This is a genomic window from Dyella sp. 2YAF14 (assembly GCF_052114725.1).
In the GTDB taxonomy this organism is placed as follows: domain Bacteria; phylum Pseudomonadota; class Gammaproteobacteria; order Xanthomonadales; family Rhodanobacteraceae; genus Dyella.
The window spans coordinates 1-47,229 of the sequence record NZ_JBFRFH010000022.1; the positions used below are offsets into that span (position 1 = coordinate 1).

Below are 47,229 nucleotides of genomic sequence, written 5' to 3' on the forward strand. Positions count from 1 at the left end.
TCGCGTGGCTCTTGATGCGGCTCTTGATCTCGGGGTCCCCGTATGACGCGGCGGGCGGGTGGAGGAAAGCCCGAAGGGTGGCCGCATGGATGCGGCCAGTTTTTCGACAGGACAGGGATGTCCTGTCGAAAAACCCCGGAGCCCGCCCGCGCACCTGGAGGGCCGAAGGCCCGGAAGGCGCGTCATCCGGGGGCCCTTTCTTTTGGTTACTTTTCTTTACTCCGGGCATCCTGCCCTCCGCCCTGCGGGCCGGCTTCGCCGTTCGCACGCGCTCCTGCGCGTGCGTGGGCAAGCAAAGAAAAGTAACCCGGGCCGCGGCAGCGGCACGGAAGCCCGCGGCAGGCGAGCCAGGTCGCCGTATCGTTAGAACCAAAGACCGAGGTTCTGGATGACCAGCCTTCAGCTGTTGAAGAGCGCTTCCGGCCTGCGCCGGGATGACGAATAGAAAGGTTCCCGCGAGCACCCGCCCCTCACCCCAGCCCTCTCCCCGCAGGGGAGAGGGAGCAAAGCGGCGCGCCTTTGAAAGGCCACGCAAAACAAAACGCCCGCCCTGTTTGCACAGGACGGGCGCCACAACCATCAACATCCAAACCGCGCGTTACTGCGTGTGGAACACCAAATGCCCCTGCTCCGCCTCCACCACGATGGTGGCGCCAGCGGCAAACTTCCCTTCCAGAATCTGCCGCGCCAATGGATTCTCCAACTGCTGCTGGATCGCCCGCTTCAGCGGCCGCGCGCCATACACCGGATCGAAGCCCACGTTGCCCAGCAGATCCAGCGCCTTGTCACTGATCTCCATGCGCAGCTGACGCTCGGCCAGACGCTTCTCCAGATAAGTCAGCTGGATCAGCGCGATCTTGCGGATCTGCTTCTTCTCCAGCGGACGGAACACCACCAGCTCATCGAGTCGGTTGATGAATTCCGGACGGAAGTGCGCCTGCACCACGCCCAGCACTGCAGCCTTCATCTGCAGATAGTCCGCTTCGCTGTCGCCCGCCTGCTCCTGGATCATCTGCGAGCCGAGGTTGGAGGTCATCACGATGACGGTATTGCGGAAATCCACCGTGCGACCCTGGCCATCGGTGAGGCGACCATCGTCCAGCACCTGCAGCAGGATGTTGAACACATCCGGATGCGCCTTCTCCACCTCGTCCAGCAGGATCACGCTGTACGGACGGCGACGCACTGCCTCGGTGAGATAGCCGCCTTCTTCGTAGCCCACATAGCCCGGAGGCGCGCCGATCAGGCGGCTCACGGAGTGCTTCTCCATGAACTCGCTCATGTCGATGCGCACCATCGCATCCTGCGTGTCGAACATGAACTCGGCCAGCGCCTTGCACAGCTCGGTCTTGCCCACGCCGGTGGGACCGAGGAACAGGAACGAGCCATTGGGGCGATTGGGATCGGAAAGGCCAGCACGGGAACGGCGAATCGCATCGGACACCGCACGCACGGCTTCATCCTGGCCGACCACGCGCTTGTGCAGCGCGTCTTCCATATGCAGCAGCTTGTCGCGCTCGCCTTCGAGCATCTTGTTGACGGGGATACCCGTCCAGCGCGAGACCACTTCAGCGATTTCTTCTTCGGTGACGCGATCCTGCACGAGCTTGAAGTCCTGCTTTTCGGCGGCTTGCGCGGCGGCGAGCTGCTTCTCCAATTCCGGCAGCTTGCCGTACTGGATCTCGCTCATCTTGGCGTAGTCCTGCTGACGCTGGGCGGCGTCCAGTTCCACGCGCGCGGCTTCGATCTGTTCCTTCACCTTGGTCGCGCCCTGCAGCGCGGCCTTTTCGGACTTCCAGATCTCGTTGAGATCGGAGAACTCGCGCTCGAGCTTTTCGATGTCGCTTTCCAGATCGGCGAGGCGCTTCCTGGACGCGTCGTCGGTTTCCTTCTTGAGCATCTCGCGCTGGATCTTCAACTGGATCAGGCGACGCTCCAGGCGATCGAGCTCTTCGGGCTTGGAATCGATTTCCATGCGGATGCGCGAGGCCGCCTCGTCCATCAGGTCGATGGCCTTGTCCGGCAGCTGGCGATCGGGGATATAGCGGTTGGACAGCGTGGCCGCCGCGACGATGGCCGGGTCGGTGATCTCCACGCCGTGATGCACCGCGTAGCGCTCTTTCAGGCCGCGCAGGATGGCGATGGTGTCTTCCACGCTGGGCTCGCCCACGTAGACCTTCTGGAAACGGCGCTCCAGCGCGGCGTCTTTCTCGATGTACTTGCGGTATTCGTCCAGCGTGGTGGCGCCGATGCAATGCAGCTCGCCGCGCGCCAGCGCGGGCTTGAGCATATTGCCGGCGTCCATGGCGCCATCGGCCTTGCCGGCGCCAACCATGGTGTGCAGCTCGTCGATGAACAGAATGACGCGGCCTTCCTGCTTGGACAGATCATTGAGCACCGCCTTGAGGCGCTCCTCGAATTCGCCGCGAAATTTTGCGCCGGCGATCAGCGCGCCCATGTCCAGCGCGAGCACGCGGCGATCACGCAGGCCTTCGGGCACTTCGCCCTTGACGATGCGCTGGGCCAGGCCTTCGACGATGGCGGTCTTGCCCACGCCGGGCTCACCGATCAGTACCGGATTGTTCTTGGTGCGACGCTGCAGCACCTGGATGGTGCGGCGGATTTCCTCGTCGCGACCGATCACCGGATCGAGCTTGCCCGACTCGGCGCGCGACGTAAGATCGATGCAATATTTCTCCAGCGCCTGGCGCTGGTCTTCAGCGTTCTCGCTCTGCACCTTTTCGCCGCCGCGCAGCTTCTCGATGGCAGCCTCGACGTTCGCCTTGGTAGCGCCGGCGGCCTTTAGCGCGGCGCCCAGTTCGCCCTTGTCCTCCAACGCCGCAAGCACGAACAATTCGCTGGCGATGAACTGATCGCCACGCTGCTGCGCCAGCTTGTCGGTGAGGTTGAGCAGGCGCGTCAGCTCGTTGCCGACATGGATATTGCCCTCCTGCCCTGTGACGCGCGGCAGGCGGTCGACCATCTCGTTGATGCGCTGGCGCAGCGTAGGCACGTTGACCTGCGCCTGGGTCAGCAACGGCCCGGTGGAACCGCCCTGCTGGTCCAGCAGCGCGGCCATCACGTGGACCGGTTCAAGCATGTTGTTGTCGCGTCCGACGGCAAGCGACTGGGCGTCTGCCAAGGCCTGCTGAAAACGCGAGGTGAGTTTGTCCATCCGCATGGGTTGTCCCCTCGATCAATAGGATTTGGCAGATCAGGGCATCCCTGACTGCCACTGCCAAAACAGATGCGGATCACCCGCGCGTGATTCAAGCCACGTCAACGTCAGGTGTACGACTTTTCTTCAGCCAACGCACGCCGCACCCAGAGCTTGCCTTCACATTTGCCTTGATAGTCTGCGCTCGTGCTATCCCCCGTGCCCCACTCCGCCATGTCCGCCCAGACGCCTCTTCCGGCTCCGCCTATGCCTGGCGTGGATGACCGCTGGGCGTTGTTTCTTGACGTGGACGGCACGCTGCTGGATTTTGCCGATCATCCCGATCAGGTCTGCGTGGACTCGCGCCTGCGCGAATTGGTCGAAGATCTCTACGGCGCGCTCGATGGCGCGCTCGCCCTGGTAAGCGGTCGCGGGCTCGACGACCTCGACGACTTGTTTGGCCATCCGCCGTGGGCGATGGCGGGTTTGCATGGCCTGGAGTTGCGCGGCGCCGACGGTCGCTATCGTGGTGTGCATATCGGTGCCACCCGCCGCTCGCTGGTTCGCGATATCGCCGGCACCATCGTTGCGGAATTGCCCGGCGTCATGCTGGAAGACAAGGGCATGGCGGTGGCCCTGCATTGCCGCACCGCGCCGCAGATGTTCGAACGTTTGCGCGAGCGCGTGCAGAAAGTGCTGCCGTCGCTGGCCGGCTACGAGATGCAGCCGGGCAACCTGGTCATCGAACTGAAGCCCGAAGGCATGGACAAGGGTTCGGCCGTGGCCACGCTGATGTCGGCCTGGCCGTTCCGCGATCGCCTGCCGGTCTACGTGGGCGACGATCTCACCGACGAACATGGCTTCGCCACGGCCAATCTCCAGAACGGGTTGAGCGTACGCGTGGGTTCGCGTGAACCGAGCGTGGCCCGCTATTCGCTGCCGGAGCCTGCCGCCGCGCGGGCCTGGCTGTTCCGCGTGCTGCACGCACTCAAGCATGGAGCCCTCGCGCATGCCCATTCCTCAGGAGGAAACGCCTGACACCCAGCCTGATCCGGGAGCGAAATCGACCCTGGAGCTGGGTGTCATCGGCAACGGCAGCGTCGCCGCACTGATCGACGGGCGTGGCCGCATCGTCTGGTGCTGTCTGCCGCGCTTCGATGGCGACGCCAGTTTTTGCGCACTGTTGTCGCCTAAACGCGACGGTGGCGACTGGTCGATCGAGCTGGAAGACATCGACCGCGCCGAACAGCACTACATGCCCAATACCGCCGTACTGGTGACCCGCCTTTACGACCATCATGGTTCGGGCGTGGAGATCGTCGACTATATGCCGCGCTTTCGTGCGCGCGGCCGTTTCTATCATCCCGTGCTGATCGCGCGGCGCGTGCGGCCCATCGGCGGCTCGCCGCGGATTCGCGTGCGGCTGCGCCCGCTCTGCGGGTACGGCAGCGACGTGCCGCAGACGACCTCCGGCAGCAACCATATCCGCTTCATGCTCGATGGCGTGGTGCAGCGACTGACCAGCGATGTGTCGTCCACCATGATTGAACGCAGCCTGCCGTTCTTCCTGGAAAAGCCCGCGCATTTTGTGTTCGGACCGGACGAAACGCTGACGGAAAGTCCGGCGGACTTCATCCATCACACGCTGGAAAACACGCTTACCTATTGGCGCGAATGGGTGCGCAATCTGTCGGTGCCCTACGAATGGCAGGAGCCGATCATCCGCTCCGCCATCACCTTGAAGTTGTGCCAGTACGAAGCGACCGGCGCGATTGTCGCCGCGCTCACCACCTCCATCCCCGAGTCCGCCAATTCCGGCCGCAACTGGGACTACCGCTACTGCTGGCTCCGCGACGCAGCCTTCACCGTGCGCGCACTCAATCGTCTCGGCGCCACCCGCAGCATGGAGGAGTACATCCGCTACGTCTTCAACCTGGTCGCCGATGGCGACGGCGAGATCGGACCCGTGTTTGGCATCACCTTCGAACATGACCTGATGGAAACGCAGGTGGAAAGCCTGGCCGGCTATCGCGGCATGGGTCCGGTGCGCGTGGGCAACGACGCGTGGCGGCAGCGGCAGAACGATGTCTACGGTTCGGTGGTGCTTGCCTCGGCGCAGATCTTTTTCGATCGCCGCCTCGAACATCCCGGCGACGAACTCACCTTCCGCCGGCTCGAACGCATGGGCGAACTGGCCCTGCGCGTGGCTGAAACACCGGATGCCGGGCTATGGGAATATCGTGGCCGCGCCGCCGTGCATACCTATTCCGCCGCCATGTGCTGGGCCGCCTGCGATCGCCTGGCGCATATCGCCACCGAGCTTGGCCTCGATGACCGTGCGCGCTACTGGCATGACGAGGCAGTCGCCTTGCATGAACGCATCGAAGCGCATGCCTGGAACGAAAAGCTCGGCACCTTTGTCGATGCTTACGACGGCGAACACCTGGACGCCAGCCTGCTGTTGCTGGCCGATATCGGTTTCGTCAATGCGATGGACCCGCGCTTCATCGCCACCGTGGATGCCATCGGCCACGCGCTGGGACGCGGCGACTATCTGTTCCGCTACATCGCCCCGGACGATTTCGGCGCACCGGAAACCAGCTTCAACATCTGCACGTTCTGGTACATCGAAGCACTGGCCGCCACCGGGCGCCGGGAGCGTGCGCGCGAGATGTTCGAGCACATGCTGGCGCAGCGAAATCCCCTGGGCCTGTTGTCCGAAGACATCGCACCGGCGAACGGTGAGCACTGGGGCAATTTTCCGCAGACTTATTCGATGGTGGGCCTGATCCAGGCCGCAATGCGCCTGTCCAGGCGCTGGGAGGATGCATTGTGACGATGGCTGGAAGAAACAGCGGTCAGGGACGACTGATCGTGGTTTCAAACCGAGTGGCACTACCCGACCAGACCGCAACCGGCGGTTTGGCTTCAGCCATGCGGGCCGCGCTGCAGGAGCGCGGAGGCGTGTGGTTTGGCTGGAGCGGCAAGATCGCTCGTCAAACCGCCAGTGAGGTGCACAAGCAATCCGATGGTCCGGTGGAATACGCCACCATCGATCTGTCCCGCACCGATCACGACGATTTCTACGACGGCTTCGCCAACCGCACGCTATGGCCGCTGCTGCATTACCGACCCGACCTGGTCGACTACGACCGCAAGCACCTGGCCGGCTATCTGCGCGTCAACAACCTTTTCGCCGAGAAGCTGATCTCGCTGATCGGGCCCAACGACCTGGTCTGGATCAACGACTACCACCTGATTCCATTGGCCGCCATGCTGCGCGAACGCGGCGTGCACAATCGCATCGGTTTCTTCCTGCATACGCCGCTGCCGGCCGCCAGCCTGCTGATCGCGCTGCCGCGCCATCTGGAATTGCTTGAGACCCTGGCCTGCTATGACCTGGTCGGCCTGCATACAGCACGCGACCAGCGAGCCCTGCAGGAGTACTTCCTGTTCGAGGTGGGCGCGAGCATGCGCCGGGACGGGCGCATCCGAACCCCGGCAGGACACACCTTCCGCGCTGAAGTGTTTCCCATCGGCATCGACACCGCGCAGGTCGCCGAGTCGGCCAGCCATGCGGACGAGCATGAGGAAATCCACGATCTGAAACAGAGCCTGGAAGGGCGTGCGCTGATCATTGGCGTCGACCGCCTGGATTACTCCAAGGGCCTGCCCGAGCGCTTCCATGCCTATGCGCGCCTGCTGGAGCGCTCCCCGCAATTGCATCGCAAGGTGACCTTCCTGCAGATCGCCCCGCCCTCGCGCGGCGGCGTGCTGGAATACCGCCAGATCCGCCGCGAGCTCGAACGCATGGCCGGCCATATCAACGGCATGTATGCGGCGCCGGACTGGGTGCCGATCCGCTACGTCAACAACTCGTTTCCGCACAGCCTGCTCAGCGGCTACTACCGCACCGCGCGCGTGGGCCTGGTGACGCCGCTGCGCGATGGCATGAATCTGGTGGCCAAGGAATACGTGGCGAGCCAGGATCCGGAAGACCCCGGCGTGCTCGTGCTGTCGCGCTTTGCGGGCGCTGCGCAGGAGTTGCGTGATGCGCTGCTGGTCAATCCGGCCGATACCGAGGAACTGGCCGAAGCGCTGGGCATTGCGCTGGAGATGCCCCTGCATGAGCGGCGGGTTCGCTGGCGTCGGATGATGGATGTGCTGGAGAAGCAGGATGTGACGGCGTGGCGGAATGCGTTTTTGCGGCGGTTGGCGGATTGACGTGATCTCTCCCTTGTAGGAGCGCACTTGTGCGCGACCGCCACGCGGATGGGCTCGATAACATCAGCCCAGGCGACAACAGGGGCTTCATAATGATGCCCAGAGGTGCACTGCCATTCCGCGGTCGCGCACAAGTGCGCTCCTACAAGGGGACCGTCGCGTCCAAGGGGATCGATAGGTTCCTTCAGCCTTCGAGCCAGATCAAGCTGGCGAAGCGCCCGCTCTGCGCGCCATCGCGGCGGTACGAATAGAAACGATCGTCGGTACGGGTATCAAAGCCACCGCCGTAGACCCGATCGACGCCCGCCGCCTGCAAACGGCGACGCGCCAGCCAAGCCAGATCGCACAACCAGTGCCCAGGACGCGTCGGCTCGAAACCCTCAGCCGCACCGCCATCGAGCGCCACGAAGGCATCGCGCACTTCCACGCCCACTTCATAGCTGGCCTTGCCAATGCACGGCCCCAACCAGGCCATCACCTGGGCGGGCGGCGCCTGCAGGGAATTCAATGCAGCTTCCAGCACGCCGGCCTGCAAACCGCGCCAGCCCGCGTGGGCAGCGGCCACGGCGCGGCCGTCGGCGGTGCAGAACAGCACCGGCAGGCAGTCGGCAGTGAGGATGACCAGCGGCTCGCCCGCACGCTGGGTGACGGAGGCGTCAGCGCGCGGCTCCTGCCCATCGTCTGAGCGGTCGACATCGGCGACATCCACGCCATGCACTTGCTGCAACCAATGCGGATCGCGCTCAAGACTCAGGGCGGTACCCACGGCGGCTCGATTGGCCGCCACCGCCTCGGGCGTATCGCCGCAACGGGCGCCCAGGTTGAAGCGCCCCCAGGCGCCCTGCGAGACGCCCGGCCCCTGCCGTGTGCTGACCGCCGCCCGCACACGGGCGGGCGCCGGCCAGTCCGGCACGAGCCAGGCGCTATCCAGGGTCACCGCCAGTCGCTCGGATCGGCCTGGGCCGTATCGGCGCGCAAGGCGTCGATCAGCGCCTGCTGGTCGGCCGGGCGATCGGCGCTGAACGACATCGGTTCATGCGTCACCGGGTGCTCGAAGGCCAGCCGCTCGGCGTGCAGCGCCTGCCGGCGGAAGCCGCGCAGTGCCGCCACCAGCTCGGGCGTGGCGCCCTTGGGCAGGCGCAGGCCACCGCCGTACAGCGGGTCGCCGACCAGGGGGTGGTTGATATGCGCTAGGTGCACGCGAATCTGATGGGTGCGGCCGGTTTCCAGGCTGCACTGGATCAGGCTGTGCCCGCGGAAGCGCTCGCGCAGGCGGTAATGGGTGACGGCGTGCTTGCCGTCCTCCTCGTCACGCACGGCCTGGCGCAGGCGGTCGCCCATGTGGCGGCCAATCGGCGCGTCCACCGTGCCGCCGGCCACCAGGGTGCCCAGCACCACGGCTTCGTACTGCCGTTCCACGTCGTGGCGCGACAGCATGTCCACCAGCCCCGTATGGGCCGCCAGGGTCTTGGCGACCACCATCAGGCCCGAGGTGTCCTTGTCCAGGCGGTGGACGATGCCCCCGCGGGGCAGCTCGGCCAGCTTCGGATCGTGGTGCAGCAAGGCGTTCAGCACCGTGCCGGCACTATTTCCTGCGCCCGGATGCACCACCAGGCCAGCCGGTTTGTTCAGCACCAGCAGGTAGTCGTCCTCGTGGACGATGTCCAGGGCGATGGCCTCCGGCTCGAGCTCCACTTCGGTCTCAAGTTCCGCTTCTACCTGGACTTTTTCCCCGCCACGCAGCAATTGGCGAGGCGGCGCGACGGCGCCGTCCAGGGTCACGGCACCGGCCTTGATCCACGCCGTGAGACGCGACCGCGAGTAGTCCGGGAACATCTCGGCCACCGTCTGGTCGAACCTCCGACCCGCGGCCGACAGGGGTACCGTGGCGTCATGACGAATCATCGTCATGGTCGGCCGCCCGGCCGCCCGGCCGTTTCGGCTATCATCCCTTTTCGCTCAAACATCTGAACCCTTCTCATGCGCGTAACCAAGCTGCCGGCTTTCAAAATTTTTGTCGTGCTCGCCATCGTTTTGTCGATGAGCGCATGCTCGATGTTCCATCACAAGAGGGACACCAACGATACGCTGCCGGTAGACAAGCTTTACGACAAAGCTCACGACTCGCTGGAACACGCCGATTATTCGGCCGCCAGCAAAGCCTACCAGCGCCTGATTGCGCGCTTCCCGTCCGGTAATTACAACGAGCAGGCTCAGCTCGACCTGGCCTATGCGCAGTACAAAGACAACCAGCCGGACGACGCCTACTCCACGATCAACCGCTTCATCAAGACGTATCCGACCCACAAGCACGTAGATTATGCCTATTACTTGCGCGGTCTGATCAATTTCGATCGCACCGGCGGCGCCATGGAGCGCCTGCTGCAGAAGAACGAGGCGCAGACGCGTCGCGACCAGGGCTTCAACCTGAAGTCGTTCGACGACTTCTCGGAGCTCTCGCGCCGCTTCCCGGACAGCGCCTACACCGCCGATGCGCGCCAGCGCATGATCTACCTGCGCGACGTGCTGGCGCAGTTCGAGATCAACGTGGCCGAGTACTACCTGCGCAACAAGGCCTACGTGGCCTCCGCCGACCGCGCCCAGTATGTGATCGAGCATTACCAGCAGGCCCCGCAGACAGGCGATGCGCTGGCCATCCTCACCCGCAGCTACCTGGGCATGGAACAGAAAAACCTGGCCGACCAGACCCGCCAGGTGCTGGCCCTGAACTACCCGGATCACCCGTACCTGAAGGATCCGAAGTGGCCGCACTCGCCGTCGCTGCTGCGCAAGGCGGTGCCGTTCTCGGGGCATCATTGATTCGAGAGCGGGATTGCCGGTCGCTTTGCGACCTGTGAAGAGTTAAGCCGGTCGCTTTGCGACCTGGGAATGGAAAAAGCCGGTGGCCATGGCCGCCGGCTTTTTTTGTGTCTTACGTCGGGTAGCGCCCCACCCACTGTGGGAGCGCACCCTGTGCGCGACCGCGGCGCTGAATCCCGCCGCGGTTTCTGGTTGTCGCGACGCCATCCGGCGACACCGAGGTACATCTCATCTCCGCGGTCGCGCACAGGGTGCGCTCCCACAGAGGACGTACACGCTCTCGCTATTTCCAGCCCGACGTAATCGGATACCGCCGCTCGCGCCCAAACGCACGCGTCGTCACGCGCGGCCCCGGCGCCGACTGCCGCCGCTTGAACTCATTGAGCAACACCAGCCGCACCACACGCCGCACGGTATCGGCATGGAAGCCCTGCGAGGCGATTTCCGCCTGCGACTGCTCCGCTTCGATGAAGCGCGCAAGAATCGCGTCGAGTTCGTCGTACGGGGGCAGCGAATCCTGGTCGGTCTGGTTGTCGCGCAGTTCGGCCGAGGGCGGGCGATCGATTACCGCCGAGGGAATCGCTTCGGGCTCGCCCATGCGCGCTGCATGCTCATTGCGCCAGCGCGAGAGGCGGTAGACGACGGTCTTGTAGACGTCCTTCAGCGGCGCATAAGCACCGCACATATCGCCGTACAGCGTGGCGTAGCCCACCGCCATCTCGCTCTTGTTGCCGGTCGCCAGCAAGAGGCGGCCGTGCTTGTTGGAGAGCGCCATGAGGGTGACGCCGCGCGTGCGCGACTGCAGGTTTTCCTCGGTGGTATCCGCGGCCTTGCCCGCGAATGCCGGCGTGAGCGCCCCCAGAAACGCATCGACCATCGGCTCGATATTGATGATGTGGTAATCGACGCCCGCCTGCACGGCCTGCGCCCGTGCACCATCGAGCGACAGCTGCGAGGTGTAGCGCGTGGGCATCATCACCGCGGTGACGCGGTTGGCGCCAAGCGCATCGACGGCCAACGCCAAAGTCAGGGCGGAATCGATGCCGCCGGAAAGGCCTAGCAGCACGCCCGGAAAACCATTCTTCTCGATGTAGTCGCGAATGCCGCGCACCAGTGCCGCGTAGAGCGTGGCTTCGATCGACGCATCGGCCGCGGTGGGCCAGTTCTCAGCGCGCAGGGTGCGCGTTTCGCCGTCGAATTCGGCCCATAGCATCACGTCCACGAAATTCGGGGCGCGCGCGGCGATGCTGCCGTCCGCGTTCACCAGCAGGGAGCCGCCGTCGTAGACCACTTCGTCCTGGCCACCGACCAGGTTCACATAGGCGATGGCGCAGCCGGTTTCCAGCGCACGCTGGGTGAGTACGGCCTCGCGCGATGACTGCTTGGCGTCGTCCCAGGGCGAGGCATTGATCACCACGATCAGCTCGGCACCCGCCGCCGCAGCCTTGGCCGCCGGCTCGGGTTGCCAGATGTCTTCGCAGATCAGCATGCCGACGCGCACGCCCTCGATCATCGCCACGGCGCTGTCATGGCCAGGGCGGAAATAGCGCTTGTCGTCGAACACGCCGTAGTTCGGCAAGGCCTGCTTGTGCGTGGTCAGCTCGATGCTGCCGCCGCGCAGCAGGCTGGCCGCGTTGTACACCTCGCCCTCGCTGTGCGGATGACCGACCAGCGCAGCCACGCCATTGGTGCCGCCGGCAAGCGCATTGAGCTCGCACTGGCAGGCCGCCAGAAAGCTAGGGCGCAGCAACAGGTCTTCCGGCGGATAACCGCTCAGGGTCAACTCGGGGAACGCCACCAGCGCCGCGCCGCCATCGCGCGCCTGCGCCAGCAGGTCTCCCACTTTGGCCGCATTGGCCGCAACCGCGCCTACGGGAAAATCGAACTGGGCCAGCGCGAAGCGTAAGGAGGGCATGCCGGGGAATCCATACTCTTGGGGCCTGAAATTGTACCCGAGGCCCGCCTTGACCCACCGCCGGGCGGTACCGCCTGCGAGTCAAGCCACGGGCTGTCGCAGCAGAACGACGGCCAGCGTCAGCATGAATACGGCGATCGCCACATCGAAGACGCGCCAGGCCAGCGGGCTGCGGAACACCGGCAGCAGCAGGCGCGCGCCGTAGCCCAGCGCGAGGAACCAGATCACGCTGGCCGTCGCTGCGCCGCCAGCAAAGAGCCATCGCGCGCCATCGTCGTAATGGGTGGAAAGACTGCCGAGCAGCACCACCGTATCCAGGTAGACGTGCGGATTGAGCAAGGTGAACGCCAGGCAGGCCAGCACCACGCGGCCCCGGCTCTGCGCGCCATCACCGGCTGGCTGCAGTCCGCTTTCGCCCTGCCATGCGCGCCGCAACGCCATGGCGCCATAACCCGCCAGGAACGCCGCGCCGGCAAAGCGCAGCCACTGCAACAAGCTGGGATGTTGCTGCACGATCAGGCCCATGCCCGCCACGCCCAGCAGGATCAGGCCGACGTCGGCAAGGATGCATACGCTCACCACGGCGCCCACGTAGTGCCGCTGCAGGCCTTGCCGCAGGACGAAGGCGTTTTGCGCACCAATGGCGATGATCAGCCCCGCGCCTGTGGCGAGGCCGGCCAGGTAGGCCGTGGAAATCATGGGGATACTCCGAAAAGACGGCTACTTTGGCGTAGACGTCTTGGACAGTAAAACTAAATATTCTTAACTTACTTTAATCGCCCTAATGCCACTGTGGGAGCGCGCCCTGTGCGCGACGGCCATGCCTCGAGGCTTATTGCGGGCCTGTCGCGCACAGGGTGCGCTCCCACAACAGATATCCAGCGTGGTGCCCGCATGAGCCTGCTCAATCCCCAACTCGCCGCCTTCGCCGCCGTCCTCGAAGAAGGCAGTTTCGACGGCGCCGCGCAGCGCCTGTCGCTCACGCCCTCGGCCATTTCCCAACGCATCAAGGCGCTGGAGGATCGGCTGGGCCAGGTGCTTATCCTGCGGCACACGCCCAGCGAAGCGACCGAGGCCGGCCAACGCCTGCTGCGCAGCGTGCAGCAGATGCGCATGCTGGAAGCGGAGACCTTGAACGAATTCCGGGTCGGCCCGGACAGCGCCGGCCCGACCACGGTCGCCATCGGCGTCAATGCGGACTCGCTGGCGACCTGGTTTCTCGCCGCGCTGGCGCAGCTGCACGATCGCCACCAGCTGCTGTTCGACGTGCGCGTGGAGGATCAGGACCATTCCACCAATCTGTTGCGCGACGGCTCCGTGCTGGGCGCCATCACGGCCGAGCCGCAAGCCGTGCAGGGCTGCAGCGTGAAGAAGCTCGGCGTGATGCGCTATCTGCCGGTCGCTTCGCCGGCATTCGTGAAGCGTCACTTCGCCAGCGGGGTCAACGCAGCATCTCTCGGCCATGCGCCGATGCTGGTGTTCAACCGCAAGGATGCCTTGCAGTGGCGTTATATCCACAGCGTCACCCGCGCGCGCATGGTGCCGCCGATGCATTACGTGCCCTCGTCCACAGCTTTCGTGGAAGGCGCCGAGCTGGGGCTTGGCTGGGCGATGGCGCCGGAGTCGATGCTGGCCAAGCATTTTGCGGCCGGCACGCTCAAGCCAATAGCGCCCAATCAATGGCTCGACGTACCGTTGTACTGGCAGTGCTGGTCGATTCGTTCGGCGACGCTGGCGACGGTGACGGAGGCGTTGTTGCGCGCTGCGCAAGATGGACTGCGTCAGCGGAGGTAATCCCGCGGTCCGATTTTTGTGGGAGCGCACCCTGTGCGCGACTGCGGTGCATCGCAATCAGAGCACGGCCTGCGCAGGCCGGAAGCCGCGCGATGTAGGCAGCGCTGTCGCGCACAGGGTGCGCTCCCACAGATGCGGTGTCACACGAGGTGGTGCAGGACGCTATCCAAAGAAAAAGGGCCGCATCGCTGCGGCCCTTCTTCGCTCGATCGGAAAGACTCGATTACTTCTTCATCAAACCCGCAAGGGTCTTGCCCAGATCGGCCGGCGACTTCACCGTGGTGACGCCAGCCTTCTCCAGCGCGGCGAACTTCGCCGCTGCGGTGCCCTTGCCGCCCGAGATGATGGCGCCGGCATGGCCCATGCGCTTGCCCGGAGGAGCCGAGGCGCCGGCGATGAACGAGACGACCGGCTTGGTGACGTACTCGCCGATGAATTCGGCGGCGTCTTCTTCAGCGCTGCCGCCGATTTCGCCGACCATGATGATGCCTTCGGTCTGCGGATCGTCCTGGAACAGCTTGAGGCAGTCGATGAAGCTCAGGCCGTTGATCGGGTCGCCGCCGATGCCGATCACGGTGGACTGGCCCAGGCCTTCGTTGGTGGTCTGGAACACCGATTCGTACGTCAGCGTGCCGGAGCGCGAGACGATGCCGACCTTGCCCGGCATGTGGATGTGACCCGGCATGATGCCGATCTTGCACTCGCCCGGGGTGATGATGCCGGGACAGTTCGGCCCGATCAGCACGATTTCCGGATGCTGGGCCAGCACGTTCTTCACGCGCAGCATGTCCAGCACCGGGATGCCCTCGGTGATCGCCACGATGACCTTGATGCCGGCATCGATGGCTTCGAGGATCGAGTCGGCCGCGAACGGCGGCGGCACGAAGATGACGGACGCATCGGCGCCGGTTTCATCGACCGCTTCGGAGACCGAGTTGAAGACCGGCAGGCCGATGTGCTCGCTGCCGCCCTTGCCCGGGGTCACGCCGCCGACAACCTTGGTGCCGTAGTCCAGCGCCTGCTGCGCGTGGAAGGTGCCCTGCTGGCCGGTAAAGCCCTGTACCAGGACCTTGGTGTTCTTATTGACGAGAACGCTCATGGATCTTTGCTCCTCAGGCCTTGGCCGCAGCCACGGCTTTCTGCGCCGCATCGTTGAGATCGTTGGCCGGCGTGATCGCCAGGCCGGAGTTGGCGAGCAGTTCGCGGCCCAGCTCCACGTTGGTGCCCTGCAGGCGCACCACCACGGGGATCTTCAGACCCACTTCCTTCACGGCCGCGATGATGCCTTCGGCGATCAGGTCGCAACGCACGATGCCGCCGAAGATGTTGACCAGGATGGCCTTCACCTTGTCGGAGGAAAGAATCAGCTTGAACGCCTCGGTGACGCGTTCCTTGGTGGCGCCGCCGCCGACGTCAAGGAAGTTGGCCGGCTCACCGCCTGCCAGCTGGATCACGTCCATCGTGGCCATGGCCAGACCGGCGCCGTTGACCATGCAGCCGATGGTGCCGTCCATGGTGACGTAGTTGAGGTTGTGCACGACGGCAGCAGCCTCGGCAGCGTCTTCCTGGGTCAGGTCGCGCATGGCGGCCAGGTCGGGATGACGGAACTCGGCGTTGTCGTCGGAGTTGACCTTGCCGTCGAGGGCGGCGAGGTTGCCGTCTTCGAGGATGGCGAGCGGGTTCAGCTCGACCAGGGCCAGGTCCTTCTCGTTGAACAGCTTGTACAGGCCCAGCATGATCTTGGTCAGCTGGCCGACCTGCTTCGCGTTGAGGTCCATGGCGAAGCCGAGCTGGCGGCACTGGTAGGGCTGCAGGCCTTCGACGAAGTCCACCACGATGGTGTGGATGTCTTCGGGCGTGTCCTTGGCGACCTGCTCGATGTCCACGCCACCGTGCTTGGAGGCGATGAACGAGACCGACTTGCTGTCACGGTCGGTCAGGATCGACAGGTACAGTTCCTTGGCGATGTTGGTCGCGTCGGTGACCAGCACCAGGTTCACCGGCAGCGCACGGCCGGCCGACTGGTAGGTTTCCATGTTGGTGCCCAGCATGCCCTTGGCAGCTGCGCGCACGTCGTCGAGGCTCTTGCAGAACTTGACGCCGCCGGCCTTGCCGCGGCCGCCTGCGTGGATCTGTGCCTTGACCATCCACTGCGAACCACCAAGGTGCTTGGCGGCGTCGACAGCGGCATCGGGAGAGTTGGCGACCTTGCCCGGGGGCACGGCAATGCCGTACTTCGCGAACAATTCTTTGGCCTGGTACTCGTGGAAATTCATGGATACCTCGAGAGTACGGGGAAACATGGCGGCCGGACGGACTGTGGGTGATCCGTACGGTCAGGGGAACGACGGCGGTACAAGCGCTGCCGGGATGCAGTGCGCCGCCGTCAGGCCTGTCGACATGACGAAAACCGCGCAATACGGCCCGGTATTTTCGCAGCAGCGGCCACCAATGGAAAGGGGCCGGGCGGCCCGGGGGCTATCGGACCCTGCTTGAGCGGGGCCGCCCGCAAGTCTCCAAAGCCCCGTCTATACTGGTCCGGACCGCCTTTGGGCCGACTGAGAGAGACCCGGTGTCGAGCACCATCCAGCCTGCCTACCCCGCCGCGCGCACCGCCCCCGAGGCGGCGCGCCACGAGTTGTTGTTCCTCAATTGCTTCCGCCTGGCCCAGGCCCTGGTCTACGTGGGCCTGGCCCTGAGCCCGAGCACGCTGGGCTGGCCCAAGCTGGCGGATGTCGGCCTGGCCCGCGGCGTGGCGGTGCTGTTCCTGCTGTTCGCGCTGGGCATGCTCTCGCTGACCCGCCGCTCCACGCCCTGGTTGCGCTGGACGGTGTCCGGCGCCCTGGTGGTGGACATCATCGCGGCGGTGCTGGCCATCATCACCATGCACGACGCCCGCATCGGCATCGCCATGATGCTGGCAGTAAACCTGGCCGCCGGCGCGCTGATCCTGCCATTGCGGCTTTCGTGTTTTTTTGCGGCGCTGGCCACCCTGGGCGTGATCGGCCATTCGGTGCTCGAAGCCCAGGGCCAGGGCGGCATGGACCGCGAACTGCTCGAATCGAGCCTGTTCGGCCTGGCCTACTTCGCCATCACCATGCTGTGCTACGTGCTGAGCCGGCAGATCCGCGCCAGTGAGGCACTGGCCGAACAGCGCGGCGTGGACCTGGCCAACCTGGCCCAGGTCAACGAGCTGATCATCCGTCGCATGAAGACGGGCGTGCTGCTGGTGGACGATGCCAACCGCATCCACCAGATGAACGAGTCCGCCTGGATGCTGCTGGGCAATCCCGCCGCCGACCAGCGCGACCTGGGCCGCGTGGCGCCGGAACTCTCGCGCCGCCTGTACCACTGGATGACCTCGGGCAAGCTGGACGAGTCCGCCACCCAGCTGGCCGACGGCGTGCCCGAAGTGGTGCCGCGCTTCAGCCGACTGGCGCCGAACGACGATTCGCACGTGCTGATCTTCCTGGACGACACCTCGCTGGTGTCGCGTCGCGCCGAGGAGCTCACGCTCAGTTCGCTGGGTCGGTTGTCGGCTTCGATCGCCCACGAAATCCGCAACCCGCTGGCGGCGATCCGCTATTCCGCGCAGCTGCTGGCCGAGTCCGAAGACCTGCCGCCCACCGACCAGCGCATGGTGGAGATCATCAACAACCACTGCGTGCGCCTGAACGAGATCATCGAGAACATCCTGCAGTTGTCGCGGCGCGAACGCTCACGCCCGGAAACGCTGGACCTGGGCACCTGGGCCAACCAGTTCGTGGACGAATACCGCCAGGGCAACGACCTTGGCGAGGATTCGCTGCGCGTGATCCAGGCCAGCACGCCGGTGGCGGCCGTGGCCGATCCGCAGCAGTTGCAGCAGGTGGTGTGGAATCTCGTGCAGAACGCGCTGCGTTATGGACGCATGCCAGGCGAACCGGCGCGCGTGATGGTGGTGGCACGTCATGGCGAACATGGCGTGCCGATACTCGAAGTGATCGATCGCGGTCCGGGCATTGCGCCCAAGGTCGCCGCGCAGATTTTCGAGCCGTTTTATACGACGCACGAATATGGGACTGGCCTGGGTCTTTATCTCGCGCGCCAGATGAGTGAGGCGAATCAGGCCTCGCTGGAATATGTGCGTGTGGCGGGCGGCGGTAGTTGCTTCCGGCTGGTGTTGACGCCGGCGCGTGTGGGCAAGGCGACTGGGGACACAGCAGCGGCCGGCTGAGTCTGCAACATTTGGCCGAACCTCGGCCCAGCTCTCTGTAGGAGCGCACTTGTGCGCGACCATCCCGCGATGAGGCATCGACGAAGCGCTGCGGTCGCGCACAAGTGCGCTCCTACAAAAAAAAGAGAACGGAGAACCGAGGCGTGCGATCACGTCTCGCGGACGATCAACTCCACCGGCAACGTTTCCGATTGCTCCGGCTCGTCGCCGATCAGCGCCAGCACCTTGCGCGCCAGCAGGGTGCCGCCTTCCTGCCAGTCCTGTCGCACCGAACTCAGCGGCGGCAGGAAGCTCGCGGCCAGCGGCATATCGTCGTAACCCACCACGGAAACATCGCCGGGCACGGTGCGGCCAAGCGTGTTGAGCGCGCGGATCGCACCCATGGCCAACAGGTCGCTGCAGGCAAAAACCGCATCAAAGGGCACCCCGCGATCCATCAGCGAATGCATGGCGTCGCCGCCCGAGGCCAGGGTGAATTCGTCGCGGCGTATCAGCAGCGGCTTGATGCCGTGCGCGGCCAGCGCATCCACGAAACCGTTGAGTCGCTCGAAGATCTCGGGGTGATTGGGGTTGCCCACGAACACCGGATTGCGGCGACCCAGACGAATGAAGTGTTCCGCCACCACGCGGCCGCCCTGGCGGTTGTCGCTGCCCACCACGACGTGTTCGTCGCCCGGGGCGCCCCACACCACCATCGGCAGGCCCAGCTTGTCGAAGCGGCGCACCGCGTCCTGGCGTGAGCCCTGGCCGAGCAGGATGAGGCCATCGGCCGCCTGCACCGCGGCAGCCGTCGCACCCTGGCGGGTGGTCAGCAGCACGCTGTAGCCGTGCTCGGTCAGTTCCTGGGAGATGCCGCCGAGCAGGATCAGCGGATACGGATCGAGCATGGTGCGGTCGTGGGAAGGTTTCATTTCCACGATTACCGCAACCGTATGGCTGCGGCGCAGGCGCAGGTTGCGCGCGCTCACATTGAGCTTGTAGCCGAGCTCGTGCGCGAGCGCCTGCAGGCGCTCGCGGGTCTCGCGCTGCACCAGCGGGCTGTCGCTGAGCGCCCGCGAGATGGTGATCTTGGATACCCCGGCCACCTTCGCCAGATCCGCCATGGTCAGACTGGCGGAAGGCGTGGCGCCCTGGCGATTCTTTTGCTGACGACTCAAGACCTGGCCCCAATGTCTTGTGAGCGATCGCACGGCATCCGCACGACGGCCAACCTTGGCAAACCCCGACAGTGTCGTGGTTTGCACTGCCAACGTCCAACACCGTATGGAAACATCGCTCCCCTACCTCTTGCCCAGCCGGCACGCGCTCTTTCGGTGGCGCAAGACCTTGCGCTCGCAACACACCATCCATGAGATCGATTTCAGGCGCAACGATGTTGTGCCGCAGCAAATGTTATCGATATCTTGATATCGATAACATTTGCTGCGAAGCTCCGCCCGCACACCAAAAAGCCAGGCTGGTCCACGCCTCTAGTGGTCCCGCCAAAAAGCAGAAAATAAGAGCGGAGAGAGACGTTGGATCAACCAGAAACGGCGCAGGTCTTGCCGCCCTTTGGCCGTGCTTTGCGCGACGCCTGGGTGGTCACCCGTGAGAACGCCGATCCTGCCGGTTTCGCGCAGGATGAAAGCCTGTTCGCCCTTTCCAACGGCGCCCTGGGCGTGCGCGGCGGACTGGAGGAAGGCGACAGCCCGAGTCAGGCCTGTTTCCTGGCTGGCGCCTGGGAACGCACGCCGATCGAGTATCACGAGCGTTTTCCCGGTTTCGCCGCCCATACCGACACCCGCATTCCGGTCGCCGACGGCACGCGCATCCATCTGCGCCTTGGAGACACGCCGGTACGCCTTGGCGACGGCGAGTGGCTGCACTTCGAGCGAGCCCTGGACTTGCGCAGCGGCAGTTATCGCCGGCAGTTGCGCTGGCGCTCGCCCGACGGCGCGACCTTGCTGATCGATGCCGAACGCATCGTCAGTTTCGATAGCGCCGCCCTGCTGGCGATCCGTTATCGCGTGCAGTCGATCGACTACTCCGGGCCGATCACGCTGGAGTCCTGCATCAGCACGGCACGCCACGCCACCGAGCAAGGCGACGACCCGCGCATCGGCACGCGCGTGGACGGCGGCCTGGCCAGTATCGACGCGGCAGCGGGCGACCTGCTCGCCCACGTGCTTCAGCGCACCGCCCACAGCAACATCCGCGTGGCGTGCATGCAGCAGCACGCGATCATCGATGACAGCCTGGGCTTTCGCCTCGCCAATCTCGCGCAGCATGGCGTGATGCAGGTGTTCGAAGGCGAGCTGGCGCCGGGTCAATCGGTGTCGTTCGAAAAATATGTCGCTTACGCCTGGACGCAGCCCGAGGGCGACGACACCGACGCCCAACTGCTAGCGCTCACCACCAGCGCACTCTCGCAAGCGAGCACGCAAGGTTACGACGCCCTGCTTGCGCGCCAGACCCAGGCACTCGCACAGCTGTGGCATAACGCCGATCTGGCCATCGATGGCGATCCGGCCACCGAACAGGCGCTGCGCTTCAACCTGTTCCACGTGTTCCAGTCCAGCAGTCGCGATGGCCAGGGCACCACCGCGGCCAAGGGCCTCACCGGCGAAGGCTACGAAGGCCACTACTTCTGGGATGCCGAGGCCTTCATGCTGCCGGCGATGGTCGCGCTTGCACCCGATGTGGCGCGCAGCATGCTGATGTACCGCCACGGCACGCTGGAGCGCGCCCGCGCCCATGCACGCGAACTCAACCACGCCCGCGGCGCGCTGTATGCGTGGCGCACCATCAGCGGCGACGAGTGCTCCGCGTATTTTCCCAGCGGCTCGGCGCAGTACCACATCAACGCCGCCGTGGCCTGGGCGATCCGCCACTATGTGGATGCCACCGGCGACGACGCCTTTCTGCGCGACGTTGGCGCCGAGATGCTGTTCGAAACGGCGCGCATATGGCTGGATATCGGCCACTTCAATCCGCGTCGCGGCGGGGCGTTCTGCATCCATGGCGTGACCGGTCCCGACGAATACACCGCGCTGGTCGACAACAACCATTACACCAACCGCATGGCGCAACGACATCTGCGCGACGCGGCTGCGGTGGCGCATTGGCTGGCCGGCTCGGCGCCGGATACCTACGCGGAACTGGCCCGCCGCATCGGCCTGGAATCGTTCGAGATCATGCAGTGGCAGCGTGCCGCGGAGCTGATGTATCTGGCCGAAGATGCGCAGCTCGGCATCTTTCCGCAGGACGACACCTTCCTCGACAAGCCGCGCATGCCGGCGCACGCGGACGGCGAAGGCAAGCGTCCGCTATTGCTGGAACTGCATCCGCTCACCATCTATCGCCACCAGGTCGCCAAGCAGGCCGATGCGCTGCTCGCGCTGATGCTCGCCGGCGATGAGGTCAGCCTCGCCGCCAAGCGACGCAACTTCGACTATTACGAAGGCGTCACCGTGCACGACTCGACCTTGTCCGCCTCCACCTTCGGCGTGATGGGCGCGGAAGTGGGCGAAACCGAAAAGGCCTGGCGCTACTTCCAGGACAGCTTGCGCGTGGATCTGGACGATCTGCACGGCAATGCCGCGCACGGACTGCACATGGCCGCGATGGCCGGCAGCTGGTTGTCGCTGGCCTGGGGATACGGCGGCATGCGCGTGGTGAACGGCGAACTGCGCCTGCGCCCGCAACTGCCCGACGCCTGGCACCGCTATCGCTTTGGCGTCGCCTGGCAGCAGGGTCATCTTCGCGTGGAAGTGGATCGCACCGGCGTGCGTTACACCGTCACGCGCGGCGACAGCGTGCGCTTCAGCCATGCCGGTGAGCCAGTGCGCCTGCGCCATGGCGAATCGATCTCGATGCCGCATCGCGCACTCGAGCAAGCGCCGCTGCAGGCCGTGATCTTCGACCTTGACGGCGTGATCGCCGATACCGCCGTGGTGCATCGCGCTGCATGGGAACAATTGGCGCACGACATCGGCGCGCCGTTCGACGAACACATCGCCGAACGCATGAAAGGCGTGGACCGCCGCGGTTCGCTCGAGATTTTGCTGGAGCGCGCGCCGCACGCCTATTCCGAGCGCGAGAAACGCGTACTGGAAGACCGCAAGAACGACTACTACGTCGCACAGATCGACTGCTTCGGCCCGGGACAATTGCTGAGCGGCGCACGTCATGCCGTGGAAAGCGTACGCGCGGCAGGCCTGCGCACCGCACTGGCATCGGCCAGCCGCAATGCCCCGCTGCTGCTGGAGCGGCTGGGCATCGCCGAACTGTTCGACTATGTGGTCGATGCGTCGCGCATCACGCACTCCAAGCCGCATCCGGAAATCTTTCTGACGGCGGCATCGGGTCTTGGCGTCGCAGCGCAAGCCTGCCTCGGCGTGGAGGATGCCGCTGCCGGCGTCGACAGCATCCTGGCCGCCGGCATGCGTGCCGTGGGTGTCGGCGATGCCACCGTGCTTGCGCGTGCCGAGGACATTTTGGCGGGTATCGATGCGTTCGATATCCAGCGCTATCTCAACCGACCACCGACCGTTCCGGGAACGGCGGCGGAGGCCGTGTCGAACCACTGATCAGGACCCTTCTGACAGCGTGCAGTACCACTCCTAAGAAACACTACAACTGCTTTTCTTTGATGGGGAGGAAACACCATGAACACGCAACGCATGACTCGTAGGCTGCTTGCCACCAGCATTGCTGCTTTGCTCGTCGCCAGTTCTCTGCACGCGCAGGATGCGGCACCCGCAGCGCAGGCTCCGCCGGCACAGACCCAAGGTCCATCGGCAGCGCCAGCCGCTCCGGCGGCCAACCAGAAGAACGCCACCAATCTCGACCAGGTGGTGGTCACCGGCACCGCCACGGCGGGCGGCCTGAAGAAGATCGACACCTCGTACTCGGTCACCGCTGCCACGCTCGACCAGATTCGCGAATTCAATCCCAAGAGCTCCGCTGACCTGCTGAAGATGGCGCCGGGTGTGTTTCCGGAATCCTCGGGCGGCCAGACCGGTGCGAACATCGAAGTGGCCGGCTTCCCGGGCGGTGGCGATGCCCCGTTCGTGACCTTCCAGCTCAATGGTTCGCCGCTGTATCCCATGCCGACGCTGTCGTTCATGGAAAACTCCTCGATGTTCCGTCTGGACGACACCATCGACCACGCCGAATTCGTGCTCGGCGGCCCGGCCGTGCTGTACGGCAATGGCCAGCCCGGCCTTACCGCGAACTTCATCCTGCGCGAAGGCACTGATACGCCCAGCGGCGATGTCGGCGTCACCTACGGCTCGGAAGGGCTGGTGCGCCTGGACGGCTTCTACGGCTTCAAGATCGCCGATGGCTGGTACGGCAGCGTCGGCGGTTTCTGGCGCAAGTCCGACGGCGTGCGCGATCCGCAGTTCGATGCCGACAAGGGTGGCCAGCTCACTGCCACCTTGACGCACAACTTCGGCGACAGCGGCTCGATCATGTTCTATGCGCGCGACCTGAAGGACCACAACCAGTTCGTCACCGATACGCCGATCCTCAATCCGGGCCGCGGCCAGTTTGAAAACTACCCCGGCTTCGATGCGCTCACCGGCACCTTCGGCAGCAAGGCCGATCAGTACAACTTCCTGCAGACCACGCCTTGCAACACGGCCGGCTGCCAGCCCGGCGGCCAGCACGTGAACCTGGCCGACGGCCGCGGTGCGGACATCTTCTCCGTGGGCGGCAATCTGGACCTGACCTTTGGCGACAACTGGAACGTCTCGGACAAGTTCAATTTCACCGGCGGCCAGATGAACACGACCGCCTTCTTCAGCACGGGCGCCAACCCGCAGACGCTGAGCAGCTATATCGACGACCAGATCACCGCCAACGGCCTTCCTGCCGGCACCACCGCCACCGCCGTGTACACCAACAACGGCCAGGCGGCGGACATGAACCAGAACGTGACCACGCAAGGCCTGTGGTATGTGCACAAGCGCATCCAGGGCGCCACCAACGAGTTCCACATCAGCAAGGAAATCTTCGACGGCAACACGCTGACCGTGGGCAACTACACCGCGGTCTACAACGATCACGACACCTGGTTCCTGGGCAACAACATGTTGCTGCAGGCGAAGAACAACCCCAGCCCGATCGCTGTGTCGCTGAGCAATGGCGATGTGCTGTCCAGCCCGGGTGGTTTCGTGAGCGGCCCGTCCACGGCCATTCGTGAGGCGTGGAACGGCTTCAACACCGCCTTCTTCCTCACCGACTCGTGGAAGCTCGACAAGTGGTTGTTCGACGCCGGCGTGCGCGTGGAGCGCCAGGAAGCCAATGGCCGCATCCAGAACACTGCCACGGGCGATCTGGACAACAACCCGACCACGCTCTACAACAACAACTCGCAGTACGTGGTGGGCGGCAACAACTACATCAACTACGCCAAGACCGCGCCTTCGTGGACCATCGGCGCCAACTACGAAATCCAGAGCAATATGAGCGTGTACGCCCGTATCAACGACGGCGTGCACTTCCCGGGTTTCGATGACTTGCGCGGCCTGCCCAGCCAGCCGATCAACAAGATCCACAATATGGAAGTGGGTTACAAATACCAGGCGGACTGGGTGTACCTGGATGTGAACGCGTACCGCAAGCTGTTCTACAACGTGCCCTACACGATCACCCAGGGCAATGGCCAGCAGTTCTCGTTCGACTACGGCTCGGCCACCAAGGGCATCAACTTCACCACGGTGCTCAAGCCGATCCCGAACGTTCCGGGCTTCCAGCTCGCCCTCAGCGGCGATTACATGGACGGCCACTACACCCACAGCGCCGCCTGCACGCCTTATATGACGCAGGATGGCACCGAGGCCTGCGCCAGCCTCGATGGCATGCAGCTGCAGCGCCAGCCCAAGTTCCAGGGCCGCCTGACGCCGTCGTACGACTTCCCCACCTCGTTCGGCAGCATGAAGTTCTGGATCACCTATGAGTACGTGGGCAATCGCTACGGCGACCTGATCGAACAGCAGCCGCTGGGCGATTACTACAGCTGGAGCTTCGGCGCCACGGCCAACATCGGCCAGAGCTGGCAGGTGAACCTGCAAGGCACTAACTTGACCAACGAGATCGGCGTGACGGAGGGCAACTCGCGCCTGTTCGGCTTCGCCAGCACCAACGGCGTGATTCTGGCGCGCTCGATCGAAGGTCGCGAGGTCAACCTGCAGGTCAAGTACAAGTTCTAAAGAGCACTTCCCTCGACTGTCCCGGTCCGCCACTAGTGCGGCGGACCGGGACCTTTTTAAACCTCATTACGAGGTGTGCATGAACCGGTTCCGCATGGTCGTGGCGTTGGCGACGATTTACATGGTGTTCGCGATACTGCTCAACAGTGTCGGCACGGTGATCCTGCAGTCCATCCACACCTTCGGTATCGACAAGCCGCAGGCCAGCCTGCTGGAACTGTTCAAGGACTTGCCGATCGCCCTCACCTCGTTCCTGGTGGCCTCGTTTCTGCCACGGCTGGGTTACCGCCGCGCGATGATGCTGGCGTTGGGCATCGTGGGCAGCGCCTGCGTGCTGATGCCGCTGCTGCCGAGTTTTCACACCACCGAATTATTGTTCACCTGCGTCGGCGTGTCGTTCGCGCTGGCGAAGGTGGCCGTGTATTCCTCCATCGGCCTGCTGACTGACAGCAAGGCCGAGCATGGTCGCCTCACCAATACCATCGAAGGGCTGTTCATGCTGGGCGTGTTGGCCAGCGGCTGGCTGTTCAGCGCGTTCATCGACCACGGCAACCCGGCCAACCCATCCTGGTTCAACGTGTACTGGGTGCTGGCCCTGATGTGCTTCGGCACCATTGCGCTGCTGTCGGGCGCGCAGCTGGATGAAACGGCAGCCCATGGCGGCTCGCCGCTGTCGCTGGTGCAGGCCATGCGCGACATGTATCGACTGCTGATGCGCACGCTGGTGTACGTCTTCCTGCTGTCGGCGTTTCTCTACGTGCTGATTGAACAGAGCTTCAGCACGTGGCTGCCGACATTCAACAACGAGATCCTCAAGCTGCCCAATGCGATGAGCATCCAGATGGCGAGCATCCTGGCCGGTGCGACGGCGTTGGGTCGCATTCTTGCCGGGCAGCTGCTTCGCCGGATGTCGTGGCACGTGCTGCTCAATCTGTGCGTGGTGGGCATGGGCGCGTTGATCCTGCTGGTACTTCCATTGGCGAGCCATCCCGCGACTGGCACGGAGGTGGGTTGGTTCAACGCGCCTGTCGCTGCCTACCTGATCCCGCTGATCGGTTTGCTGATGGCGCCGATCTACCCGGTCATCAATTCGGTGGCCTTGAGCTCGCTGCCCAAGCCCTCGCACGCCGCCATGACCGGCCTTATCGTGATCTTCTCCGCGCTGGGCGGCACGCTGGGTTCGCGCATCACCGCCATCGTCTTCACCAACTTCGGCGGCATCCACGCGTTCTATTTTTCGCTGGTGCCGATGACGCTGATCCTGGTGACGCTGTTCTTCTTCAAGCGCGAAACCGACCGATCGGCCCTGCCCGCCTTGCTGGCACCGGAGGGTGCGGCGTGAGTTTCACGCGCCGCCAGTTCCTGGCGTCGGGCGTGGTGGCGGCGGGAGCCGCGCTGACATCGAAGTGGACGGCAGCCGCTGGCAACCGGACGACGGGGGCACGCAACGTCCTTCTGATCGTCGCTGATGACCACGGTTACGACATGTCCGGCGTGGGGACGGCAGTACATACACCCGCACTTGATCGGCTGGCACGCGAAGGTACCTTGTTCACCGATGCCTATGCCTCGGTGTCGTCGTGCAGCTCCAGCCGCTCGACGCTGTATACGGGCCTGTACTCGCATACCAACGGCATGTACGGCCTGGCGCACGACGTACACAACTTCTCGCTGCTGGAAGACGTCAAGACGCTGCCGTGGATGCTCAAGCAGCACGGCTACGCCACTGCGCTGGTGGGCAAGCTGCATGTGAAGCCGGAGGCCGCACTTGCCTACGATGCGTGGCTATTGCCGGAGCAAGCGGGTAACCGCGACGTGGCCGCCATGGGGCATGCCGCCGGGCAGTGGATGCGCGCTCAGGGTGCGAAGCCGTTCTTTCTTACCATCGGTTACAGCGACCCGCATCGCGCCGGCGATGCCTCGCAGTTCGGCAACACGCGCGACTGGCCGGAAGTTCAGCGCATGAGCTATCGGCCGCAGGAGGTGACCATTCCCTCGCATCTGCCGGACCTGCCGGGCGTGCGCGAGGACCTCGCCCAGTACTACGAAGCGGTGAGCCGGATGGACAGCGGCGTGGACATCCTGCTGCGCGAACTGCAGGCCTCGGGGCACGCCGACGACACGCTGGTGATCTATCTGTCCGACAACGGCCGCCCGTTTCCCGGCGCCAAGGACAATCTCTACTACGAAGGCATCCATCTGCCGCTGATCGTTCGAGCGCCGAAGGCGACGCGTCGCGGCATCCGCAACAACGCGATGGTGAGCTGGATCGACATCACGCCCACCATCCTCGACTGGGCCGGCGTGTCGCCGCCGCAGGGCTATCGCTATCTGCCGCTGCCCGGCCGTTCGCTGTTGCCGATCCTGGAGCAGGCAACGCCCGGCGGCTGGGACGAGGTGTTCGCCACGCACTCGTTCCACGAGATCGATCAGTACTACCCCACCCGTTCATTGCGCACGCGGGGCTACAGCTATTTCCTGAATCTTCAGCCCAGCCTGCGCGTGCCGATTGCCAGCGACGTGGCGCTATCGCCATCGTGGAAGGCCATCACGAGCACGCCGGGCGCCCGTCTGGGCAAGCGCACGCTCGAAGCATTTGAGCATCGCCCCGACGAAGAACTCTACGATTTGCACGCCGACCCGGACGAAGTAGTGAACCTGGCCGGCGAGGCGAGCCATGCCCACGTGCTGGCCGACGTACGCACGCAGCTCGCGCGCTGGCGCACCGCCACGCACGATCCGTGGATGGCCGGCATCACCAATCCTTTTGGACCCGCCCGCTAAGCGCGCGAGTGATCACCCGATGGAACAAGGAAGACGCGCCCCATGAAGTCCCCGCTACGACAACTGCCACGCGCGGCTGCCATAGGCCTGCTGTTTGTTGCCGCCCGCGTCAGCGCGGCCACCGATCCCAGCTTTGTGCTCACCGGCACGTCGGAACAATTTGGCAGTTATTTCCCCAGTTACCTGGCCAACGGCTACTACTCCACGCTCACCTCGGTGCGTGGCACCGAACCGACCATGGGCTACATGGTCGCGACCATGGACTATGCGAAGGACGATATCGCCCGTCCCGCGGCCATGCCCGGCTGGAACGAGATCGACTACAACCCCGGTGGCGGCTGGCTCAATTCCACCCGCGTGGCGAAGGAGATCTTCACCGACTACTCGCAGACGCTGGACATGTACGGCGCCACGCTGAGCACGAAGTACCGCTTCGTCTACGCCAACAAGTCCACCGACGTGCAGGTCACCACCTTCGTCAGCCAGGACGCGGGGCATCTTGCCGCCACGCGCCTTACGCTCACGCCGCAGTTCGACGGCAGCGTGCAGCTGACCTTTCCCATTCGCCTGTGGTCGGAACACCAGCCGCGCTTCCCCATCGGCAAGATGACTGGCGACGAGATGATCGCCGCGGTGATCGCCAGCGGGCAGAACCTGGACAACAAACCCGTGCCGACGCCGGATCGCGCGGCCGTGTGGTACCCGGGCGTGGTGCGCATCCAGTCCAACGGTGGCGACACCAAGACGCTTACGCTGTGGCTGGATGGACGCGCCGAGCAAGGCGTCGCCGTGGCGCAGGCGGTGGCGGTTGAGCTGCCCAAGGGGCTGGGCGTCGAAGACGTGCAGCTCGAAAAGGGGCCGTACAAGCTCTCACTGAACCTCAAGGCCAGGCTGCACAAGGGCCAGAGTTACACCTTCACCAAATATATCGCCGCGTCGCGCGAAGGCTGGGGCGGCAATGCGCAGGCCGATCTCGCACTCGCCACGCAGGCGCGCAAGACCGGCTTCGACGCCTTGCTCGCCAAGCATCAGGCCGCGTGGCATACGCTGTGGCAGTCGGATATCCGCATTGAGGGCGATGCCAAGGTGCAGCAGGCGGTGCATTCGGATCTCTACTATCTGCTGTCCAACACCACCGTGGGCACGAGCTGGCCGATGGGCGCGTGTGCGCTCACGCCGGGCTACGCTGGCCATGCGTTCTGGGACAGCGATTCATGGGTGTTCCCCGCGCTGCTTTTGTTGCATCCGGAACGCGCCAAGCCGATCGTGATGTTCCGTCACCGCACCATCGGCCCCGCGCAGGATCGCGCCAGGCAGTACGGCGTGAAGGGCACGATGTATCCGTGGGAATCCGATCCGGAAACCGGCAAGGATTACACACCGCATTTTGCCTACGGCGTGTTCCGCGAGGTCCACGTCAATGCCGACATCGCCATCGCGCAGTGGCAGTACTACAACGCCACCGGCGACGAGGCGTGGCTGAAGCAGGTCGGCTGGCCGGTGATCGAGCAGGTGGCCACCTTCTGGGCCAGCCGCGTCAGCTATGACAAGGCCAGCGACCGCTACGAGATCCACCACGTCACCTCGCCCGACGAAGCCTACGACGACGTACCCAACGACTCGTTCACCAATGCGGTGGCGCAGAAGGCGCTGCGCATTGCGGTGAAGGCGGCGAAGAAGGTGGGCGCAAACGCCGATCCGCAGTGGAGCGTGATCGCCGACAAGATGTATGTTCCGTTCGATGAGAAGAACCAGCGCCATCTCGATTTCGATGCGTCGGTGCCGCACGACAAGATCACCTGGATGGGTTCGTCGCTGGCATGGCTGATGTATCCCAACCTCGACCTGCCGATGACGCCGCAGATTCGCCGCAACGATTTCGACTTCCAGCTGCACGAGCTGAAGGAACACGGCGACGATCCGAACGAAATGATGATGGTGATGCTGGCCGTAGGCTCGGCCGAACTGGGCGACGCGCAGGGCGCCAACGACTGGATCCAGCGAAACCTGGTGGGCTTCCTCAAGCCGCCGTTCAACGTGCGCACCGAAACGGTGGCGAACAACGCGGGCTACATCCTCGCCACCTCCGCCGGTTTCGTGCAGAGCTTCGTCTACGGACTGAGCGGCTTGCGCATCGATGACGATGGCCTCACCCAGGCCTACGCACCGACCTTGCCATCCGCGTGGAAATCGATGCAGCTCAAGGGCGTGCATTTCCGCGGCAAGCAATACGACATCACCGTCGAGCATGGCGCCGACGGCAAGGCGCGACTGACGCGCAAGACCCTGTAAGCGCCAACGCGATGAAGACACACGATCACGCACCGACCCGGGAGCCGATATGAATCGCCAAGCCCATCCTTCGTTTCTTCGTCCTCGCCTTATCGCCTTCGCGCTTTCATGCGCCGTCGCCAGCACGGCGTTCGCCGCCGGCACACCCGATCCGGCGAAAACGCGCGCCTATATCGACAAGGCCTGGACCACGTTGACGCGCTCGCAGGAAGCCTGCGCGTCGCTGGTCGATACCAAGGTGGTCGGGCATCCGGTGCTCTACGTGCCCGCCGGCCAGGCCGTTCCGGATGCGGTGACGGCCATCGGCAAACGTTGCGGCGTCGACGTGCGTCCGTTGCCCAAGAAGGTGGAGCAGCTGGGCGATATCGATGCGACCCGGCTGCCGCAGCAGGGCCTGCTCTATCTGCCGCATCCTTATGTAGTGCCCGGCGGCTTCTTCAACGAGATGTACGGCTGGGACAGCTATTTCATCCAACTCGGACTGGTGGCGGATCACCGCCTCGACCTGGCCAGGGACATGGTCGACAACGCGCTGTTCGAAGTGGAGAACTACGGCGGCGTGCTCAATGCCAACCGCACGTATTACCTCAGCCGTTCGCAGCCGCCTTTCCTCACCGCGATGATGACCGCGGTGCTGGATGACCCCGCCGCCTTCCCGAACGCGGACGCGCGACGCGAGTGGCTGGCCAAGGCTTATCCACTTGCGGTGCGCAATTACGAGATCTGGACGCGTCCCGAACATCGCGCCGGCGATACGGGCTTGGCGCGCTATTACGACCTCGCCAGCGGCCCGGTGCTCGAAGCGAAGGACAGCGAGTACTACAAGGGCGTGATCCGCTGGCTGCGTGCGCATCCCAAAGACGATCCCGGCTATCTGATCAAGGCTGCTGAGCATCCGAGCGATGCAGAGGCGGCCACGCTCAAGGATGCAAGCTGCGACGTGCACGCTTCGAAAGTGTGTGAAGGCGCCTGGGTGGATGGTTATCGGCTCACTGCGGACTATTTCCACGGCGACCGCGCGATGCGCGAATCGGGTTTCGACACCAACGCGCATTTCGGCCCGTTTGGCGGCTCCACCCATCACTATGCCGATGCCAGCCTCAATAGCCTGCTTTATCGCTACGAGCGCGACCTGCACGACTTTGCCCTGCAGCTGGGCAAGGCCGGCGAGGCGGATCGCTGGGCCAAGGCCGCCGACGCACGCAGGGCAGCGATGGACAAATACCTGTGGAACGCGCAGGCCGGCATGTATCTCGACTACGACTTCATCGCCGGCAAGCCCTCGCCGCTGCCCTACGTCACCACCTATTACCCACTGTGGGCCGGCCTGGCTTCACCACAACAGGCTGCGGCCGTGCGCGGCAAGCTCAGTGTGTTCGAGCGCAAGGGCGGCCTGAGCATGGACAATCATCCGGCAGGCGTGCAGTGGGGCGAGCCATTTGGCTGGGCGCCCACTAACTGGCTGGCGATCAAGGGACTCGACGACTACGGCTTCCACGACGATGCCCGCCGCCTCGCCGGCAAATTCGCCACCACGGTGGACCAGGGCCTGGCCGACGACGGCACTATCCGCGAGAAATACAACATGGTGCTCGGCAACGCCGATGTGAAAGTGATGGCCGGCTATAGCGAAAACGTGGTGGGTTTCGGCTGGACCAACGGCGTGTATCTGAAGCTGCATGAGTTGCTCGATGGCAAGGCGAAGAAGGCCGCACCTGCTGCCAAGACGGAGAAGACGCCGTGACGCGCGGCGCGGCCGTTCGGTTTGCGCTCGCCACGGCGCTTTTGGGTGGTGTGCTTCACGCGCAGGATGCCAAGCCCACGGTACGCGCCGACGGTAGCGTGCATGTAGGCAACATCACCCTTCCCTACTCATCGGAAGCTTCGCCGGAGGCGCACGCCTTCTTTCCCAAGATGCTCGCCGCCGGCAGCAAGGCGCCGCCGATCACCGCGCCGATCGAACAGAGCCGCGCGTTCTACGACCGCATGAACACCGATCGCGCCCATCGCCTGATGGCGCTTTACCCGGTCAAGACCCATCGCGAAACCATTGCCGGGGTGCTGACGGATGTCGTCGAGCCGGCCCAGGGCATCGCGCCCGAGAACCAGGGGCGCGTGCTGATCAACCTGCATGGGGGCGCGTTCCTGTGGGGCGCGCACAGCGGTGCACTGGTGGAATCCATCCCCATCGCCAGCCTGGGCCGCATCAAGGTGATCAGCGTGGACTACCGCCAGGGGCCCGAGCACGTCTTTCCCGCCGCCAGCGAGGACGTGGAGGCCGTCTATCGCGCCCTGCTCAAGCAGTACAAGCCCGGCAGCATCGGGATCTACGGCTGTTCGGCCGGCGGCGTGCTCACCGGCGAGGCCGTGGCGCGACTGATCACCGACAAGCTTCCCGTACCCGGCGCCATCGGCACGTTCTGCGGGTCGGTGGTGGATATGGCCGGCGATTCGGTGATGGTGGGCCCGCTGCTCAACGGCGCCCCGGTGCCGGATCACCCGCTGCGGCTGGGCGAGCTGCCCTACTTCAAGGGCGCCAGCGCGACCGATCCGCTGGTTTTTCCCGGACTTTCGCCGGAGTTGCTGCACCAGTTTCCGCCCACCCTGCTGATTACCGGTACCCGCGATGCGGCCATGAGCGCCGTGATCCGCAGCCAGACCCTGCTCAGCCAGGCCGGCGTGGCCACCGACCTGCAGGTGTGGGAGGGCATGTGGCACTCCTTCTTCTCCGACCCGGAGATGCCTGAATCGAGGGCCGCCTACCAGACCATCGTGAAATTCTTCGACAAACATTTGACGCGCGGGTAGGCGTTCACGCATATCAGTCTTTGCCCCCCGCGAGGGGGACGGTTATCCTAGCCGTGTCCACAGCAAACAGTGACGACATGAGCCAACAGACCGTTCTGGTCATCGACGACGAACGCGATATCCGCGAGCTTCTCACCATCACCCTCGGCCGCATGGATTTGCTGGTCGATGCGGTAGGTACCGTGACCGAAGCCCGACGCGCCCTCGCCGAACGGCATTACGACCTCTGCTTCACCGACATGCGCCTGCCCGACGGCAACGGCCATGAAGTGGTGGAGCTGATCTCCGCCGAACATCCGGACACGCCGGTGGCGATGATCACCGCCTACGGCAATGTCGATGCGGCCGTGAGCGCGCTCAAGGCGGGCGCCTTCGATTTCGTCTCCAAGCCGGTCGACATCCAGATGCTGCGTCGCCTCGTGCGCACGGCACTGCGACTGGCCGAGGAAAAACGCAGCGGCCAGGCCGCCGCCAAACCCGACGGCAACGAGCGCCTGATCGGCGAGTCGCCGGCGATGCACCAGGTGCGCGCCACCATCGGCAAGCTGGCGCGCAACCAGGCGCCGGTGTACATCGCCGGTGAATCGGGCGTGGGCAAGGAACTGGTCGCCCGCCTGATCCATGAGCAGGGCCCGCGCGCCACCGGGCCGTTCGTGCCGGTCAACTGCGGCGCCATTCCGTCCGAACTGATGGAAAGCGAGTTCTTCGGCCATCGCAAAGGCAGCTTCACCGGTGCGGTAGGCGACAAGGAAGGCCTGTTCCAGGCCGCGCACGGCGGCACGCTGTTCCTCGACGAAGTCGCCGAACTGCCGCTGCACATGCAGGTGAAGCTGTTGCGCGCGATCCAGGAAAAAGCCGTGCGCCCGATCGGTGCACGCGAGGAAGTGCCGGTCGACGTGCGCATCCTCTCGGCCACCCACAAGAATCTTGCCGCGCTGGTGGACCAGGGCCAGTTCCGCCAGGACTTGTTCTATCGCATCAACGTGATCGAACTGCGCGTGCCGCCGCTGCGTGAGCGTCGCGGCGACGTGCCGCTGCTCGCCAACTTCGTGCTGCGCCAGCTCGCCAACAAGAGCGGCGGCACGCCCGGCCACTTGCTGCCTGCCGCCCAACAGGCGCTGGAAGCCTATGACTTCCCGGGCAATGTGCGCGAGCTGGAGAACATCCTCGAACGCGCCATGGCCATGTGCGACGGCGACCAGGTCGACGTCAGCGACCTGATGCTGCCGCAGCGCACGCCGCGCCCGCAGAACGAAACGGCACCACCGTCTCCCACCGGCATGCCCGCCGTTGAACCGGCACCCGTTGCCGTGGCTGCCGCACCGTCGGCCAGCGGCGGCCTGGATGACTACATCAGCAACCTTGAGCGCACGGCCATCATCAAGGCGCTGGAGGAGTCGCGCTACAACAAGACGGCAGCTGCGAAGAAGCTGGGCATTACGTTTAGGGCGCTGCGGTATAAGTTGAAGAAGTTGGGTATCGATTGAGATTGATAGGTCGATGCACAGAAAAGGCCGCACACAGTGCGGCCTTTTTGTTTTTGTGGTGGCGTGCGCACCATCTGAAGAGCCGACCGGCAAGATTGATCCGCAACCCACGAACCTGCATAACCCTTGTAGGAGCGCACTTGTGCGCGACCGCAGGACTGGGATGTGCCGCTCCGTAGGCTGATCGCGCACAAGTGCGCTCCTACAAAAAAGCTGCCGGCTCGGCAGCGCAGAGCACTTATCGGCTCTTGATGTGGCTCAGCCCCGGGGTCCCCGTATGACGCGGCGGGCGAACCAGGTCGCGAATACGCGACAACAAAACACCGAGGCTCTGGATTATCAGCCATTCGGCTGTTGACGAGCGCTTCCGGCCTGCACCGGGATGACGAACAAGAACAAGACTGCGGCACATCCAAACAACGAGGCTAGGTTGGCCCCTCACCCCACCCCTTTCCTCGGAGGGGAGAGGGAGCAAAAACTCACACTGGCCCTTGCGGCCCATCCCCACCCGTACTCTCCTCCAACGCATCCCTGACCGTCTTCAACAACCGCAACGTCGAAACCGGTTTGTCCACCAGATACAAATGCTCCATCACCGGCAACTCATCCATATCCGGCGGCGCATCCGGACGCGCAAGCAAAAGCACCGCACCGCGATAACCATGGTCGAACAAGGCCGCCAACGTGCGCACGCCGGTAAAGAGATTCATGTCGGCATCAAGCACCACAAGATCGGGAACGCCTTGCGCCTCCAGCCACTGCAAGGCAGCCGTACCACTCTGGCTCGCATGCGCCTGATAGCCCCACGAATCGAGCGTATCCACCAGCAGCGAGAGCTGACCGGCTTCTTCCACCACCACCAGCACGCGCTCCGCTTCGCCCTGCAGGTTGGCGGTTTCCTGCTCGCCCACCACATCGGCGGGCTGCTGCATCAGCGGAATATGCATATGGAAGCTGGTGCCCTCGCCGAGCACGCTCTCCACCCGCATCACGCCACCATGCGCGGTAATGATGCGCTTGCATGAGACCAGGCCGAGGCCGGTACCGCTTTCCTTGGTCGTGTAGAACGGTTCGAACAGATGCAGCAATGCGTTCTCGTCCATGCCGGTGCCGGTATCGATCACGCTGAGGCATACATAGTTGCCTTCGCGGCTTTCCTCGCCGGGCTGGAAGAAATGCTCCGGCAAGCTGGCCACCGATGTGCAGATGCGCAGCTTGCCGCCCTCGGGCATCGCTTGCAGCGCGTTGAGGCTGAGGTTGAGCAGGCACTGCTGCAGCTCGGTGTGATTGCCGTCGAAGCTGAGATCGGGATCATAAGCATCCAGTTCCAGCGTCACATTGCGCGGCACACTGCCCTGCAGCAACAAGCCGAGTGCTTCGAGCAGCGCGCCCACGCGTACTTGTTCCGCGCGACGTGCGCCGCGCGCAAAGGAAAGCATGGAATGCACCATGTCCAGGCCACGCTTGCCGCAGTCGCGCACCAGCCGTCCCAGGCGCGCCAGCCGTGGATCGTCCTGGTAGTCCTGCAGGCTGTCGCCGGCGAGCAACAAGGGTTGCAGCAGGTTGCGCAAGTCGTGGCTCAGGCCGCCCGCCAGCATCGCCAGGCTCTCGAAACGCTGCGCGCGGATCAGTTCGGTTTCCGCGCGTCGACGCGCGCGTTGCGCTTCGGCTTCGCGCATGGCGCGGCGCACTGCCGAGGCCAGCCGCGCAGGATTCTGCTTGAGGATGTAATCGGTCGCGCCGTTGCGCAACGCCTCAATCGCCGCTTCCTCGCCCAGCGTGGCGGAGACGAAGATGAAGGGCAGGTCCTGGTCGCGTTCGCGCAGGATGTCGAGCGCGCGCTGGCCGGAGAAACCCGGCATGCTCAAGTCGGACAACACGATATCCGGCTGGAAATCCTCCAGCGCCGAGAGATACTCGCGCTCGGCGTCCACCAGGGTCACGTCGTATTCGATGTGATCGGCGTCCAGCTCGGACAACACGAGCTCCGCATCGAGCTGGCTATCCTCGATCTGCAGTACACGGATTCGGGGTAACGCCCACTGCTGCCTATCCACTGTCAACCACCCCGTCGTGGAACCACCCCTAACATTCGTCCCATTCAGATATGGTCAGGTGCCTGATTGAGCACTGCCCAGAACTGCCCCACGGTTCGCACCGCTTCAAAAAACTGGTCCACGTCCACCGGCTTGATCACGTACGCGTTCGCGCCAATGTCCCAGCTGCGCGCCAGATCACTTTCCTCCCGCGACGATGACAGAATCACCACCGGCACGCGGCGGAATCGATCGTCGGCACGCAACTGCGTGAGCACTTCCAGCCCGCTCATGCGCGGCATCTTGATGTCCAGCAGCACCACGGCCGGATCGGTCGGTTCGCGCCCGGCCCATTCGCCGCGGCAATAAAGGTAGTCCAGGCAGTCCACGCCGTCTTCGACGTGCACCACGGGATTGGCCAGATGGGCACCGGCAAGCGCGTCCAAGGCCATTTCAGCGTCGGCGAGACTGTCCTCGACAAGCAGGATGGTACGGAGGTCGTGGTTCATTGGCGCCTCTGCGCGAAGCTTTCTGCGAGGTCCGAAGACGGCAGTGTGAAGTGGAAACGCGCGCCCTGCCCTGGCTGGGCATCGGCCCAGACGCGTCCGCCGTGTCGCGTGACGATGCGACGCACATTGGCCAGGCCGATACCGTTGCCCGGAAACTCCGAGGCCCGGTGCAGGCGCTGGAACACGCCGAACAGTTTACCCGCGTATTGCATGTCGAAACCGGCGCCGTTGTCGCTGACCACGAATTCGTAGCTGCCGTCGCGGTGGCGCTGCACGTCCACGTCGATACGCGCCACCTCGCATTTGCCGGTGTACTTCACTGCGTTGCCGAGCAGGTTCTGCCACACCGTGCGCAACATGTTCTCGTCGCCGATGACAATAGGCAGCGGCGCGATCGACCACACGATGTGACGCCCGTGCGCATCCGTCTCGGCCAGCGCGCGTGCCTCGTCCGCCAGCGACTGCATATCCACCGGCTGCAGGCGCAGCGCGCCGCGACCCAGGCGCGAGAACACCAGCAGGTCTTCGATCAGCAGCGCCATGCGCTTGGCGGCGTCGTTGATCACTTCGATGTAATGGCGCGAGCGCTCGTCCGCCGCCTCGCCCAGGTGCTGCTGCAATTTGCCGGCGAAGCCGCTGATATGGCGCAGCGGTGCACGCAGGTCGTGCGATACCGAATAGCTGAATGCTTCCAGCTCGCGGTTCACATCGGACACTTGTTCGATCTTGCCTTCGAGCTGGCGATTGAGCTCCTTCACCTGCTGCTCGACCAGGGCGCGTGCGGTGACATCGCTCAGGGTGAGCAGCAGCACCGGATCGCCGCCGTTGTCCTGTTCGAGGCGACGGGCGTTGATCACCACGTGGCGGTCGACGCCATCGACGGTGCGCTGGATAAGCTCGTAATCCCACAACTCGCGGTCCAGCAGCAGCACGTCGTTGAGCCGTTGAAGCAGTGCGCCGTCGGTCCACGCGCCATCGCCGATATCGGTCAGCGGCAGCGATTGCCGGAAATCGGGCGGCAGGCCATAGAGCTCGCCAAAGGCCGCATTCACCAGCAGGGTGCCGAGGCCGGCGTCGAGCAGGGCGATCGGTTCGCGCACGGCCTGCACGATCAGTTGCGAACGCTGCACCGCCTGGCCTTCGCGCACCTCGGCACGCAGGCGTCGGCTGATCTGGCGTTCGGACACGATCACCACGATGGTCAGCAGCAGCACCTGGGCGATCGCCGTGATGGTCAAGGCCAGGGCGCTGTTGAACGATTCGCGGCTGGCCGCATCGCGACGGCTGAGCAACGTGGTGTTCTCGTTGCGCACGATGCCGTCGATCAGATCGTCCATCTTGAACAAGGTGCCGGAGTCGCGCATCGCATCGGATGCGCCGGCTTCGTCGCCATGGTCGTGCCGCATGATGGCCTGCCCGCTCAAGGCGAGGCGACCGCTCACAGTGGAGCTGAGCGAGCCGATCAGGGCTTGCTGATCCGGACTGTCGCGCGTCATGTCGCGCAACTGCTGCAGCAGGCCGGGCGTTTCGTGGGCAGCCCGCTCGGCACGCATGCGTACCGTCGCGTCCGCGTCGCCGTGGATCAGGCGGTAAATGGCCGCCTCGCTGTCCCGCGTGACATAGGCGATGCGATAGGTAAGCGACTTCACCTCGCTGGAGTGGGTGACGCGCTCATTGGCGAGGATGGCCTCGCTGGCACCGCTGCGGGTGACCACGTAGGGCAAGGCCACGATCACCAGCACCGCCGCCAGCAGGCCGCCCAGGCGCCAGCGCAGGGCGACGCGGTCCTTCATGGCCGGTCGCAGCGTCGACGCCAGTTTCCAGGATGAGCGCAACATGACAGGCATGGTTGCAGAATCACCCCAGAGAACGCCACCTCTTAAAGTGGCGTTTTAGGGGCAGCTTTGTCGGAATTACCGTGGACTTTGGTCGTAGACACGCTCATTGAGCTAGGGCGTGCGCTCACAGCCTGCCCCCAGGCCCGGTTCGGCTCGGCCTGCATGGTGAAGTGCAGCTCGCCGCCGGACACGATTTCGGCATGGCGCAGGAACACCCGGTCCAGCGGCTTGCCGTTGAGGGTGACGCTGCCGACATAGGGGTGGGCGTCATCCAGCGGCTCTGCAGTGACCTTGAAGGTCTTGCCATTGGACAGGTGCAGGGTGGCGCTGCTCACGAACGGGCGGCCGATGGCGTATTCGTCGCTGGCCGGCGTCACCGGGTAGAAGCCCACTGCCGTGAAGATGTACCAGGCAGACATCTGGCCCAGGTCGTCATTGCCGGCCAGGCCGTCCGGGCGGGTGGCGTACTGGCTGTCCATGATCTGCTTGAGGCGCTTCTGCGTCTGCCACGGCGCGCCGGCGTAGTCGTAGAGATAGGCCAGGTGATGGCTGGGCTCGTTGCCGTGCGCGTACCAGCCGATCAGGCCGGTGATGTCCTCGACGTTGGCAAAGTGCGATTTGTCGACCTTGGCCTCGAACACGCTGTCGAGCTTGGTGACGAAGGTCTGGTCGCCGCCCATCGCCTTGATCAGCGCGGCCACGTCCTGCGGCACATACCAGGAGTACTGCCAGGCGTTGCCTTCGGTGTAGTCGCTGCCGTAGCCGGCCGCATCCGGGTTGAACGGCTCGCGGAAGCTGCCGTCCGTCTTGCGTGCGCGCATGAAGCCGGTCTTCGGATCATATGCATTGCGCCAGTTGCCGGCGCGCTTGTCGAAGGTGGCGGCAATCTCCTTGCGTCCCATCGCCTTGGCCATCTGCGCCAGCGACCAATCGTCATAGGCGTATTCCAGCGTCTTGGAGGCCGCTTCCGGCTCCTTGTCGATGGGCACGTAGCCGAGCTTCATGTAGTCGCCCAGATCGCCATAAGGCGCATAGGTGGCGCTGGCGACCATCGCCTTCAGCGCGGCGTCCGCATCGAACCCGCGCACGCCCTTCACATAGGCGTCGGCGATCACCGGCACGGCGTGGTAGCCGATCATGCACCACGTCTCCAGGCCCTGGTACGCCCACACCGGCAGGATGCCGAACGGACTGGTTTCGCGCGAGGCGATCAGCGAGCGGATGAAGTCGGTGCTGCGCTCGGGCATCAGCAACGCCATCAGCGGCTGCTGGGCGCGGTAGACGTCCCACAGCGACCAGGTGGAGTGGAATTCGAACTTGCCGTTCTTGTCGACGGCCTGGTGCACGGCGTTGTCCGCACCGCGGAACTGGCCATTCACGTCCATGCTGAGCGTGGGCGACAGCAGCGCGTGGTACAGCGAGGTGTAGAAGCCGACGCGCTGATCCTTGCTGCCTTCCACGTCGATCGAGGCGAGGGCCTTGTCCCACTGGCTGCGGGCTTCGGCGCGACGCGCATCGAAATCCCAGCCCTGGCCTTCGGCATCGAGGTTGGCGATGGCGTTGGCTTCGCTCACCGGCGAAATGGCCACCTTCACGCCCAGCGGCTGCTTGAGCGAGCCGAAGTCGAACACGCCCACCAGGGCGCGGCCACTCTGCGCATCGTGGTCTTCCGGCTGATAGCCCGGGCCCTTGAAGCCCTTATAGGGAATGTCGGTCTCGCGGTTGTACAGCGTGCGCGCCTGCATCGGCTGCGAGAAACGCATGGCGAAGCAAAGCTCGCGGCCCGGCGCCCAGCCGCGCGTGGTGCGGCAGCCGGTGACCGTGCCGTCGTCATGCACGCGCAGGCTGGACCACAGCACCTTGCCGGCGTAGTCGTAGATGCTCGGGCGCAGATCCAGCAACAGATGCGCGGGCTTGCCAGTCGGGAAGGTATAGCGGTGCCAACCGATGCGGCGGCCGGCGGTCAGCTCGGCGCGCACGTCGTAATCGCTGAGCGTCACCGCGTAATAACCTGCCTGCACCACTTCGGTGTCATGGCTGAAGCGGGAGCGGTAACCGCTGCCCGGCTTGGCCGGGTCGCCCTGCTCCAGGCGCACGTCGCCGGCGATCGGCATCACCAGGACGTCGCCCAGGTCCGAATGGCCCGAGCCGGAGAAATGGGTGTGGGAGAAACCGAGCAGGCTGCTGTCGCCGTACTGGTAGCCGGCGGCCCACTTGTAGGCGTGCTTCAAGTCGGGCATGGCCGAATCCGGGGACAGCTGGATCATGCCGAACGGCACCGTGGCGCCAGGAAAAGTATGCCCGTCGCCGCCGGTGCCGATGCGGGGATCCACATCGACCGAATGCCCCTCGGCAGCCCGCACGCAGGCCGGCGCAGCCAGGGAAATCGACACCGCTGCAGCCAGCAAAGTGGGCAGCCATGCACGGAAACGCGAATTACGCATAGAATTCCCCGAAAGAGTGGATTTGAATCGTTCTAATTTCGCCTGACGCTAACATCTCTGCAGGCATCGTTGCATGCTGCGTCGCGCCATCGAAATCGGTTCCGTTCGTGCGCGGAGGCAGGTACCTTTGGATCGTTCCAATCAACCCAGGCCTGCGATGGAAAGCCAGACCCCGGTCGGTAGAAAGATCACACTCAACGACATCGCAGCCGGCTGCGGTGTGTCCCGCGCCACGGTTTCCCTGGTGCTGCGTGGCAGTCCCCTCGTGAATAAGGTTACCCGGGCACGGGTCGAGGAAGAACTGCGACGCCAGGGATACGTCTATAACCGGGCCGCGGCCAACCTACGCCGGCGTACGTCGTCGAGCGTGGCCCTGGTCATCAACGAACTGGCGAACCCGTTCTTCGCCGAGTTTGCTGCGGGCGTCGACGACGCGCTCGGTACAGCCGGTTTCGTCACCCTGCTCGGCAGCTCCGGCGATTCGGCCGAGCGCGAACATGCCGTGCTCGGTTCGCTGATCGAACACGGACCAGGCGGCATCATCCTGTCGCCCGCCGAAGACAGCGAAGCGCGCAAGGTATTGGCCGCCGTGGGCACCCACACCCCAGTGGTGCTGTTCAACCGCGAGCTGGGCGGCGAGCTGCCGGAATACGCGCACTGGGATCGCCTGATGCTCGACAACGAGCGCGGCGCCCGCCAGGCCACCGAACATCTGATCGCGCAGGGTCATCGGCATATCGCCTTTTTTGGCGGCCATGACCATGCCAGCTCCACCCGCGAACGCCATGCGGGCTATACGCAGGCCATGAACGCGGCCGGTCTTCCGGTCGAGTCGCACTGGCGCGTGCAAAGCACGCCCACGCGCATGGATGCCGCGCGCGCCGCAGGTTCTCTGTTCGAAGGCCCGGGCTCCGCGCCCACCGCCGCGGTTTGCTACAACGACGCCGTGGCGCTGGGCCTGATGCTCGGCCTGCACCAGCATGGTCGACAGGCGGGCCGCGATTTCGCGGTGACCGGCTTCGACGACATCGCCGAAGCCTCGATGAGCATGCCGTCGCTCACCACGCTGTCCACTGCCCCGCGTGCACGCGGACGGCAGGCGGCCGACATGCTACTCGCTCGCCTGCGCGATCCGCAGGCGCCTTCGGGCACCATCATCGCGCCGGTGGAACTGGTCGTGCGCGAAAGCAGCTGTCCTCTTTCCTGACCCACGGATTCCGCATGGCCTTCGCAGCACCACCTATTCAGTCGGCGACCACGTCGTCGACCACCGGTTCGACGCGCTACACCGACTATCCGATGGCGATGGCGGTGACCACCACGATTTTCTTCATGTGGGGTTTCCTGACCGTCCTCAACGACATCCTGATTCCGCACCTCAAGACCGTGTTCGAGCTGAACTACGCACAGGCGATGCTGGTGCAGTTCACGTTTTTCGGCGCGTACTTTTTGATGTCGCTGCCGGCGGGGCGCCTGGTCGCCGCGCTTGGTTACAAGAAGGGCATCGTGGCGGGCCTGACCATTGCTGCCGTGGGCGCGTTCGGCTTTTGGCCGGCGGCGCTGCTGCATTCGTATGCGGCCTTCCTCGCGGCGCTGTTCGTCTTGGCCACCGGCATCACGGTGCTGCAGGTCGCAGCGAATGCGTATGTGGCGCTGCTCGGTCCCGAACGCACCAGCTCCAGCCGCCTCACGCTGGCGCAGGCGATGAATTCGCTGGGCACCACGCTGGGCCCCTGGTTTGGCGGCCTGCTGATTCTTTCCGCCGTTGCCTTCACCGTGCCCGACGCCGTGCGCAAGGCGCCGGAAACCGTGCAGCTGGTGCAGACGCTCAACGATGCGCCGCCCGCGCAGGCGGTTGAGGCGATGCGTCAGGCGCCGCCGGAACGTCTGGTGGCCGCACTGAACGATGCTGCCGCGACGGCGCTCGATCGCCTGCCCGCGACTGACGTGGCTGCAAGCATCGCGCAACTTCCGCAGGATCAACTGCCGCGCGCACTGGACCGGCTTGCCGGCGCCCCGTTGCTGGCCACGCTTTCCGCGCTGTCGCCGCAACAGCTTGCCGCGTTGCCGTCGGCCAATCTTGCCCAGGCGCTGGACAAGCTCGCTTCCTCGCATCTCGATGCCAGCGGCGATGCCCAGTTCGCCAAGGTGCGCGCGAATCTGACGCCGGAGACCGCACAGCAACTGGCCAGCTATCGCCAGAAGCAGGCCGAGCTGGTGCAGAAGCCGTATCTCGGCCTCGGTTGCGCCTTGCTGGTACTGGCGCTGGTGGTGTGGCTGTTCCGACTGCCGCCGCTGACCGAGTCGACCGAAGCGGCCGACACCACGCATCACACGCTGATGGACGCGCTGCGCCACAGCCATGTGTTCTTTGGCGTGCTGGCGATCTTCTTCTACGTGGGCGCGGAAGTGTCCATCGGCAGCTTCCTGGTGAACTACCTGTCGCTGCCGGAGATCGGCCACATGAGCGAACTGCAGGCAGCGCACTACGTGTCGCTGTACTGGGGCGGCGCGATGGTCGGGCGCCTGGCCGGTTCGGCCCTGCTGGTGATCATCAACCCGCGCAAGCTGCTCGCCGTGTTCGCCGGTGTCGCGGGCCTGCTGGTGCTCACCACCATGCTTACCCATGGCGACGTGGCGATGGTCAGCGTGATCGCGATCGGCCTGTTCAACTCGATCATGTTCCCGACCATTTTTGCGCTCGGCATCGAACGCATGGGTCCGCTCACCGGCAAGGCTTCGAGCCTGCTGATCATGGCCATCGTCGGCGGCGCGCTGCTGCCGCTGGCGCAGGGCGTACTGGCCGACCACATGGGCATCCAGCACGCTTTCATCCTGCCGCTGCTCTGCTACGGCTACATCGTGTTCTACGGTCTGCGCGGTTCGCTGGTTCGCGATCCCGTTGTTCCCCAACATTGAGTCTTTGTCGATGTCACGCACCATCCTCTGTTTCGGCGAAGCGCTGATCGATTTCCACAGTGAAGGCGGCGATGAAGCCGGCTTCCCACGCAGTTTTGTGCCCTACGCCGGCGGCGCGCCCGCCAATGTGGCCGTCGCCGTTGCCCGTCTGGGCGGCGATGCGGCGTTTGCCGGCATGCTCGGCAAGGACATGTTCGGCGATTTCCTGCTGGACAGCCTGCACCGTTTCGGTGTGAACACCGATGGCGTGGCGCGCACCGATGAAGCGAACACCGCGCTTGCGTTCGTGTCGCTGGATGCCCACGGCGAGCGCAGTTTCAGCTTCTATCGCCCGCCGTCGGCCGACTTGTTGTTCCGTCCCATGCATTTCCATGCGGACAGTTTCCGCGGCGCCGCCGTCTTCCACGTCTGCTCCAACAGCATGACCGATGCGGCGCTCGCCGAGACCACCCGCGAAGGCATGCGCCGCGCGCATGACGCCGGCGCGCTGGTGAGCTTCGATCTCAACCTGCGTCCTGCATTGTGGCCGCGGGATGTGGAGCCACGCCCGCTGTTGTGGCCGGCTCTTCATCTGGCCGACGTGGTGAAACTGAGCGCCGAGGAATTCGCCTGGCTCGCCGTCGACGGCGAGGAAGCCACGCTGGAAAAGCTGTGGGAAGGACGCACACGTCTGGTCATCATCACCGATGGCCCGAAGGCCCTGCGTTGGTTCCATCCGGATGTGGAAGGCGAGCTGCCGGTATATGCCGTGCCTGCCGTGGACACCACGGCCGCGGGCGACGCCTTCGTCGGCGGCCTGCTCTATCAGCTGGCCAAGCTCGAACACAGCGACGACCGCATCGATCACCTGATCACCGAACTGCCCCGCCTGCATGCAGCCCTGCGCTTCGCAGCGGCCTGTGGCGCACTCACCGTGACGCGCCAGGGTTCGTTCTCGGCCATTCCCGATGAAGCCGAAGTGCTCAACTTCATGGAGACGTACGCATGACCACGACGCCTGATTTCCGCAGCGAGGCGTTTCTGCGCGAACACATCGCGACCACGATGGCGTTCTACCACCCTCATGCGATCGATCCCGCCGGTGGTTTTTTCCACTACTACAAGGACGACGGCACGATCTACGACCGCAGCCATCGTCACCTGGTGAGCAGCACGCGCTTCGTCTTCAACTACGCGATGGCGTACAACGAGTTCGGCAATCCCGAGTATCTCGACGCCGTGCATCACGGCCTGCGTTACCTGCGCGAGGTGCACCGCAATCCCGCCACCGGCGGCTACGCGTGGACCATCCGCGATGGCAAGCCGGAAGACACCACGTATCACGCGTATGGCGTGGCCTTCGTACTGCTCGCGTACTCGACCGCCAAGAAGGCCGGCGTGCACGAGGCCGAAGCGTGGATGGACGAAACCTGGGAGCTGCTGGAACAACGCTACTGGGATGCCGACGCCGGCCTCTATCGCGACGAAGCCGACGAGCACTGGCACTTCAGCGATTACCGCGGCCAGAACGCCAATATGCACATGTGCGAGGCGATGCTCGCCGCGTACCAGGCCAGCGATGAGCCGCGCTATCTGGAACGCGCGCTGGAGCTGGCCGACCATATGACGCGTCGCCAGGCGGCCAAGGCCGATGGCCTGGTGTGGGAACACTATGACGTGAACTGGAACGTCGACTGGAAATACCACCTCGACAATCCCAAGCACCTGTTCCGTCCATGGGGCTTCCAGCCCGGCCATCAAACCGAATGGGCGAAGCTGCTGCTGATCATGGAACCGCTGCTGCTCGAACGCGGCATCGAGAAAGACTGGCTGGTGCCCACCGCCAAGCACCTGTTCGACACCGCACTCGCACGCTCGTGGGACAACGAATACGGCGGCATGGCCTACGGCTTTGCGCCCGACGGCGAAGTCTGCGACGACGACAAGTATTTCTGGGTGCAGGCCGAATCGCTCGCTGCGGCGGCGCTGCTGCATGCACGTACGGGCCTGGCTGAATACGACGCTTGGTACGAGAAGCTGTGGGCGTATGCGTGGAAGTATTTCGTCGACCACAGGTATGGGGCGTGGTTTCGCATTCTTACTCGTGACAATCACAAGGTTGATGACGAGAAGAGCCCTGCCGGTAAGACCGACTATCACACCATGGGCGCGTGTTATGAGGTGATCGCCCTGGTGCGTGAGGGTGGGGTTCCGTAGGGAAGATCATACGGAGCCCCCGATAGGCGCGGGCTACATCAAGAGCCCGACAGTATGCGGCACTGCCGTCCGTCCTTTTTGTAGGAGCGCACTTGTGCGCGACCAGCCTACCAAGCGATACACCGCAGCTCCGCGGTCGCGCACAAGTGCGCTCCTACAAGGGTTTCGCGCGCTGTGGCGCCCATTCAATCTTGCGATCGCTCTTTGTGGGAGCGCGCGTCGTGGGGCGCTGATAAAAGATTAGAGGCCGCTGCATTTTTGTAGGAGCGCACTTGTGCGCGACCAGCCTACGAAGCGATACACCGCAGCGCGGCGGTCGCGCACAAGTGCGCTCCTACAAGGGTTTCGCACGCTGTGGCGCCCATTCAATCTTGCGATCGCTCTTTGTGGGAGCGCGCGTCGTGGGGCGCTGATAAAAGATTGGGAGCCTCTGCATTTTTGTAGGAGCGCACTTGTGCGCGACAAGCCTACGAAGCGGTACACCGCAGCTCCGCGGTCGCGCACAAGTGCGCTCCTACAAGGGTTAGGCAGCTTCGTGGGTTGCGGATCAACCTTGCCGGTCGACTCTTTGTGGGAGCGCACCCTGTGCGCGAC

At 64.6% G+C, this 47,229-nt stretch carries 30 protein-coding genes; 18 read left to right on the forward strand and 12 right to left on the reverse strand.

What is annotated here, in order from left to right; translation table 11 throughout:
* Positions 1–598: 598 nt before the first annotated feature.
* Positions 599–3,181, reverse strand: a complete 2,583-nt coding sequence (gene clpB, locus AB4Y82_RS19650; protein ID WP_441605329.1) for an ATP-dependent chaperone ClpB — start codon at positions 3,179–3,181, stop codon at positions 599–601.
* Positions 3,182–3,424: 243 nt separating this feature from the next.
* On the opposite strand from clpB, the gene otsB reads away from it, so the two are divergent.
* The 3 genes from otsB to otsA are packed head-to-tail and all read left to right on the forward strand — an operon-like array spanning position 3,425 to position 7,381.
* Complete coding sequence (gene otsB, locus AB4Y82_RS19655) at positions 3,425–4,195, forward strand: trehalose-phosphatase (RefSeq protein ID WP_441605330.1); 771 nt, start codon at positions 3,425–3,427, stop codon at positions 4,193–4,195.
* Positions 4,167–5,993: a glycoside hydrolase family 15 protein gene (locus tag AB4Y82_RS19660; RefSeq protein ID WP_441605331.1), complete on the forward strand. Its 1,827-nt coding sequence runs from the start codon at positions 4,167–4,169 to the stop codon at positions 5,991–5,993. The genes otsB and AB4Y82_RS19660 overlap by 29 nt, the downstream gene beginning before the upstream one ends.
* Positions 5,994–5,995: 2 nt before the next feature.
* Entirely contained in the window at positions 5,996–7,381 is a 1,386-nt protein-coding gene (gene otsA / locus AB4Y82_RS19665; RefSeq protein WP_441605332.1) for an alpha,alpha-trehalose-phosphate synthase (UDP-forming), read from the forward strand.
* A 184-nt stretch (positions 7,382–7,565) separates the two neighbouring features.
* On the opposite strand, the gene pgeF is transcribed toward otsA, so the two are convergent.
* Together pgeF and rluD are read right to left on the reverse strand one after the other, a co-directional pair.
* Positions 7,566–8,318 carry a peptidoglycan editing factor PgeF gene (gene pgeF, locus AB4Y82_RS19670; protein WP_441605333.1) on the reverse strand — a complete coding sequence of 251 codons (753 nt, stop codon included), beginning with the start codon at positions 8,316–8,318 and terminating at the stop codon, positions 7,566–7,568.
* Positions 8,315–9,292 carry a 23S rRNA pseudouridine(1911/1915/1917) synthase RluD gene (rluD, locus tag AB4Y82_RS19675; RefSeq protein ID WP_441605334.1) on the reverse strand — a complete coding sequence of 326 codons (978 nt, stop codon included), beginning with the start codon at positions 9,290–9,292 and terminating at the stop codon, positions 8,315–8,317. Before rluD ends, pgeF begins: the two co-directional genes overlap by 4 nt.
* 69 nt (positions 9,293–9,361) lie before the next feature.
* Here rluD and AB4Y82_RS19680 point away from each other — a divergent pair, with 69 nt between their 5' ends.
* The gene (locus tag AB4Y82_RS19680) at positions 9,362–10,201 is read left to right on the forward strand and encodes an outer membrane protein assembly factor BamD (RefSeq protein ID WP_441605335.1); all 840 of its coding nucleotides are present in this window, start codon (positions 9,362–9,364) and stop codon (positions 10,199–10,201) included.
* Between the two features lie 283 nt (positions 10,202–10,484).
* Here the strand turns inward: AB4Y82_RS19680 and AB4Y82_RS19685 are convergent, their stop codons facing one another.
* Positions 10,485–12,116, reverse strand: a complete 1,632-nt coding sequence (locus AB4Y82_RS19685; RefSeq protein ID WP_441605336.1) for an NAD+ synthase — start codon at positions 12,114–12,116, stop codon at positions 10,485–10,487.
* An 81-nt stretch (positions 12,117–12,197) separates the two neighbouring features.
* The gene (locus AB4Y82_RS19690) at positions 12,198–12,815 is read right to left on the reverse strand and encodes a LysE/ArgO family amino acid transporter (protein WP_441605337.1); all 618 of its coding nucleotides are present in this window, start codon (positions 12,813–12,815) and stop codon (positions 12,198–12,200) included.
* A 195-nt stretch (positions 12,816–13,010) separates the two neighbouring features.
* Between AB4Y82_RS19690 and AB4Y82_RS19695 the strand changes: the two genes are divergently transcribed.
* Positions 13,011–13,910 carry a LysR family transcriptional regulator ArgP gene (locus tag AB4Y82_RS19695; RefSeq protein ID WP_441605338.1) on the forward strand — a complete coding sequence of 300 codons (900 nt, stop codon included), beginning with the start codon at positions 13,011–13,013 and terminating at the stop codon, positions 13,908–13,910.
* A 223-nt stretch (positions 13,911–14,133) separates the two neighbouring features.
* On the opposite strand, the gene sucD is transcribed toward AB4Y82_RS19695, so the two are convergent.
* Positions 14,134–15,009: a succinate--CoA ligase subunit alpha gene (gene sucD, locus AB4Y82_RS19700; RefSeq protein ID WP_046972115.1), complete on the reverse strand. Its 876-nt coding sequence runs from the start codon at positions 15,007–15,009 to the stop codon at positions 14,134–14,136.
* A gap of 13 nt (positions 15,010–15,022) precedes the next feature.
* Entirely contained in the window at positions 15,023–16,186 is a 1,164-nt protein-coding gene (gene sucC / locus AB4Y82_RS19705; protein ID WP_441605339.1) for an ADP-forming succinate--CoA ligase subunit beta, read from the reverse strand.
* Positions 16,187–16,482: 296 nt separating this feature from the next.
* On the opposite strand from sucC, the gene AB4Y82_RS19710 reads away from it, so the two are divergent.
* Complete coding sequence (locus AB4Y82_RS19710) at positions 16,483–18,126, forward strand: sensor histidine kinase (RefSeq protein WP_441605340.1); 1,644 nt, start codon at positions 16,483–16,485, stop codon at positions 18,124–18,126.
* A 149-nt stretch (positions 18,127–18,275) separates the two neighbouring features.
* Here AB4Y82_RS19710 and AB4Y82_RS19715 read toward each other — a convergent pair whose 3' ends face one another.
* Positions 18,276–19,229, reverse strand: a complete 954-nt coding sequence (locus tag AB4Y82_RS19715; RefSeq protein ID WP_441605355.1) for a LacI family DNA-binding transcriptional regulator — start codon at positions 19,227–19,229, stop codon at positions 18,276–18,278.
* Between the two features lie 411 nt (positions 19,230–19,640).
* On the opposite strand from AB4Y82_RS19715, the gene pgmB reads away from it, so the two are divergent.
* The 8 genes from pgmB (at position 19,641) to AB4Y82_RS19755 (ending at position 34,693) form a co-directional block, all read left to right on the forward strand.
* Entirely contained in the window at positions 19,641–22,694 is a 3,054-nt protein-coding gene (gene pgmB, locus AB4Y82_RS19720; protein WP_441611585.1) for a beta-phosphoglucomutase, read from the forward strand.
* Positions 22,695–22,772: 78 nt separating this feature from the next.
* Positions 22,773–25,322, forward strand: coding sequence for a TonB-dependent receptor (locus AB4Y82_RS19725; protein ID WP_441611587.1), 2,550 nt, complete (start codon positions 22,773–22,775; stop codon positions 25,320–25,322).
* A 79-nt stretch (positions 25,323–25,401) separates the two neighbouring features.
* Entirely contained in the window at positions 25,402–26,664 is a 1,263-nt protein-coding gene (locus AB4Y82_RS19730) for an MFS transporter (RefSeq protein ID WP_441605343.1), read from the forward strand.
* Positions 26,661–28,106, forward strand: a complete 1,446-nt coding sequence (locus AB4Y82_RS19735) for a sulfatase family protein (protein WP_441611589.1) — start codon at positions 26,661–26,663, stop codon at positions 28,104–28,106. Before AB4Y82_RS19730 ends, AB4Y82_RS19735 begins: the two co-directional genes overlap by 4 nt.
* 42 nt (positions 28,107–28,148) lie before the next feature.
* Positions 28,149–30,398 carry a glycosyl hydrolase family 95 catalytic domain-containing protein gene (locus AB4Y82_RS19740; protein ID WP_441605345.1) on the forward strand — a complete coding sequence of 750 codons (2,250 nt, stop codon included), beginning with the start codon at positions 28,149–28,151 and terminating at the stop codon, positions 30,396–30,398.
* Between the two features lie 49 nt (positions 30,399–30,447).
* Positions 30,448–32,142: a trehalase family glycosidase gene (locus tag AB4Y82_RS19745; protein WP_441605346.1), complete on the forward strand. Its 1,695-nt coding sequence runs from the start codon at positions 30,448–30,450 to the stop codon at positions 32,140–32,142.
* Positions 32,139–33,206 carry an alpha/beta hydrolase gene (locus AB4Y82_RS19750; protein WP_441605347.1) on the forward strand — a complete coding sequence of 356 codons (1,068 nt, stop codon included), beginning with the start codon at positions 32,139–32,141 and terminating at the stop codon, positions 33,204–33,206. The genes AB4Y82_RS19745 and AB4Y82_RS19750 overlap by 4 nt, the downstream gene beginning before the upstream one ends.
* 77 nt (positions 33,207–33,283) lie before the next feature.
* Positions 33,284–34,693 carry a sigma-54-dependent transcriptional regulator gene (locus tag AB4Y82_RS19755; RefSeq protein WP_441605348.1) on the forward strand — a complete coding sequence of 470 codons (1,410 nt, stop codon included), beginning with the start codon at positions 33,284–33,286 and terminating at the stop codon, positions 34,691–34,693.
* 479 nt (positions 34,694–35,172) lie between these two features.
* On the opposite strand, the gene AB4Y82_RS19760 is transcribed toward AB4Y82_RS19755, so the two are convergent.
* The 4 genes from AB4Y82_RS19760 to AB4Y82_RS19775 form a co-directional block, all read right to left on the reverse strand.
* Positions 35,173–36,756 (reverse strand): response regulator, encoded by a 1,584-nt coding sequence (locus AB4Y82_RS19760; RefSeq protein ID WP_441605349.1) that lies wholly within the window; start codon positions 36,754–36,756, stop codon positions 35,173–35,175.
* 38 nt (positions 36,757–36,794) lie between these two features.
* Positions 36,795–37,238: a response regulator gene (locus tag AB4Y82_RS19765; RefSeq protein WP_046972442.1), complete on the reverse strand. Its 444-nt coding sequence runs from the start codon at positions 37,236–37,238 to the stop codon at positions 36,795–36,797.
* Positions 37,235–39,031, reverse strand: coding sequence for a sensor histidine kinase (locus tag AB4Y82_RS19770; protein ID WP_441605356.1), 1,797 nt, complete (start codon positions 39,029–39,031; stop codon positions 37,235–37,237). The genes AB4Y82_RS19765 and AB4Y82_RS19770 overlap by 4 nt, the downstream gene beginning before the upstream one ends.
* An 86-nt stretch (positions 39,032–39,117) precedes the next feature.
* Positions 39,118–41,520 carry a GH92 family glycosyl hydrolase gene (locus AB4Y82_RS19775; protein ID WP_441605350.1) on the reverse strand — a complete coding sequence of 801 codons (2,403 nt, stop codon included), beginning with the start codon at positions 41,518–41,520 and terminating at the stop codon, positions 39,118–39,120.
* Between the two features lie 157 nt (positions 41,521–41,677).
* Between AB4Y82_RS19775 and AB4Y82_RS19780 the strand changes: the two genes are divergently transcribed.
* Genes AB4Y82_RS19780 through AB4Y82_RS19795 form a run of 4 tightly spaced genes read left to right on the forward strand, consistent with a single transcriptional unit; the run spans position 41,678 to position 46,635 of the window.
* Positions 41,678–42,727 (forward strand): LacI family DNA-binding transcriptional regulator, encoded by a 1,050-nt coding sequence (locus AB4Y82_RS19780; protein ID WP_441605351.1) that lies wholly within the window; start codon positions 41,678–41,680, stop codon positions 42,725–42,727.
* A gap of 14 nt (positions 42,728–42,741) precedes the next feature.
* Positions 42,742–44,439, forward strand: a complete 1,698-nt coding sequence (locus tag AB4Y82_RS19785) for a sugar MFS transporter (RefSeq protein WP_441605352.1) — start codon at positions 42,742–42,744, stop codon at positions 44,437–44,439.
* Positions 44,440–44,443: 4 nt separating this feature from the next.
* Entirely contained in the window at positions 44,444–45,427 is a 984-nt protein-coding gene (locus AB4Y82_RS19790; protein ID WP_441605353.1) for a carbohydrate kinase family protein, read from the forward strand.
* A complete protein-coding gene (locus AB4Y82_RS19795; RefSeq protein ID WP_441605354.1) occupies positions 45,424–46,635 on the forward strand; it encodes an AGE family epimerase/isomerase in 1,212 nt (403 codons plus the stop codon). The genes AB4Y82_RS19790 and AB4Y82_RS19795 overlap by 4 nt, the downstream gene beginning before the upstream one ends.
* Positions 46,636–47,229: the final 594 nt, after the last annotated feature.

Coding starts and splice junctions, on each gene's coding strand:
- clpB (WP_441605329.1), bottom strand. CDS start 3,181: ATGCGGATGGACAAACTCACCTCGCGTTTTCAGCAGGCCTTGGCAGAC.
- otsB (WP_441605330.1), top strand. CDS start 3,425: ATGCCTGGCGTGGATGACCGCTGGGCGTTGTTTCTTGACGTGGACGGC.
- AB4Y82_RS19660 (WP_441605331.1), top strand. CDS start 4,167: ATGCCCATTCCTCAGGAGGAAACGCCTGACACCCAGCCTGATCCGGGA.
- otsA (WP_441605332.1), top strand. CDS start 5,996: ATGGCTGGAAGAAACAGCGGTCAGGGACGACTGATCGTGGTTTCAAAC.
- rluD (WP_441605334.1), bottom strand. CDS start 9,292: ATGACGATGATTCGTCATGACGCCACGGTACCCCTGTCGGCCGCGGGT.
- AB4Y82_RS19680 (WP_441605335.1), top strand. CDS start 9,362: ATGCGCGTAACCAAGCTGCCGGCTTTCAAAATTTTTGTCGTGCTCGCC.
- AB4Y82_RS19685 (WP_441605336.1), bottom strand. CDS start 12,116: ATGCCCTCCTTACGCTTCGCGCTGGCCCAGTTCGATTTTCCCGTAGGC.
- AB4Y82_RS19690 (WP_441605337.1), bottom strand. CDS start 12,815: ATGATTTCCACGGCCTACCTGGCCGGCCTCGCCACAGGCGCGGGGCTG.
- AB4Y82_RS19695 (WP_441605338.1), top strand. CDS start 13,011: ATGAGCCTGCTCAATCCCCAACTCGCCGCCTTCGCCGCCGTCCTCGAA.
- sucD (WP_046972115.1), bottom strand. CDS start 15,009: ATGAGCGTTCTCGTCAATAAGAACACCAAGGTCCTGGTACAGGGCTTT.
- sucC (WP_441605339.1), bottom strand. CDS start 16,186: ATGAATTTCCACGAGTACCAGGCCAAAGAATTGTTCGCGAAGTACGGC.
- AB4Y82_RS19715 (WP_441605355.1), bottom strand. CDS start 19,229: ATGGCGGATCTGGCGAAGGTGGCCGGGGTATCCAAGATCACCATCTCG.
- AB4Y82_RS19725 (WP_441611587.1), top strand. CDS start 22,773: ATGAACACGCAACGCATGACTCGTAGGCTGCTTGCCACCAGCATTGCT.
- AB4Y82_RS19730 (WP_441605343.1), top strand. CDS start 25,402: ATGAACCGGTTCCGCATGGTCGTGGCGTTGGCGACGATTTACATGGTG.
- AB4Y82_RS19740 (WP_441605345.1), top strand. CDS start 28,149: ATGAAGTCCCCGCTACGACAACTGCCACGCGCGGCTGCCATAGGCCTG.
- AB4Y82_RS19745 (WP_441605346.1), top strand. CDS start 30,448: ATGAATCGCCAAGCCCATCCTTCGTTTCTTCGTCCTCGCCTTATCGCC.
- AB4Y82_RS19755 (WP_441605348.1), top strand. CDS start 33,284: ATGAGCCAACAGACCGTTCTGGTCATCGACGACGAACGCGATATCCGC.
- AB4Y82_RS19765 (WP_046972442.1), bottom strand. CDS start 37,238: ATGAACCACGACCTCCGTACCATCCTGCTTGTCGAGGACAGTCTCGCC.
- AB4Y82_RS19770 (WP_441605356.1), bottom strand. CDS start 39,031: ATGAAGGACCGCGTCGCCCTGCGCTGGCGCCTGGGCGGCCTGCTGGCG.
- AB4Y82_RS19775 (WP_441605350.1), bottom strand. CDS start 41,520: ATGCGTAATTCGCGTTTCCGTGCATGGCTGCCCACTTTGCTGGCTGCA.
- AB4Y82_RS19780 (WP_441605351.1), top strand. CDS start 41,678: ATGGAAAGCCAGACCCCGGTCGGTAGAAAGATCACACTCAACGACATC.
- AB4Y82_RS19785 (WP_441605352.1), top strand. CDS start 42,742: ATGGCCTTCGCAGCACCACCTATTCAGTCGGCGACCACGTCGTCGACC.
- AB4Y82_RS19795 (WP_441605354.1), top strand. CDS start 45,424: ATGACCACGACGCCTGATTTCCGCAGCGAGGCGTTTCTGCGCGAACAC.